The sequence below is a fragment of the Ktedonobacter sp. SOSP1-85 genome, from assembly GCF_016587415.1.
GTDB lineage: Bacteria > Chloroflexota > Ktedonobacteria > Ktedonobacterales > Ktedonobacteraceae > Ktedonobacter.
In genome coordinates this window covers 4,252,444-4,310,114 of sequence record NZ_BNJI01000001.1, presented here as the reverse complement: position 1 = coordinate 4,310,114, position 57,671 = coordinate 4,252,444, and the positions used below count along the sequence as shown (strand labels likewise).

The window sequence follows — 57,671 nt, the reverse complement described above, 5'->3', positions numbered from 1 at the left end:
TCTGACCGCGCTCAATGGTCTTCCTGGCGTGGGCAAGACTACGCTCTCCATCGCCCTGGCCCATGACCGCGAGGTACGCACCCATTTCCGCGATGGCATTCTCTGGGCAGGTCTCGGTCCTAAACCAAACATTCTGGGCCTGCTGAGTCGCTGGGGCACCCTTCTGGGCATCTCCGCGACAGAGATGGCCTCTCTGAGCGATGTGCACGCCTGGGCGCGCGCCATTCATAACGCCATTGGCACACGCTATATGCTCCTGGTCATCGACGACGCCTGGAGCACTGAGGAGGCCCTGGCCTTCAAGGTTGGCGGCTCCAATTGCGCGCACCTGCTGACCACGCGTTATCCCGAGATCGCCTCATTTATCGCCCTGGATGGCGCGAAGAAGATCCAGGCCCTCAACGACGAGGAGAGCATGACCCTGCTGCGCCTCCTGGCGCCGGGCGTGGTTGATCGCGAGGTGCAGAAGGCCCAGGACCTGGTTCATGCCGTGGGCGGCCTCCCCCTGGCCCTGACCCTCATGGGCAACTACCTGCGCAAACAGACCTATAGCGGGCAGACGCGCCGCATCACCGCCGCCCTGGAGCGCCTGAGCAACGCCGAGGAGCGCCTGCAAATTCAGGAGCCACATGGTCCCGTCGAGTCGCACCCTAGCCTGACCAGCGATATCCAGCTCTCGCTACACTCCGTCATCGCCGTCACCGATCAGCAGCTCAGCTCGGCCACGCGCTCGGCCTTCTATGCCCTCTCTGTCTTCCCGGCGCGCCCCAACACCTTCTCCGAGGAGGCAGCTCTGGCCGTCGCCACCTGCGAGGTCGATATCCTCGACACCCTCATCGACATCGGCATCCTGGAGAGCAGCGGGGCCAGCCGCTACACCCTCCACCAGACCATTCGCGACTACACCTATCTCCAGCTCCAGCGCGCCCCCGAGCACGACGCCGCCCAGCGCCGCCTCGTCGCCTACACCTGCGCCTTCCTCGCGGAGCACAGCAGCGACTACGAGCAGCTTGAGCTTGAGAGTCCCACCATCCTCACGGCCCTCGAACAGGCCCACCAGCTCGCCATGCTCCCCGAGCTTATCCAGGCCACTATCGCCTTCACCCCCTACCTCCAGCTCCGTGGTCTCTACGCCCAGGCCGAGCAACACCTCCAGCGCGCCCAGGAAGCCGCCCTCACCCTCAACGACCAGCGTTCCCTCTCCACCCTCCTCCTCTACACCGGCCAGGTCCTCCAGCAGCAAGGCAAACTCCCCCAGGCAGCTGACGTCTTTCAACAAGGGCTTACCCTCGCACGCGAGAACAATGACTTAGAGCAAATTAGCGCGTTCCTAAACGATTTGGGCTGGATTACTTGGAAAAGTGGCAATTACTCTCAAGCTGAGCATTATCTACAAGAGGGGCTAACTATTGCGCGCCAAATTAACGACAAGAAACGTGTTAGCGCTATCCTCAGAGTGCTAGGAGCAGTTAAAAATTTACAAGGAGAATATAGTGAAGCAATAGCATGTTTACACGAAAGTCTAACTCTTGCTAGACAGATGCAAGATCACGAAATGGCAAGTGTTATTCTAATGAACTTGGGTGTTAATGCTGGTCAACAAGGAAATTATTCACAAGCAAAAGAGTACTTTCAAGAAGGCTTGGAATTAGCACGCCAAGTTGGGCATCGTGAACGAATGAGTGCTTTACTTGCAAATTTAGGGGCGGCAGAAATGGGAATAGGTAACTTTGGACAAGCAGAAGCCCATCTCATAGAAGGTCTTAGCATTGCACGCCAAATTGAACATCGAGAATGGACGAGTATTTTGCTCATCAACTTGGGCTTAGTAACTGGCAAAAAAGGGAGTTATAAACAAGCAGAGTCTTACCTGCAAGAAAGCCTAGCATTGTCAAGGCAAATTGGTATTCCTCAGATGACAGCAGGAGCATTATACGAACTGGGTAATGTTCTTCTTATCCAGAATAGGCTTCAAGAAGCAGACGGCGCTTTCTCTGAGATGTTAAATATTCTTCCAGAAGGTGCTATCGATCAAAAAGCCCAGGCTCAATATGGTCGAGCACGCATTGCCGCCTTACAAGGACATGGACAAGAAGCACAACAATTAGGTGAACAAAGCTTAAAGATTTTAGAACAGATAGGTCATGGCAATGCCGAAGAGGTCCGCGAATGGCTAGCTTCCGTCAAATAAAGATAACTAAAATAAAGATAACTATAGTAACAATACTAATGCGCAACAACCACACAAAGGCGCGTACGTAAGTAACGCATCCCCCTGCCAGGGAGCGCCAGCGAGCGAAGGTGGCGCTACTCCCTGCATATAATTCATCATAGTTTTTCTAACCATTCCAGAAGATATTTGGCTGTGTGCTTGGAGTTGGGGTGGTCTGGTCAGTTGTGTGGCGCGTCGGTGCGGTACCGGCGGCGTGGGTATAGGTGACTGCGCCGATGGCGACGACAGTGATGACGATGAGCAAGACGACCAGTGGAATAATCCAACGCAGCATATTTCTGAACATACGATTTCTCTACCTTTCCCTGGGGAAATAATCGCGCGTATTCACTACCTGAAGCCTCAAGTTGCGGTCCAACCCGACATATCCATGATCTCCAATTTAGTAGGCGTGAGTGAGCCTGCCTACTCGCCACCAGTCCCACTGATGTTCAGGATACCCGTTTCTGCCTATGGGCCTCAAGCATCAATACATGTACATCCCCCAAAATTACTATCATGTGCCTTCTTGGGTGCTTAACGCACATGATCTACACATTGTTAGTTTCCGATCCACGGATGTGCAGTGCTGCCTTTCGCAGTGGGATCGTGCTAGCAAATGCCCCACTGGCGTTCAGGGGGATTGTGGTCACTGGGTGCCAGCTCTGGGCTGCCACAATCCGCGCGAACCCTGCCATTGGCGGCGAGCATGTGTGAGCCAGCTCACGCGCCAACAAAGTAATCTTGTATCCTGCGACCAACCCGCCAGAAATATTCCCGATCTCAACCCCTCTGGGTGGTGAGGTTGTGTCTTATTCCAAAAGACTGATAAAAGACTGAAAACGGAACTTCCACGGGTCAAATGTCTTATACCTCAGTATCGATACCTAGAAAAGATAGTATAAGATTTTTTGCTAATCGTCATGTCTAGCATCTTTTCTGGCAAAAAGTACTAGCATGGTCCCGAAGGTTGAAAAAATAACCTGCTCAACGAGCAATCCTGCCCCATTATAGCACAAAAACACCTTCTGCACTCATCAAAGCCGTCAAATTTATGCGTGACGTCCCCAAAAATTGGTATGTCTTGTTCTTCAACCTTCAACTTCTGTAGTACTAACTGACAGGAGAGTCTAAATATATACCTCCGCCCATGCAGGTCGAGCCAGGCATCACATACGTGCAGGCCACCCACGCCCATGCAGGTGCGCGAATGGTTATACATACGTGCAGCCACCCACGCCCATGCAGGTGCGAAAGGTAGTGCTTCTAAAGGGCGCACCTACCTTTCGCACCTGCCGGGCGTGGGCGTACCAGAGAAATGCGGCCTCCCAGCAAGAGGAGTCTGGTAGGTGCTAATAGAAACGTAGCCTCCCAGCAGGAGGGGTCTGGTAGGTGCGCCCTTTAGAAGCACTACTACCAGACCCTCCTGCATGGGCGGTGGGCCGCTTATTCAGCGTGGTTTTCTAGCCAGCATAGAGGGTTATCATGAATGTACTGGCGAGCAACTTCATATTGAGATCGATTCCAAATGATAGTGTCGCAAAAATCGCTTTGCCAACTGAAGTCGAAGGTTCCTGCACGGCGTGTTTGATATGTTGCCAGGCCCTTTAGTTTGCCTACAATATCACCCAAACGAACACGAGTATGCCCAAATTGTGGCTGCGGTTGCTCTCCCACAATGAAAAGAATGTGTATATGGGTTGGCATAACTGCGTAGCAATCTATCTGCACAAAAGGAAAATATAATGGAACCTTCTGAATTGCTTCACAAACGCTTTTTCCTTCAGGAGAAAAGATAACTTGTGCTGTCACGTGATCGATATCACTAAGTGGAGGAGCCAGCTTATGACAATGAATCGTGACATGATATATACCCGGTTTACTGTAATCATACCCAGGCAAATGATGCTGCTTAGGTTCAAAAGAAGAACCCAAGATCCTTTTACGATTATATGAACTCATAACATCTCTTTTATACACTATCCAAAATGGCATCGCAATTCAGGTAGGCAAATTTTCATGTGCAGCCTGGCATTTTCTGAGTACAGCTATTTATTGTTAAACATTTTTGATGTATATTCTAATATAGCTATACATTTGGAGAATGGCAAAATATATCCAACCATCCAAGCCAATTTGGGCGGGTTTATCAGATATCAGATAGTATCCACGCACCTACCGGGCGTGGGGCGCACCCGGACGTGCAGCCGTCCAGCAGGAGGGGTCTTGGTAGGTGCGCCCTTTAGAAGCACTACCAAGGCCCCTCCTGCATGGGCGGCTGGATGATTGCTGGGTACCTCCTGCATGGGCGGCTGGATGATTGCTGGGTACCTCCTGCATGGACGGCGCCGGCTACTAAGACCCCTCCCGCATGGACGGCGGGATGATTGCCTGGCCCCTCCTGCATGGGCAACACGATCATGTCAAGGCCCTTCCTGCATAGGCGGGAAATCCTTAGCTTAAGGCATATAGGGAGCCCTTTAGAAGCACTACCCGATCTGAACAAAATAAAGGAGCTAAAGCAATGAGCAGTTCCGGGGACAAGGATCTTATCTCGCAGGCGCAGGCTGGCGATATCGCGGGTATACAGGGGATCTTCGTACGCTATAGTCCTCGCATCCAACTCTATCTTGTGCGCCTGCTGGGGGAAGAGAAAGCCACCCCTTTGACTGTTCACACATTTCGGAGTGCCTGGGAGGCTCTGCCAGGCCTGGAGCCTGGCGCGGATTTTCTCACCTGGCTCTACCGTATCGCGACCAATATCGCCTATGACGCCCAGGAGCCCTCTGCTCGCGGTCTGCGTCGCCATTCCTGGCCCCTCTATAAACTCCTCGCGCTGCCTACAAGCACCCCCCCACTCATTAAGGCGGTGCTTCGCTTGCCCTTCTATGAACGAGCCTGCCTGGTCCTGCATGTGGTGGCCCGGCTCTCGCTGGCCGAGATTACCGCTTGCCTGGGTCTACCTGAGCGGCGCGTGCGCACCCACCTGGAGTCAGCCTGGTCCTGGCTGCGTTCTGATGAATATGCCTCCGCGACGGAGGAGGAGCTTCGCGAGGCTATCCTGGCTCTGCCACAGCCTGGCGAGCAGGTCAGCTCACCCTTTCTGGCTAGCGAAGAAGAGGAGGGCGAACAGTCCAATCAGCAGGGGCTGACTCTGCTTCGCCTCTCATCCTCGGCCTCCTATACGCGCCCCCTGCGCCAACGCATCTTCCTGCGCCTGGGACTGATGCTTACCTCTCTGCTTCTCGTCGTCTCTCTGCTTACGTCCGGTATGGCCCTGCTGCTTGTGAATAAAAATCAGTTAGTCTCTTCAAGCCAGCTTAAAGCCCCTCCAGTCTTCACCCCTGCGTACTATGATGCCCGCGTCGATCGGCCAGCTTGCTTCTTCGCCGACGAGTCCAACGATAGCCACGCGCAGCCCTCCATCTGCAATTCACATCTCTACAGCGATATTAATCAGCAACAATCTACGCGCCCCGGCTTTATTTTCAGGCTTCAACAAGCTTACGCCGATGCTAATGCTATCGGCCTGGCTTATACTCTCCTCCAGTCCGCTTACAACAACTTGAACGATGTCACGGACATGTTTGGTACGCTCTCCATCCAGGAGCTACACACAAGCATAACCATAGGGCACAAGTACGCGGCCTATAGCACGTTCTTTGGCCAGTACAACACTAACAACGATATCTCTTTCTTCTATCTACCCTCAAGTCCAACCCCAGGCGAGATTCACCAGCTTCATGTAACCCTGGATATCCACTCAATATGGCTTGTCGACCAGACGACAGGCGGCACTACTACCGTCTATAAAGGGTCACAGCCGCTCCGCTTTCAATTCACCCTGCCTTTTCACACTGGGCAGATCATTCCCACACCTCGCTCCAGCCACAATGCGCCATACAGCCTCTCACAGGTAACTATCACGCCCAGCATGACTCATGTCACACTGAACTGTCTCCAATCCTCGGCCTGCAAGGATATCGCCAACCTCCTCCTGACGGCCGGGAACAGCGCCTACCTGCCTTCAGATGTACGCTGGCACCTCCCCACCATCGACCTCTATTACCGCGCCACCAGTTTACAAAAGCATAGCACCTGGCATCTTTCTGCCACCAGCCTCACCGTCAGCATCCCCTCCATCTATTTTTAGTGGCAAAAACAAGGGACAAATACATGCAACAAATGCAAAAGCGACCCGCGTGCTTTAGCAGCGCAGCCCCCTACCAAACTACTATGCATGAGTAGCCTTCTACCCAGAGAGAAACGTACTATAAGGGATGAGGTAAGTAAGATTGTGTTGGTTGGAAGAAGAATACTTTGGTTCTATGAATATAAGAAAGGCACAAAAAGTCATTTATGAGTACAAAGCAAAAGAAACGCTTAAAAATCGCGCAGATCGCACCGCCCTGGCTGCCAATTCCTCCGGAAAACTATGGCGGGACAGAGTCTGTTTTGAATAATCTTGTGGAAGAGCTTGTCGCCGAGGGACATGATGTTACGCTTTATGCACCTGCCGATGCACAGACCTCGGCCCGGCATATCTCATTTTATCATGACTCGCTCCTCAAAGAGGGTACTCCCTGGCAAGCTCACCTTAAGGCCTACTTCCATATGTATAAAGCTGTGCAGCACATCCAGCAGGAGAATGACTACGATGTCGTTCATGGGCATCTCTCTTCATCTACAGATATGTATCTTCTGCCTATGCTGGCCTCGCTGGAGATGGCGCATATCATTACGATGCATAGCCATATGCCCTTTGACCGGGCCGGCACCTGGCTGGGTGACGCGGACAACTACTTCTTCTATGAATGGGGGCGTCAGTGCCCCGTCGTCGCGATCAGTCGCAAGGCCTGTCAGGTGGAGGCGGGGCAGGCGCCCTTAAATTGGGCAGGCGTTGTCTACAATGGTATCTCCATGAAGGAGTATACTGTTCCAGCCGATGCCCAGGTTGAGCCGTACTATGTCTGGCTGGGTCGCTTTTCGCCCGAAAAGGGACCGCACCTGGCTATTGAGGCGGCACGACGTGCTGGAGTTCCTCTGCATCTGGGCGGAACCATCGATACTTCCTCGCCCGAGGCTGAACAGTACTTTCATGAGCAACTTGAGCCACAGTTTGATGATGAGCAAATACGCTATCTCGGTCCTCTGGATATGGAGGGCAAGATCCAGGCCTTTAGTCGCGCCACGGCGTTTCTCAACCCTATCGAGTGGGAAGAGCCCTTTGGCATGGTCATGATCGAGGCCATGGCCCTGGGTTGTCCCGTGATTACCTTTGGACGCGGCGCAGCACCTGAGGTCGTATATAACGGTGTCAGCGGCTTCGTTGTGGATACACTCGATGAAATGGTCGAGGCCATGCCGCGAGTGAAAGACCTCGACCGCGCCCAGGTGCGTGCCCATGTCGACGAACACTTCTCGTCCAGGGCCATGACTCGCGCTTACCTCGATGTCTACCGCCAGGTTATGCCTGATACCGTTCAGCCGGATCGCTGTCTCCTCCCCATTAGCCATCCCGACGCCATCTAAAACCTGGTGAATAAGAAGAGGTTCTGGCCGGGAAGGGCGTGCCCTTCCCGGCCAGAACCTCTTCTTATTTATTTTTCTCGCCGACAAATAGTCCAGTTGGGAGATCAAACCAGTCGACGCCATCTACCTGCTGTAGCTTGAGGCTGGCTCGCTCTTCTGGTGTAGCCGCCGCGAACATAGATAGGATGCGTTGCACATTCTCCGAGGGCGTGCGCATACGCTGCGTCCAGGTTGGTACATCCATGTGAATACCCCAACTGCGCTCGAGGCACGCTAAAATACCTGCCTCCCCCAATAAGTGTAGCCACGTGTTCACAGAACGGTTGCGTATATGTGAGGGATCGCGCAGGGCCTCTATTTGATTAATAAAGTCGTCCAGGGTCTGCTCCTCTGGCACGATTGCATCAATCACTACCAGCCGCCCACCGGGTTTGAGGATACGCGCCCATTCTCTCACTGCCTGGGGCAGGTCCACAAAATGGTGCGCCGAGTGACGGCAGGCCACGACATCCGCGTATGCATCCGGCAGTGGAAGCACGTGCGCATCCCCCTCGATAAATCTCACATTGGAGATATGGCGCTCCTCAGCGAGCTTGCGGCCCGCCTCAAGCATGGGAGTTGTGAAGTCAATAGCCACAACCTCGCGGGCATGGGGAGCCAGCGCCAGCGCGGTATGGCCTGTCCCGGTCGCTACATCCACCACTACCTCGCTTCCATCCAGTCGTGCCACCTCGATTAGCCACTGTAAATCAGGTCCCTGAGCATGTACCGCGCTGGTGACATAATCGCTGGCAGCCACGCCAAAGCGGCTCTGAATCCGCTCATTACGCTCATCGGTCATAAATTTTCTCCTCTTCTACAGCCTGGGCATATCCTAAATGTTGTGCACATCCCAAGTATACCCACTCCTGCTTGATATTGTCTAATACTTATTTTTGCAAAAATTGATGCTTTTAGGGCATCACCAGTAGACGCGTATGCCAGTAACGGGCACCCGCTACTGGCGTACGCGTCTACTGGAAGTTAGGGGGGGGTTGATTTCATGGGTGTTTTTTGCGTCAATTAAAGCAGGGGAGCAGGCTAATTCTTTACGGTATTTTAATGCACTTTTATGTTATTATAGACATTATGAAGTAGACTCTTCTCGTACATTACAGGCAAAGGCTGACTGCCCGGCTCCTTCGCGGCACCTGGAGGAGGTTTCCCTCGTTATGCAACATAACACATCGAAAGCTCAGATGCACTCGCCACAAGCGTCCTCGCGGCTGCACCGTCTGTCCTCCGTGCCCACACGCCCTCTGCCCATTTTTGATCCCGCGATCCCGCGCCAGCCGAGTTCCCCCTTGATTGGACGCGCCAACGATCTGGAACTGCTTAAGCAGCATCTATGGGAGGATGGCAATGCCTCGCTGACCACACTCAACGGATTGCCTGGCATCGGAAAGACAACGCTGGCCATCACCCTGGCCTATGATGAAGAGGTGCTTGAATCTTTCGCGGATGGTATCCTCTGGGCAGGCCTGGGTCCGAGCGCCAATATTCCTAGCATCTTGAGCCGTTGGGGCCGCCTGCTTGGTCTCTCCCTGGCGGAGCAGAGTATAGACTATGCGGCCTGGACCAGGGCGCTGCACGCCGCCATCGGCTCGCGCCGCCTGCTGATCATTATTGACGACGCCTGGTCGCTTGAGGATGTGCTTCCTTTCAAGATTGGAGGGCCACATTGCGCGCACCTGGTGACCACTCGCTTCCCCACCGTCGCCGCGCATTTCGCAGTCAATGGACCATTGACGCTCCCCGAGTTGAATAAAGAGGAGAGTATGCGCCTCCTGCGTCATCTCGCGCCAACCGTTTTTCGTCATGATTCTCATAAAGAGAGTGACCTTGTCCAGGCTGTGGGCGGTCTCCCCCTGGCCCTGACCCTCATGGGCAACTACCTGCGCAAACAGGCCAACCATGGCAATACGCAGCATATTCAGAACGCTATTCAAAGCCTGAGCAATACCAGACAACGCCTGGAATTAAGTGAGGCGTACGACGCTAATTTAGAGCCGGAGCCGGGCGCGCCGAAACTGCGCTCGCTTCAGTCGGTGATCGCTATTACAGATCGGCAGCTCTCCTCAACGGCTCGTGCCGCGCTCTATGCGCTCTCTATTCTGCCACCCAAGCCACATAGCTTCTCTGAAGAGGCTGCGCTCACTGTCGCTGACTGCGATCCCGCTACGCTTGATGTGCTTATTGATGCAGGTCTCCTGGAGTGTAGCACCAGTGAGCGCTATACACTACACCAGACCATCTCCGACTACGCGCGTGCTCACTTAGAGGAGTCTGCGCCCTACGCTCGCTTCATCGCTTATATCCTGGATTATGTCGAGCAGCATGAGAAAGACTACGAGCTACTTGAGGGTGAGAGCGCGGTTATCCTGGGTGCACTCGACGCCGCCTATGAACACCAGTACTGGGCTGAACTAGTCAAGGGCGTCTGTGCCTTCGCCCCTTTCCTGCTCATGCGTGGCTCATATGCTCTTGCCCATACTCATCTCCAGCGCGCTTACCAGGCCGCGAATATCCTTCAGGATCGTGACGGCATCCTCAATACGCTGCTCCAGATCGGCGAGATCGCCTATCGCCTTGGCGAATATACTCTCGCGCACTCAACCTATCAACAGGGCATAGAACTGGCGCGGCGCTGGAATAACCGTCGCTATCTCTGTGCGCACCTCACGGGCCAGGGCTGGCTCGTCTGGAAGCGCAGCGATTATAGCAGCGCCGAGTCCTATCTGCGCGAGGGTCTCACTATCGCCCAGCAGGATAACTATCCCGAGTATCTTATCGAACAACTCCGCGTGCTCGGCTCCATCATAGCCAGTGGTGGCGACTATAACCGCTCCGAGGTATATCTACAGGAGGCGCTTAGTCTCGCCCGTACGCAGGGGGACCGCGAAAAGGTCAGTCGCCTCTATCTCAGCATTGGCGTGACTTATGCCGAGCAGGGCCAGAATGAGAAGGCCGAACACTTCCTCAACGAAGGTCTTAGCCTGGCACGCCAGATCGTCCACTGTGAACTCACTATCATCTTCTTGCTCAATCTCGGAACCCTGGCCTATGAGCAGGAACATTATGAACTGGCCGAGACACACCTCCAGGAAGGCCTGAAGCTGGCACAACACTTTCACCTACGCGAATGGATTGGCATCCTTCTCATTAATATTGGTGAAATGAAGATCAAGCAGGGAACGTACACTCAGGCAGAAGATTTTCTTGTACAGGGCCTTAAAGTCGCGCAAGAAATTGGCTCGCCGCGCATTATCGCCTCAGCGCATAACCTCTATGGCGAACTCTACCTACATCTCGACCTGGTCGAGCAGGCCTCGACAGCCTATCAGCACATGCTCACGACCCTCCCCGAGGGAGACCACGAGATGTATATCCTGGGGCAGTATGGCCTGGCACGCGTAGCCGCCGCGCAGGGCGATATTACCGAAGCGCGCCGCCTCGGCGATATCTGCCTTGCAAGCCTCGTCATGAGTGGGCACCGCAAAGAGGCCGAGGTCCGTACCTGGCTTGCCTCCCTCTCCATGCCCTCCAGCCCACTTTAAACAAATGTAGGGTCCATGCTGGCATGGACTCCGAGCGAAGCGACCTCCCTGTGCAGGGGTATCGGCCTGTGGGTCTCGGAGTCCATGCCAGCATGGACCCTACAAGAGGTTGGGTAAATTCAATTGTAGGACGCCACGCAAGCTAGTGATGACAGCGGAGGCTCAAACAATTAATGACGCCAGGTGTCGAGCCGGGCGTTGGCGTTTCAAAATATTGTAATGGGCGCCCCGTATAGGGGAGCGAGCTGGCCGCGGCAAACATAAGTAGAATACCTACCGCCAGCAACAAAAATGTCATGCTTACAACGAGCATGCCAGAGCGAGGCGAATACTTCATTGTGTTCTCACTAACCTTCTTAACAGGCATACACACACAGCAAATAAAATAGAAATATAACACTCTATTGAGTAAACGCGCAAACATCCGCTTTGTCTACATCCTCTGTTCATTTAGCTGCCCCTTACTCTAGAAAAGCCCTCTACAGCCTGAACGGGGGTATGGTATAATAGCTTCTAGAATAGGCGTTCTTGCTTTTGTCAACCACGCAATGCAAACCGAGAGGTGCTATGGCCACAGGAGAAACAGCGTCATCCACAAACCCAGAAACCCGGCAATCTACAGTAGTCGCCCGATCTCCTATGCAGGATCAGCATACAACTGATGATAGCTATCTCTTTGGTTGGGACCCCATGCCGGGCATTGTCTCTGTCTGGGCGCATCGGGATGGGCGCGCTCTCATCTGGCGGCGCGTACGAGAGCAAGAGAGTGAGCAAGTTGTTTGTCTTCCTGACCGCTTCCGCCCCTGGCTCTTTGCCACAACCCTTGAGGACCTGGCTCACCTGGGTTCAAGCCTGCTTCCACACGAAAGTGTTCCCAGGACGCGGCATGCTATCTGGTTCCGTGAGCTTGATGGCCCACCTGGCTCTTACCGCTATCTCCTCTCGTCCACGGATGGGCGTTTGCTAGAACGTGAGATCCTCTTTGGCGCGTCCCATCGCCTCAAATACCAGGTCAAGAGTCTTGCCGAAACCGACCTGGAGCATACCTATTACCGCGTGGGGGCCGTCGAGCAATACCTTATGAGCACAGGGCGCACCTATTTCCATGGCATGAACTACGAGGACCTGCACCGCCTGCAATTCGACCTGGAGACGACCTCGCTCGATCCACGTCAGGGACGCATCTTTCTCGTCTCCATTCGTGATAGCCGTGGCTTTACTAAGATCCTGGAGGCGCCGCAAGTCGGTGACGAGCCCCAGCTAATTCAGGAGCTTTGCCAGATTATCCGTGAGCGCGACCCCGATGTGATTGAAAATCATAACCTCTTTGGCTTCGATCTCTCATTTCTCAGCCGCCGCGCACTCGTGCATGAGATTCCCCTGGCTATAGGACGCATGGGGCCAGCAGGCTACCATGCAATACTTGAGAGCCGTGAAGAGACGCTGGCCGTGGGTCCCGAGGCTCGCCACCGCACACGCTACACCGTGGCCGGGCGCGAGTTGATTGATACACTTGATGCCGTACGCCGCCATGACTTCGTCGTACGCGACATTCCCAGCTATAGCCTGAAAGAGATCGCGCGCTACTTTGGCATTGCCTCGCCCCAACGCGTGTATATCGAGGGAAGCGCGATCTATGATACCTATCGCCAGCAGCCAGAGAAGGTGCGTCGTTACGCCCTCGATGATGTCGATGAAGTGGATGGACTCTCACGCCGACTCCTGGGTGCCCCCTTTGCCCTGGCAGCCATGGCCCCACGCCGCTATGAACGGCTCGCCTCGGCAGGCCCCGCCATGGGCATCCTCGAACCTATTCTCGTGCGCGCCTACCTGCGCGCCGGAACCGCGCTTCCCTGCCAGGCTGATTATGCCACGAACAACGCCGGTGTCGAGCCACACGCGGGTGGTGCCGTTCACCTCTTCGCCAGCGGAGTCGCCGAACACATCGTCAAGGCCGATGTTGCCTCGCTTTATCCTTCGCTCATGCGTACATTTCAGATTGGTCCCGCCTGCGATCGCCTGGGAGCCTTGCTCAAAATCCTGGCGCGCCTCACAGATCTGCGCCTGGCCCACAAGGAGGCCGCACGCCTCGCCGACCCCACCTCTATTGAGGGGAACCACCATAACGCCACGCAGGCCGCGATGAAGATTCTGATCAACGCCGCCTATGGCTATATGGGAGCTGGACAGATGGCGCTCTTCGCCGATCCGCAGGCCGCCAATGAGGTCACCAGCCGTGGGCGCGCAATCCTCTCGCAGGTGCTGCGCGCATTGGAGACGCGCGGACTCCTACCCATCGAAGCCGATACCGATGGCGTCTATTTCGCGGTCCCTCAGACCTGGACGGACGACAAAGAACGCGCCCTCGTGGCTGAAATCGGAGCCGAGCTACCCGCGGGCATCCGCCTGGAATATGAGGGGCGCTACCGTGCCATGCTCAGCCACGAGGTCAAAAACTATGCCCTCCTGACCTATGATGGCAAGCTCATCGTGCGTGGCGTAGCGCTGCGTTCGAGCCGCTCAGAACCCTTTGGTGAGCGTTTCCTACGTAAAGCCCTGAGCTGTACGCTTATGGGCGATATTCCTGGCGTGCGCCAGGCCTTCCTTGAAACCGTCAATGCCCTGCGCAATCGTCAGTTCTCCGCCGTTGATGTGGCAACCCGCGTGCGCCTGAGCAAGAGTCCCGCGACCTATCAAACATCCCGCAATTCACATCAGGAGCCAGCTTACGAAGCACTCTTAAATGCTGGCCGCAACGAGTGGCTACCAGGAGAGCGTGTGCGCTTCTACAAGGGGCGAGGACAGCGACGCTACATCTGGCTTCCAGAGGAGGCAGCCGAGGAGAATACCACACCGCAACACTGGCGACAACACCAGGCCTCGGAGAAGCAGTCTTCCCCCAAACAACGGGTGCGCCAGGATTACGATGTAGAGCATTATGTGCAAATGCTGGTCACCTCCTACGCCGCGCGCCTGCGTAAAGCCTTCGCACCCGAAGATTTTGAGCAACTTTTCAGCCTCAACCAGCCCGGCCTCTTCGATCTCTATGAGCGCCCAATCGAGGAAATTCGCCCCCGTCTGGAGCGTGAGACAACCAGCATCAATCTCTAACGGCCCGGCTAGCTATCACGCAATAATTCCCACCTGGCTTCGCTGTGCGCGATCATACTAATATTGATGGCAATCACCAGGCATACGGCTGTGATTCCACCAACCGAGACAATCCAGATATCACCCCGGATCAGAGGTGACCAGGGATAGGCAAAGGTGCTCACAATCGTCGCCAGGCAGGTAAGCAGCCCAACGACACTAATTAGTAAGAGCACGGGGCGAGGCAAGATTTTCTGCTGCCCTTGTGCGTGCCGCCTCTTCCCCAGGAAGAGGCTGAAGAGATTTATAAAGTAGAACGCCGTCGCAATGGTCCAGATGATCGTCAGTACCGCCGAAAGTATGGCATAGATACGGGGGACCAGCATGGTTGTTGTCCCCAGCTTTACCACATATGGCAAGACCATAAACACAACAACTACTACAAGCACGGCCGCGGCTGTATGGAAACGTATCGCAATCACTGGCTGTCGATGCCGATTAAGGTAGACCATTTGCCGGGGAAGAAAGCGGTCCGCACCAGCCACAAAGAGTAAGCGCGCCGAAGCTCCGATATAAAAGACAATTGTTGCCAGGCAAGAGAGCAAGGTGATACTTGCGACGACACTTCCAGCCCACGAGCCAAAGACCGCATCCATGACATGAATACCCGCAAATGACGGTACTGCCTCCTGCAAGACAGCGCGCCCGAGCACAATCAAAATGGCAAAGGGAACCAGAAAGTAACAGGCAAACACAATGGGAGTTCCACCAAAGAGGTGGGCCAGTACCATACGTCGCTTTGCCCTCCCTGCTTCACTCCTCAATTCACCCGCCATATTCAAAGGTCCACTCGCGCCGATAAAGCTCAGAGTGACCACACTAAAGAGCGAGAAGTTATCGGGGGTAATACGCCAGGAGGCTCCATCTACCAGGTCTTTCTGCAAAGGGTGCCCACTCCATAGCCATAAAGCGGCCGCAATGACAATACCTAGCACCGCCAGCAAGAGAGCCAGGGCCGAAATATTGATCATGTTGAGGGCGATACGCAAACGCCTGGTACATAAGAAGGAACCTACCAGCAGCAAGCCAATCATCACACATCCCTGCTGCCAGGGCTCTGTAAGCCAGTTTTTATTTAAGCCTGCCAGGATGGTGACAAAGGCATTGGCGGCTGTCACTGGAGCCAGTACACCACTGAGCCAGTAGCATAGTCCGACAAAGAAACTCCAGAAGCGGCCTAAAGCGTGATATGTCCAGTTATAGAGGGAACCTTCATGGGGATAGGCTATGCCTAGCTGCGCGGTCGCAAGCACGCAGGGAAGAAAAAAAGCCACCGCACCCAGTACAGTATAGGTCAGCGCCACTACGCCACCCGAGGCTTGCAAAACCGCGTTTGTAATGAGAAACATGGCCACAATATAACATGCCAACAGGTCCCGCCCACCAACGACAGAGGGCATAATTTTGGGGACATATTGCTCGGAAGGCAACGCTCCCTGGCCTCTCGCCTCTACCTCGCGCGCTGCTCTCCCTTGAACTACTTCAACGTTTTTTGAGGCCTGCATCACTTCTCTCCTCAACCTCAACTTCCAACACTGCCAGCCACCAGCCCACTTATTCCTCCACCCATCGTTTCTACATGCTGGCTTTTTTCTCGTATATTTCAATGTATACAATGTTGTGTCTTATATTACAATCCTTTAGGCATTAAAAATTACTATTATCCTATTATAGGTGCAACAATTTACACAAGCAACAGAAAATCAATCTACACTACACCAATCCAAAATCTGAAAAATAACTTACCCTGTGTGTAAGTTCGGTGAAGCTGCTCTGGAAGCCCTTGGGACTCCATTGGTCGCATCTCTCCGGGCGTGCTATAATACTACGGGTATTGCTTTCTGGCTGCTAACTCCTTCAGAGCGCCGTCGCCACCAAACAGCCCTACTGGCCATTTTCTGGTCCTGCTACAGGACTACTGGCTTCGTTTTTTTCCACTTGCATAGCTACCTGCTCTATTGGTGGCTACATGTGAGTCGAATAATATATTAGGGATTATCGAGATTATCGAGATTATCGAGATTAACCCATGCATGCCTTATTGAGCACGAATGCCACAGGTATCACGCGATGGGCTGTGTGAGCTTCTCACAACCCATCTTTATGGCACTATGCTCTGCTTGCGCGTATTCATCCTGCCTTCTCTGCTCAAAAAAAGACACTATATTGGCATACACATACACGCTCAAATATGACTATAAGCACATCTATTGTATATGCTGTGTAGTATGCATAGCGGCTAGCGTGCTTCCCTGATCACAAGGGCAACTATCAACAGAGAACGATGCCACGTTGGAGACTTAGACTATGGAGACTGTCTTTACAGATAGAGCAACATCACATATTCATAGCACACGCCCCTCCTGGGTGCTTGCTTGCGAGCGAACACAGCTTCTTACCCTCTTGCAACAAGCGGCAACACGCGCCCAACAGCAGCAGCAAAATATCTTTACGGCCCTTACGCTTCCTGTCGAGTCGCGCGATGCCTTACACATCTTTAGTGCCCTTCAAGTCCTTGAGTTGGGCGAGCGTTTTTTCTGGGAGAAACCAGCTAGCAATGAGGCATTAGTCGGCGTCGGAGCCGTCCTGACCATTGCAGCCGACGACGCTGACCGCTTTGATGTGGCGGCGCGGGCCTTGAGCACCTTTCAGGATACCTGCCTGGTCGCCACTACAGTTCCTATGAAGCGCGTCCCGGCTCCAGCTCTCTTTGGTGGCTTTGCCTTCGATCCACAGCGTCCGGGCACACAACTCTGGCAGGGCTTTCCCGCTGGCCTACTTACCCTGCCCCAACTACTGTATCGTCTCGATGACGACCAGGCCTCGCTCTCTATCCATGCCTGTATCCGTCCGCAGATGACCGAAGATGACCTGGAGCAACAGGTCACAGAAACACTGGCCCTGCTGCAACGCTTAAGCGCCATCGTTGAACACTTCCCATTCCAGCGTTTGCAAGAACTCAGCACCCAGACCACGTCCATGCCCAAACATGAAGTGCTGCCCGCTCAGCAGTGGATCTCGATTGTCGCTCAGGCTGTAGAGCAGATGCGTCAGGGAGCCTACCAGAAGATTGTCCTGGCTCGCGCGGTCGAGGTGCTTCATCCAGAGGGGGTTTTCGATGTTGAAACTACGCTGTATCGCCTGCGCCAGAGCTATCCTGACACCTTCGTCTTCGCTTTACAGCGTGGGAAGCACTACTTTGTAGGGGCAACTCCAGAACGCCTGGTAAGTGCACAAGAGGGCAGGATGCGAACCATGGCCCTGGCAGGTTCGGCTCCCCGCGGACATACGCTTGCAGAGGATGAGTATATCAGTCAGCAACAGCTCTACGGAAACAAGACTCGCCAGGAGCACCAGTTTGTGATTGATCTCATTCGTGAGTCCTTGAGTGAGCTGTGCAACCAGATCGAGATTGGGGAACAACCCCATGTGCGTAAACTCAAGAATATCCAACACCTGGAGACCTCGATTGAGGGGCGACTCAAGCCCGGTCATAACCTGCTGGAAGCGGTCGCGCGCCTGCATCCTACGCCAGCTGTTGGTGGCTTACCACGCGAAATCGCGCTCAAAGAGATACGAGACCATGAAGAGCTTGATCGAGGATGGTACGCGTCTCCCCTGGGCTGGATCGATACCAGGGGCAACGGAGAGTTCGCGGTCGCCTTACGCTCAGCCCTGCTTACAGGCGCCAAAGCGACTCTTTTCGCAGGGAATGGGATAGTCGCTAGCTCTGATCCCGAAGCGGAGTATACTGAAACCAATTGGAAGTTGCCAGTGATGTTACGCAGCCTGGGAGATGAAGAGTAAGCAAGTCTCTATTAAAATAGTCAAGCTGACGCAGTAGGGAGGAAAACGTAGTCAATCTTATGCAGTCACAAGAACATCTCCGTCCACAGAACGCAACCTATGCCTATGTCGGCGCCTTCGTTGAGGAGCTGGCACGAGCAGGCGTTCACCACGTGGTCTATTGTCCTGGTTCGCGCTCTACACCCCTGGCATATAGCTTTGCTCAATCACCTCACATACGCGCCTGGCTTCACGTCGATGAGCGTTCCGCGGCCTTCTTTGCTCTCGGCCTGGCCAAAGCGCTGGGGGAGACGGTGGCGCTCTTCTGCACCTCCGGTACAGCCGCGGCAAACTTCTTTCCTGCCGTGGTTGAGGCCCACCTGACCCATGTTCCGCTCCTGGTCCTGACCGCCGACCGCCCACATGAGCTACGAGAGAGCGGCGCCCCCCAGGCCATTGATCAGAATCGCCTCTTTGGCACACATACAAAGTGGTTTATGGATGTCGCGCTGCCAGAGGCGAGCCAGCCAGCTCTCCGTTACATTCGCGCGCTCGCACATCGAGTGAGCGCTCTGACACACGCCACGCCTGCCGGTCCTGTTCACCTGAATATGCCCTTCCGCGAGCCACTCACACAGGACCCACAGCCTGGAGCACCGCTCCCACCACCAGAAGAACGCCTGACCACCGCCTGGCAGGGGCGCGATAACGCACTGCCATATACAGCGGTCCATGAAGCTCCATTAGGACGCTTGCCAGAGGTCACGCTCTCTATGCTGGCCGCGCGCCTTCAGCAGCAGCCTCGCGGCCTGATTGTGGTTGGCCCAGGCACCGATCCTACCCTGGCGAGCTCGCTCATCCCACTGGCACAAAAACTGGGCTATCCTATTCTGGCTGATCCTCTCTCGCAGCTACGCTGTGCGCCTATCGATCAGCAGTTAGTGCTCTCCAGCTATGATGCCTTCCTGCGGCTCAACACCTTTGCTGAACGCTACGAGCCTGAGGTGGTGTTGCGCTTTGGCCCTATGCCGGTGGCAAAACCATTCTTGCTCTACCTACAACACTATCCCAGCTGCCAGCAGATCGTGATTGATGGACAGGGAGACTGGCAGGACCCAACCCACCTGAGCAGCATGATGCTTCACACCGAGCCCGCTGCGTTCTGTCGGGATCTCCTGGCTACGCTAATCGATACAGAGGCACCAGAAAGCTCTTCCTGGCTCGCAGCGTGGCAACAGGCCGACCAGCTAACACGTCAGGCATTACATACCGCGATTCAGGATTTCGCCGAACCCTTCGAGGGGCGAGTCTTCACTGAGCTAGCGGAACTGCTACCCACAGAGGCAACACTTTTTGTAGGCAATAGCATGCCTGTGCGCGATCTGGATACCTTCTTCTGGTGCCAGCCACGCCCTATACGCGTCCTTGCCAACCGAGGAGCCAACGGTATCGATGGCGTGATCTCAAGCGCGTTAGGAACCAGTGCCGCCAACGCGGTGCAGGAGCAGCCAGTGCCGACAGTGCTGGTGATTGGCGACCTGTCGTTCTTCCATGATCTCAATGGGCTTCTAGCGGCACGCCTGCATAAGCTTAATTTGACGATTGTGCTGGTAAATAATGACGGGGGCGGCATCTTCTCATTCCTGCCCCAGGCCGCGCAACCGGCACATTTTGAGGAACTCTTTGGCACTCCGACCGGGCTGGATTTCGCGCCCGTGATTGGGATGTATGGAGGGCGTTACTCCCTCGCAGAGGATTGGAACGTCTTCCGCCAGGCAGTCACGGCAGGTATAGACCAGGGCGGATTACATGTTGTAGAGATACGCACCGAGCGTGCAAGTAACGTCGCAATGCATCGCCAACTATGGCAGGTAGTCGATAAGGCCCTCAAGAACCTGGCATAAGCAGAGCAGAGAGGGAGGTAGACACGGTATGGGCAGTACACTACGCATTATGAGTCTGAGACAGCTTGCTGTGAATGGTGTGCACATGGGGGCGGTGATCTATGGGAAGCCACAGCATCCCCCCCTGGTCTTGCTGCATGGCTTTACCGGGAGCGCCCTCTCCTGGAGCCCACTATTCGCATCGCTTTCTTCATATAACGTCAAACTGATCGCGCTTGATATGCTGGGACATGGCCAGTCTGACGCCCCCAGCGATCCAGCGCGCTATGCTATGGAGCATTGTCAGGAAGATATTCTGGAGGCGCTCCGCCAACTGGATGTCCAGCCAGGGACAGCTATTCTGCTTGGCTACTCCATGGGCGGTCGGATCGCGCTCTACAACGCCTTTTCCGGCTTCTTCCGCGCGCTCATCTTAGAAAGTGCCTCGCCAGGGATGGCTGACAGCGAGGCGCGTCTTCAGCGCCGAACAAATGACGAGGCGCTCGCAAAACGGATTGAGCGCGAGGGCATTCCGGCCTTCGTTGACTACTGGGAGAAACAACCACTCTTCGAGAGCCAGCAAAGATTGCCAGAAGAGGAGCGGGAAGCCATCCATCAGCAACGCCTGGACAACCAAGCGACGGGTCTGGCAAATAGTCTACGTGGAGTTGGCACTGGCTCACAACCAGCGCTCCATGCACGCCTGGGCGAGCTCGACCTTCCCACACTCTTGCTCACAGGCGAATTGGATAGCAAGTTCTGTGCCATCGCGCAACAGATGCAACAAAAATTGCCTCGTGCAAGCTGGCATATCATTCCTGGAGCGGGCCATGCGCCCCATCTGGAGCAGCCTGAGCGCTTTGTTGCCCAGGTAGGGAATTTCTGTACCCAAGTGTTATCATAAGGGATAAAAGAGCGAGCAGGCGCGATCCAGTATGTATTGCGCTTGCTTGCAGAGCATATCTCTTTGATCTATAACTTATTCGAAGGAGAATATACCATGTCTTTGGATTGGCAGAAAGTCTGCGACTATACCGATATTATCTTTGAGAAGGCCGAGGGCATTGGCAAAATCACCATCAATCGCCCCGAAGTACACAACGCCTTTCGCCCGCGTACCCTGTTTGAGTTGATTGATGCTTTTAGCCGTTGCGGCGAAGACCCAGAGATTGGCGTCGTTATCTTCACAGGTGCCGGTGGGCGTGCCTTCTGCTCAGGTGGCGACCAGCGCGTGCGTGGCGAGGGCGGCTACGTTGGCGAGGATGGCGTTCCTCGTTTGAACGCCCTGGAGTTGCAGAAGGTAATTAAATACCTGACCAAGCCCGTCATCGCTATGGTCGCGGGCTACGCTATTGGCGGCGGGCATGTCCTACACCTGCTCTGCGACCTGACCATCGCCGCCGACAACGCCCGCTTCGGTCAGACCGGTCCACGCGTGGGCAGCTTCGATGCCGGTTGGGGCGCGACCTACCTGGCGCGCGTCGTTGGGCACAAGAAGGCCCGCGAAATCTGGTATCTGTGCCGCCAGTACAATGCCCAGGAAGCCCTGGACATGGGCCTGGTCAACACAGTCGTGCCCCTGGAGAAGCTTGAAGAGGAGACCGTCCAGTGGTGTCGCGAAATTCTGGAGAAGAGTCCCATCGCGCTGCGCTTCCTCAAGTCCGCATTTAATGCCGATACAGATGGGCTCGCCGGCATTCAAGAGCTTGCAGGCAATGCCACCATGCTCTACTATATGACCGAAGAGGGCAAAGAGGGGAAAAACGCCTTCCTGGAGAAGCGCAAGCCCGATTTCTCGAAGTATCCACGCCTGCCCTAAGCCAGCTACACGACCAAGAAGCATCATGCGTGCAGCTACCAGCAATCAATCTGGTAGCTGCATGCTATTGTACCTGGGACGTATTGAGAGAACATCTTTGAGCATAGAGGAAACGAGCATATGCAGGTACAGGCAATCGACCTTCTCCCCTATCGCATCCCTATGCCTGGGGGCTTCACGACGGCACATGGCACGTTTGCGCAGCGTGAGGGCTGTCTAATCAAGATTACGACATCAGGGGGCATCATAGGCCTGGGCGAAGCGGCACCACTGCCAGATTTCGGTGGCGCTACCTTCGCCGAGACCTATGCTGCTCTCAACACCCTGCGGGATCAGCTGCTCCAGCGCGACTGTGTGGAGGCAGTAAGCAGCCTCTATCCCCTCCTGGAAGAGCAGGGATATCCCGCCTCAGCCCTCTATGGCCTGGAATGCGCGCTGCTTGATGCATGGGGCCAGCACGAAGGCATGAGCCTGCATACACTGTTAGCCCCCGCTGGCACGCGACCACGTGCTAATGTCGCTGTGAACGCCGTCATTGGCGCCGCCACAACCGAGGCCGTGACACAGGCCGCGCAAAAAGCCATCCAGGCGGGTTTTGGCTGTCTAAAGCTCAAGATGGGTCTGTCTGATCATCCCGAAGAGGAAATTAAGCGAGTCGCAGCCGTACGAGCCGCGATAGGACCACAGGTACACCTGCGCCTGGATGTCAACGAGAAATGGAGCCTGGAGCAAGCAGCAACCATCCTGGAAGCCTGCACCCAATATGACATTCAATATGTAGAGCAGCCACTGCGTGCCTTTGACCTTGAGGGCATGTATCAACTCAGGCAAAGGGTAGCAATCCCCCTGGCAGCTGATGAGGCGGTCTACGACCTGGCAAGCACGCGTCGCATCTTAGACTGGCAGGCCGCCGATGTGCTGATTATCAAGCCGCAGCTGGTGGGTGGGCTCTACCCGGCACGCTCCATCATTCAAACGGCCAACGCCGCGGGCGTGCGTTGCGTGCTTACAAGCTCGCTTGAGGCAGGTATATCACTGGCAGCCACGCTCCACCTCGCAGCCGCCTCGCCCGAAGTGACGATGGAATGTGGCTTAGCCACGCTTGCGCTTCTCGAAGATGATTTACTCACCAATCAAATCACTATCAGGGACGGTTTAATGCCCGTTCCGACAACGCCAGGGTTAGGTGTACAGCTTGATCAGGCGGCCCTGGCTCGCTATACATTCATGCCATCACAAGAGGAAGTTCGATGAACACCGCTTTATCTCACGATACCATCTTGCCCAACTGGCTCCTACGCTGTGCCGAGAATCAGCCTAACCACCCGGCTATACAATGTGGTTCTATGCGTTGGAGCTTCACCGAATTGCTGCGCCAGGCCGATCACCTGGCCTACCAGCTCGCGGCTCGTGGCGTGAGCAAGGAGAGTCGTGTTGCCCTGCTGGCGACGAACGGTCTGCCCTTTGTCGTCACGGTCCACGCCTTGATGCGCCTGGGCGCCATCCTGGTCCCGCTCAATACCCGCCTGACCCAGCAGGAGCTTGCCTGGCAATTGAGCGACGTCCGGGCAACATTTCTCTGTAGTGACCAGCGCTACGCCGATATAGCCCAACAACTAGCTGACGAAATTACGCCTCTCGCGCATGTGCTCATTACAAGCGATGTCCAGCAGAACGTTCTTGTCGCGAATCAGACCGAGGGGCCTGTGATCGCGCTGCAAGAGACCATTGGCCTGGATGCGGTTCACTCCATTATGTACACCTCCGGCACCACGGGGCATCCAAAAGGGGTATTGATTACCTATGGCATGCTCTGCTGGGGCGCGCTCGGCTCGGCGCTCACTCTTGGCCATTATGCCGATGACTGCTGGCTTGCCTGTCTACCGCTCTTCCATGTAAGCGGACTAACAGTCCTGATGCGCAGCGTTATCAACGGTATTAGCGTCAACTTACACGAGAAATTTGAGCCTGAAGCCGTCAATCGAGCCATCTTTGAGGAGCGAGTTACCATTATTTCGGTTGTGGCCGTCGTCCTCCAGCGGATGCTTGATGCCCTCGACGCCCCAGGGGCACAGGGAAGGTACCCCGCGACGTTGCGCTGCGTGCTCCTGGGAGGAGGACCAGCCCCCAGACCCCTATTAGAGCGCTGCGCCGCTAAAAATATTCCTGTAGTACAGACCTATGGCCTGACCGAGTCATGCGCACAGGCGGTAACGCTCCTGCCTGCCGATGCGCTACGCAAACTTGGTTCGGCTGGCAAGCCCCTCTTCCCCGTGCAGTTGCGTATCCTCACTGAAGACCATCAGCCCGTTCCTCCTGGCGAGCCAGGTATTATTCATCTCCAGGGACCAACCATTACACCCGGCTATGATCATCGTCCCGAGGCCACCACGCGCGCATTTCACAATGGCTGGTTCACCACGGGAGACCTGGGATATGTGGATGAAGAGGGATACCTGTATGTGCTTGACCGGCGCACCGACCTGATCATCTCTGGCGGCGAGAATGTCTATCCAGCAGAGATTGAGGCTGTGCTCATGATCCATCCAGAGGTAGAGGAGGCAGGCGTATGCGGCGTTGATGATCCACAGTGGGGACAGCTCCCCATCGCCTTTGTACGCCTGAGAGAGGGGAGTAGCCTCACAACCACGGAGCTACTTCCATATGTTACACAGCATCTAGCACACTACAAACGGCCAAAGGCTATTTACGCGGTCGCACAACTTCCACGCAACTCAGCCGGGAAGCTCTTGCGGCGTGAGCTACCTGGATTACTCCCCTCCTAACGACAGAAGCGCTACAAATGAACAACAGAAATGCAAACAAAAGTTTCGCAAATGCGAAACTTTTGTTTGCATTTCTATATCATTTTTTGACATTTGAAAATACTTATAAGATTTTAATATCAAAATTCACGTATTTCATGGTATTATTGCTTATAAGCAGTTGCGTGTCCAGTATGCTTAATTTCCATTACAAGGAAGTAACGTTATGTATATCGCGGTAATTGAGGAAGAACCACTGATCCGAGATATGCTACACCATGCTTTGGAGCTAGGGGGTCATAGAGTCGATATCTATGGCACAATGCCAGAACAATTCCGCTTATATGACCTGCTCATTGTTGAGCCAGGAGAGTTCGGGCAAGGCTTTCCCGCCATTTCTCAGCTTATGCGTGGCTATTGCATACCCATCTTGATTCTTACTTTTTATGAGTGGAACGTGTGTATGGCGAGGGAATATAATCTACCTGCGATTCACAAGATGCCATTTCGCTTGACGCATTTACTCAGGACGATTGGACGCTTTAGCCAGTTCAAAGCACGTTTGCCTCAACCACAACCTCATCAAAGCCCCCTTGAAGCGTGTTAGGATAGTTTTATGGCCCTGCCTGAAACAGGGCCAGCTCGCTGCGCGATAGTCCAAATCTCCTCTCCACTGGTCACCAACACACTCGCTCGCTTACAATGAGAGAGATGATTTAAATTCCTGATAGGTGGTCTGGTGCGTGCTGCTAACCTGCGGCTGGCAGCCACGCACCAGACCACCTATCAGGCGAGCGCCGCGGCGCGAGAGGTCAAGCACAACTGAAAGAGATACATTGCTATGTTCCAACCAATTTTGGCAACCCTGGGGTATATTCTCTCCCCCGACGGGAAGCAGATCCTGATGATTCATCGCAACAAACGACCAGACGACCTGCACTATGGCAAATACAATGGCCTGGGTGGCCGTGTAGAGGCCAATGAAGATATTGTTACGGGCATGCGCCGCGAGATACGCGAGGAGTCGGGGCTAGAAGCAGACCATATGCAGCTTCGCGGCACCGTTTCCTGGCAAGGCTTCGGCAAGAACGGGGCCGACTGGTTCGGCTTTATCTTCCTGATCGATGCCTGGCATGGCACGGCACACAGCGGAAACGCTGAAGGCACGCTGGAGTGGGTGCCGCGCGATACCATCACCACTCTACCCATGTGGCCCAGCGACAAGTATTTCCTGCCCATGGTCTTTGATGGCGAGCCTCAGCCCTTTCATGGACACATGCTCTTCCGCAACGGCGAATGCCTCAGTTGGAACTATCAACGCCTCTAAAAACCTGATAAAAAGTGTTGACAAAATGGCGCCTGTGCTATATACTTATTTCCAGTTCGAAGGAGTGAATAGCTTCGGCGGACACTGTCCGGAGAGGTCGCATAGTGGCCTAGTGCGGCGGTTTGCTAAACCGCTGAAGGAGCAATCCTTCCGAGAGTTCGAATCTCTCCCTCTCCGCTAGCTTTACAAATATGTAGAGTTAACAGTTTTAGACCCTGTAGGGGTGGTGCCCAACGGTTGAGGCGGTCGTCTCCAAAACGACTTTCAGAAGGTTCGACTCCTTTCACCCCTGTCTAGCTTAAGCGTCTCCTTACTCTAGGAGACGCTTTTTCTTATACAAATTGTTTTTCCCAGCATGAGTTTCAGTTTGACTATGACAGTTGGGGCAAAGTATACGCAGATTTTCTAATCTATTATCGTTATTTATACCATTAATATGATCTAGATCAAAGGCCAGTGGCTTCCCCTGCCATTCGGTTATACCACAAATGGCACACTCTCTTTTTAAGACTCCAGCTCGTAACAAACGATTCTTCAAATGGTATCTTGCTGTTTTATGACGATCACTCACTAACAGAACTTCAAGAGGAATGATGTGGTCGTTCGGTTCAATATCACCTCTTTTAATCGCCTTAGACCATGTGCTATTAGCAAACCCAAAGTTTTTCTGGCATTCTCTCATACCGTGACCTGCATCATGATATTTCTGAATCTCTTGCCAGTCGTACTGAGGCGTTTGGTTTCTAGACATCTTCATCTTTTGGGCATGAAAGGATATAGTTGATTTATTGCATCCCACTTTCTTCGCTATTTCGTTATAAGACATTCCTTGTTGCAGCAAAGAAATAATCTCTTCTTTTTTATCCATACACTGCCTTTCTAAATCTCCTCAAATGTGCGCGAAGCCCATTCGAATAGATCCAATTGCTGCACTTACCCCTCACAGGAAGCCTCTTTGACTTCTCCGCTGCTTTGGGTCGCCTGCAGCACACCGCACTCCACAGAGGGAGTGTGTGGCCCTCGCCGGGCAAGGAACCTCGTCAAAATGTTCACCGCGCTATTCTCATCGCGATCCATGACGAGTCCACATTCTACGCAACAGTAGGTTCTCTTCCACAGCGGCCTGGCTTGCAGATTCCCACAGCCACTACACTGCTTGGAGGTGTTGCGCTCATCTAAGAAGTGCAATTCTTTCCCGTACAATTGGCATTTGTACTTCAGCATTTCGAGGAAGGTGGAGAGTCCCCACTCATTATAGACCGCTCTATTGAGCTGCTTATTGCGCTCTACATGCTGTTTTGTGACCATTTGTCTCTGGGAGAGATCGCCAACCACAACGGTTCTTTCAACCAGTTTGTGGGCCATCAGGTGGGATGCTTTATGCAAACTATCCCGTTGTTTCTTGCGTTTTTTCTGGGATACGCGCTTGTACACTTTGCTGAGATGGAGATAGCGACGTGACTTTTTCTTGCATTTATCACGCTTGGATCGAATGTTGTCCAGTTGCTTGTTATACCATTTTGCCCCTTTGAATCCGCCAATGGTGTAGACTCTGCCTTGCTCATTCACGCCTGTTGCTAGGGTTTTGATGCCAAGATCAAAGGCGGCAACATCATCAGTTGAACAGGGCTTTGATGGCCGCTCTGCCGGGAAGGAAGCATAGTAGTTGCCTCTGGCATCCCGACTGATCGCCACCTTTTTGAACTGTTCTGGCGGTCTCTCAGTGAGACGGGCAGTGACGTTGGGATGTACCTTTGCCCCATGCTTCCCGCCACCACCTGTAGGCAAGATGAGCTTGTCACCCTCACGTTTGAGGTACATGGCAGGATAGCAGAGCGTAAAAAAGCCGTGTCTTGGACGTACACGTGGAAATCCAGGCTTTTCACCTGCTTTCACTCTACGATAGAATGCTTTCATGGCCCCATCAAGGCGATAGTAGACCTCTTGAAGCAACTTGCCATACACCTGAATAAGCTCAGGATCATGGTGCTTACTTTCTTGTAAACTCCGTTTGGCTTCGTAGAGATTCCACTTCTCTCCTTCCCTGAGCCTCATAACCCACCAGTTGTACAGCCCTCGACATTTGCTTTGCATGAACTCAAGCGTAGCAGCGTCCTGCTCGCTCACGTCAATCTTGATCTTTTTGCAAAGCAGCATCTTTCATCACTTTCTTGTAGGATCTGAGTCCGTGAAGCCTGGCACTAAATACGGTTATGATGGCGATAAGATCGCGCACAAGCTCTTGCTCAGGAGAAAGGTGGTCACCATGAAGAAGAACCAGTTGGGTGTGATGCCGTTCGCAGAACGCCTCAAAGTAGTCATACCCAAACCGCACTAAGCGATCCTTATGGGCAATGATAATCGTGCGAACCTGCCCTAACTCAACCATCTCCATCACATGATTGAAGCCTTTGCGTTTGTAATTGAGTCCACTGCCAATATCCTGTACCCATTCATCGACAGTGATCTCATGAGCAGTACAATACGCTTGTAAGGCAGTCATTTGGTTGGTAAGGTCAGGTTTTTGTGAGACCCCTGAAACGCGCGCATAGACAATGGTACGTCCCTGTTCTGGTGCTTTGAGCCCGCGATACTCAAGATACTGATCGTGGGTGTAGTAGCGCCTGTTTGATTGTGGAGAACGATGAGCAACTAACTTGCCATCGCGGTCCCATTTTTGCAGCGTCTTGGTTGACTTGCCAATAAGCTTCCCAAATGCCTGAATGCTATATGTGTTTTGCATAAGCATATTTTAACATATTTGAGTGCTTATGCCAAAACAGTTTTATTTCTCCTCCTGCTCCCACAAACCTTACCAGCGCTGCATTTAATGCTCATGTATCTAAAGACATGCATAAATTTTCGACTCGCATTAGTGGTAATGCCTTTAAGCACATAGACTTATATATTACCGGTAAAGTACCTCACGGCATTTCTGCTCGTGTCAGTGCAAAGACCTGTTTACAGGCATTGAACATAATTTCTAGAAAACAGTATACAAAAGTCCCGCTTTTGTGTCAAGCCCTCGTTTTCCTTTTTTTGTTGCTCCACCATCCAAGTCATTCCCACAAGAAACGGCACTTGTATCCCCATCGCTCAAGCTAGGTTTTTACGGGCCCATTTGATAAATACAAGCAAACAAACATACGCCTATTTATAAGTATGTAAGTGACAAAGAAGATAAGGTACTTGCATATAGAAGGTTCAATTGTTGATTTAGAATGGTTAATATCATTTAGTTGAAAAAAACTTTACTTCAGAGGTAATTCGACGAAGAACTCGCTGCCCTGGCCGGGCTGGGATTCGCACCATATGCGGCCTTCGTGGCGCTCGACGATCTCTTTGGAGATGCTCAGGCCCAGGCCCAGGCCCTTTTTCGTGGAGGCTTCGGCGTCAGGGGTACGATAAAAGGTGTCGAAAACTTTTTCGAGCTGATCGGGGGCGATGCCTTTGCCATGATCGCGCACATGGATCAGCGCCTTGCGCCATTTGCGCTCAACACAGACCTGGACCACGCTCCCCTCTGGAGAATACTTGACCGCGTTCCCCACAAGATTGATCAAGACTTGCTCGATCCGATCTCGATCTACGCTCACCATGACCTCCTTTGGCGGCAACTTTAGCTCTATATGCCGTCCGGTGAGCAATTTCTGGTCATCAACCACCTGCTGGCAAAGCTCATTAATGTTTAGCTTACTCTTATTAAGCGCCATCTTACCTGTACGCAGACTGCTGACATCGAGTAGCTCTTCAATTAATGTCGTCAGGCGTACTGTCTGTTCATTAATACGCTCCAGGGCGGTACCCATATCGCTCACATTCATCTCGCCATCCTGCTTGGCCAGGCGGCGCAGAGCCAGCTGGGCCTGGCCGCGAATAGTGGTGATAGGTGTCTTCAATTCATGAGAGGCAATGGAGAGGAAGCGATCCTTCGTTTGATTGGCATCCTCAAGCTTCTGGTTGCTAACCTCTAATTCAGCGGCATATGCTTTCAGCTCTTGCTCGGCTATCAAGGTCTGCCAACGCGCACGCTCGCGCTGGGCCGTGATGATGGCAATCGTAATGCCAGAAATGAAGAATGGGAGGATTCGTAGACCATCCTCCCAATGTTGCCAGCTAATGCTCTGGTTATAACCGATAAAGAAGTAATCAATATAGAGTGCGCCCAGCAGCACCGTAAAGAGCGAGGGCATGGTACCCCAGAAGGTGGCAATAAACAGCACCGGGAGCAGAAGCAGCGAACCCGCAAAATAGATTCCGCCCCCACCTATCCAGCCATCAAGGGCTTGCTGTCCCCAGCCAAGCAGGCCCACGAGCAAGATGCTCAGGAGATAGCCAATCAGTGGGTGACGCCATAGTGGAAGGGAGGCGGTAAAGTTTCTTCGTAATTCCGCCCGCTGCTCGAACGTCATACGTCGAATACGCCTTCCCTGGTGATCGATATATGTATCTTTTTGTGTTGACTTCGTGGTCGTCATCCGCTCTATCCCTATTGGAACGCCTCTGCTCTTCTCAATTATCAACTCCTGAAAGTCATTTTCCAGGAGTTGGACTGCGCTGCTTTATTATATCCTTGCCAGGCGCTCATTTTCTACCTGCATACTCGCCTCTTGCATGCGCGCATCGTGCATCGCAATCAAAGGTACCTCTGGATGAGAACGTGCGAAGTGATGAAGCTCTAACAATGTCTGTAAGGCCGTAGCTTTATCGCTCGTCACACCATTCCAGAAGAGCGGGTGGGGCGTCGTTGGATAGAGGTAATTTTCGGCCACATGCGCGGCATCGCCCAGGAAAAAGAGGCGAGCACCATTGGCGCGATTGATGAACATACCGGTATTGCCAGGAGTGTGGCCCGGCAATGGAACGAGCACAATAGAGCCATCACCAAACACATCCAGACTGGAACGGAAACCTTCATACGAAGGCCCCTCCAGGTCAAAGCAGGTAAGAGGACTACCCTCCATCAGACGCCATACCAGACCCTTATGGAGGGGAATCACACCTTGCTTGGCTGCATCAAACTCGACGCGATTGACGCGCAGCGGCACACCTACGATATCGGGAACACCGCTGACATGGTCCCAGTGCAGGTGCGAGAGCAACACAAAGTCCAGGTCTTCCGGTTTTAGGCCCTGCTCATGTAAGGCCCCACGCAGTGTCTGTTCTACTTTGAAGCGGGCCAGCGTCTGGCGAAAAGGCAATGGCTGATCCTTCAGGTGCTGATAGATGTCGCCACTCAAGCCTGTATCATAGAGGAAGGTACCCTGAGGATGCCGAATCAGAACCGAACTGTGGGCAATCTTTCTCGGCTTGAGCGAGAGCGAGCCACGAACCATGACCAGCTCGGGCCAGAAGACGCTTCCACAGCGCAAAATATGAACATCCACGTCGGGTAGCTGCTGGTCCCGCTGTTGCTTCTCAGTACCATTCTCTCCGGCGGGCAACAATTGCATGTTAAAACGAGGAGGCATCAAACTTTTGATCGCCGCCCCAACACCGAGCGCTGTCAGCGATACTGCTCCCCAGGCTAACCACTTATTCACTCGCTTTGACTGCATTCTTTTCTCCTGGCATAGCTAGATTAACTCCTGGTGTGCCAGTGGAAGCTCAAACCAGAACGTTGATCCTTGACCGGGAATACTCTCTACACCTACATGCCCATGATGGTGCTCTATAACTGTCTGGCTGATGTAGAGTCCCAGTCCCAGCCCAACGCCAGAACCACTTAACACCCGGATCTTTGGACATTGATAGAAACACTCCCAGACACGCTGCTGCTCTTCCACAGTAAGACCCTGCCCTTGATCGCGCACCTCCAGGCGCACGCACGCTCCTGCTCGCTGAAGAGATAGAGTAATCTCCTTGTCGGCGGCCGAATACTTTAAGGCATTGCGTAGATAGCTATTTACTACCTGGGAGATTCTTCCCGCGTCAGCAATAACTGTCAGGGTATCGTCTGAAGAGAATTCTTTATGTATTGTACGTTCAGGGTTGACCTTTTGTTGCTCACTGACAACCTGCTCCACTATTGCGCGCACATCGCATTCATCTTGCCGCAGGTAGGACGCAAAGCGCCCAGACTGAATCCGCGAGATATCTACCATGTCACTTACCAGGTTGGAAAGCACACCGATCTGGCGCTCGGCACGCTCCATCAGGTCGCTGGCCATCTTAATCTTATCAAATGTCTCTGCCTCATGTATATCCAACTGTTTCATAGCCGTCTTGAGGCGTCGCATCGCCAGTTGAACGTTGACTTTAATCGCAGTCAATGGAGTACGTAACTCATGGCTGGCAACACCAATAAACTCTTCCAGGCGTTGGGCCGTGGCATGCAAAGTCACGACCTGATGCCGTGTCTCCTCACGCGCACGCAGGAGATGCTGCCGCTCGCTAATCAGTACAGACGTCTCTCGTGCCAGATCACACTCTTGTATGTCAGGGTGGGCGGACTCTACGTGCTGGGACATTTCTAACTCTTCACGCTTGCGCTCATCAATGTCGGTGCCGATAAAGATCCACTCCCGCACCTTGCCATACTCACCCAGAACGGGAATGGCACGTACACCAAAGTGGTGGTAGATACCATCAAAGCGCTGGATACGATATGCAAGCTCATACGGTCTCCCGCTGAGGGAGGCGCTTTGCCAGGCATGCTCCACCCACTGTTGATCCTCGGGATGAACCATCGCTTGCATATCTTGATAGCTCAACCGCTTGCCGTACTGCCCGGTATAAGCATGCCAGGCCTCCATCTGGCGCTCCATAGCCCCTTCAGCATCCACTACCCACACCATTTGCGCTAATGCCGCGGCCAGAGAACGATAGCGCGCTTCGCTCTCGTGGAGTTGTCGCTGCAAATTGTTTACTTCCACGCTTTTATATTGTCCCCATTCAGGACTTTTGTCTGCCATCATACGATGCTGCCTTTATTCTTCAACTTCAAAAGTTTTGATATAGACATTTTTACCACCGCCCTGACCCGCTTATGACCACCCTCACCTACTCCTCCAGGCACCTCCCAGGCCCAACAAAACCTCCCAATTTTATAGAGACGTACAGATTATCATGCCTAGATTTTCTGCCAAAAAAAGGGAAGTTTCTTTCACTTGCTCTTTACACGGCTGAGTTCTCAGAATAGATGCAAGCAACCTCTTTTCCCCAGGGATAGAACTCTGTGCCAAAAAGCCAGGCGACCGGGAATCCTCCCGGTCGCCTGGCTTTTTCTTATCTGCGGCTTCGCCTGTGCTAGGCGTTATTTTTCACCGCCTCGTAGGGGCGAACAACGATTTTCTTATCTTCCACATCGACGTATACCGCCTGGCCACTGACAATTTCACCTGCCAGCAAGGCATCTGCCAGCGCGTCATCGACATAGGACTGGATGGCCCGGCGCAATGGGCGGGCGCCATACTCCTCATCGAAGCCTTCCTCAAGCAGGAAGTCACGGGCGCCATCACTGACCACCAGTTCGATCCGCTGCTCGCTCAAGCGTGAGCGAACCTGGTCCAACAAGAGTTCAACGATGCTGTAGAGCTCTTTCTTGGCCAGCGAGTTAAAGACAACGATCTGGTCGATACGGTTGATGAACTCAGGGCGGAAGACCCGCTTGAGACCCTCAAACGCCTTCGAGCGCATGGCCTCTTTCTGCTCCTCGCGCAGAGACTCACCCTTCTTGATGGTGAAGCCAATGTTCGCGGCCTTCTTCAGGTCTGAACCGCCTACGTTACTGGTCATGATCACGACAGTGTTCTTAAAGTCGACCGTGCGACCCTGACCATCGGTCAGGCGACCATCATCCATGATCTGCAACAGGGCATTGAAGACCTCAGGATGCGCCTTCTCAACCTCGTCAAAGAGGATGACACTGTAGGGACGACGGCGTACCTGCTCCGTCAGCTGACCACCCTCGTCATGCCCCACATATCCGGGAGGGCTACCAAACAGACGCGAGACGGTATGCGGCTCCATATACTCCGACATATCGAAGCGAATGATGTGGTCGGCACCACCAAAGAGTTCAGCGGCCAGAGCCTTCGCCAGCTCGGTCTTACCAACACCAGTTGGACCCAGGAAGAGGAAGGACCCAATCGGGCGCTTCGGATCTTTGAGGCCCGCACGCGAGCGGCGAATCGCACGCGCCACGGCTGAAATGGCCTCATCCTGGCCGATAACATGCTTGCGCAGGTCCTGCTCCAGGTGGCGCAGGTTCTGACGCTCGCTCTCCAGCATCTGGCTCACTGGTACGCCGGTCCAGGTCTCTACGACCCTGGCGATATGCTCGGGGGTCACGATGAGTGAGACTTCATCCTGAGACTTACCACGCGCCTCGCTCAACTTCTCTAGCACCAGGAGTTCTTGCTGGCGCATCAAAGCCGCATGCTCGTAGTCTTCCGCGTTCGCCGCGGCCTCTTTCTGAGCCTGAATCTCTGCCAACTCTTTCTCGAGGTCAGCGATCAAAGTTGGACTCAAGATGCCCTTCTCGGTCGCCTCCAGGCGCAGGGCGGAACCAGCCTCGTCCATGACGTCGATAGCCTTATCAGGCAGGAAGCGATCATTGATATAGCGATCAGACAGCTTTACCGCGGCCTCAATAGCCTCATCTGATATACCAATGCCATGGTGGGCCTCATAATTGGCGCGCACGATATGCAGCATGTCGATGGCTTCCTCGACACTGGGCTCGCTCACCATAATTGGCTGGAAGCGGCGCTCCAGAGCGGCATCCTTCTCAATATGCTTGCGGTACTCGTCCAGGGTAGTGGCACCAATACAACGCAACTCACCGCGTGCCAGGGCAGGCTTGATCATATCACCCGCGCCAACCGCGCCCTCAGCCGCGCCAGCACCAACAACAGTATGCAATTCATCAATAAAGACGATTGTATCGGGATTATCGCGCAGTTCTTCCAGAATAGATTTGATACGCTGCTCAAACTGACCACGGAACATCGCACCTGCGACCATACCGCCAATGTTGAGCGAGACAATGCGCTTGCCACTCAGATTGGGTGGAATATCACCCGATTGAATGCGGCGTGCCAGGCCCTCAACGATTGCAGTTTTACCAACACCTGGCTCGCCAATCAGGACAGGATTATTCTTCTGCCTGCGACCCAGGACAGTAATCATGCGGCGTAGCTCTTTCGCACGCCCGGCGGCAGGATCAAGTTTCCCCTCAGCCGCTTCAGCCGTCAGATCGCGACCATATTGATCAAGCGTGGGAGTCTTGCTCTGCTTCGGCTGCCGTTCAGCCGTCGCAGTATTGACACTCCCCTGACCACCCGAAGCTTTCTGTGAACCGCCCGAGAAACCAAATGGGAAGGGAGCACCTGCAATATCCATATTGTCAATGCCACCCATCTGGCCCATCGCGTTCATCAGTTCGTCAACGCACGACTGGCACAAGTAGTGCGATTCGCGTCGCCCGTCAACCATCTGATCTACACGAACACGCGCGGGATTCTTTCGACAACGCTCACATTTCATTATTTATATGCTCCTCATCTTTTCTCAAGATAGGGGATGATTCCCTTCGGTTAGTAGTTAGCAATTGGTTCGTCTGACTGCTAAAAGTATAGCATATTCTTTTTGCTCTGTCTAGCACTCTTGCGACTTGATTGCTAACTCACCATTTATAACAGCGGCTCCGTTGGTATTATTCCCGGTATAGCGTTCACTTACGGCAATGTTCCTGACACGCTCTTTGGGATGCTATTTCAAGGTGTCACAAAACATTTCACATGTGTATCCACAATAACGCCAGGCTTACTATGCTTATTCCCTTCCGTGAGTGCTCCCCACACATGCTCACCGCCAGATTCGGCTGCTTCAGTAAAACGAGACCGATAAAAGTTACTTTCTTCTTTTACGAACATAGAGATGGAAAAGATACGCAACTATTCTCTCTAGTAAGAAAGACGCTGCTCGCACCAAATATATGCGACTGCTCCTGAGAGCTATTACATCAGAATATTATCGGCATATCTCTTTCCTTCAACATCCTACGCCCTTATCACAAGAGACGCATAGGATGTGATATATTCAAAAAGTATGGTAATGTCGCCAAGCAAGACAAAGGAGATCAGGATTATGGATTTCGCCTATTCGGAGAAAGTCGACGCTCTACGACAGCGCCTGACTAACTTTATGGAACACGCTATTTACCCCAACCAGCAACGCTATAAAGAACAGATCGCGGCCTCAGGCAATCCTCACCATCACGCGGAGATCGTTGATGAACTGAAAGAACGTGCGAAGGCAGAGGGTCTCTGGAACCTCTTTCTGCCCGACACTGAATACGGAGCTGGCCTGACTAACCTGGAGTATGCGCCCCTGGCTGAGATTATGGGTCGTGTCACCTGGGCATCGGAGGTCTTCAATTGTGCGGCCCCTGATACTGGAAATATGGAAATTCTTGCTCAGTTTGGCACGGAGGAGCAACAACAACGCTGGCTGCGTCCCCTCCTTGATGGCGAGATTCGCTCGGCCTTTGCCATGACGGAGCCAGATGTGGCCAGCTCTGACGCGACCAATATTCAACTAACCATCATGCGCGATGGAGACGACTATGTACTCAATGGGCGCAAATGGTGGATCTCGGGGGCGGCTCGCGAACGCTGCAAAATCTTTATCGTCATGGGAAAGACCGATCCCCAGAATCCGGCCCGCCATAAGCAGCAAAGTATGATCCTGGTGCCACGCGACACCCCTGGACTGACCGTGGTTCGTAACCTGCCTGTCATGGGCTATATCGATAATGAAGGCCACTGCGAACTGCGTTTTGAGAACGTGCGCGTTCCTGCCAGCAATCTCCTCGGTGAGGAGGGGAGCGGCTTTGCTATCGCTCAGGCACGCCTTGGGCCCGGTCGCATTCATCATTGTATGCGCTCCATTGGTACAGCCCAGTACGCGCTTGAACTCCTCTGCCAGCGCGCGACACAGCGCGTCGCCTTTGGCAAACCGCTGGTCGAGCAGGGAGTTATTCAGGAATGGATCGCGCAGTCGCAGTTGGAGATCGAGCAGGCGCGGCTGCTCACGCTGAAAGCGGCCTGGCTCATCGATACCCAGGGCAAGAAGGCCGCGAAAGATGCCATTGCCATGATCAAAATCGTGGCGCCCGAGGTACATACCAATGTCGTCAGCAGAGCCATGCAGGTCTTTGGGGCTGCAGGCCTCAGCGATGATTTTCCGCTGGCCTCCCTCTGGGCGCATGGACGCACGTTACACATTGTGGATGGGCCAGATGAGGTTCATAAGCGCACCCTGGCACGCTCCATCATCCAGCAGCTAACACAAGACTAATCTATCCATCTACACCACTATAAAGGACCCTTATGGAGAGCAACGTACAGCAAGACCCGTTTCTTGTTCATCGCCAGCACGCGGCAGAGCTCTTTCTGATCCGCCATGGAGATGCGATCCCCGAAGCAGACGAAATTATTCCCAGTGGCGTGTATGATAATCTGCCCTTGAGCAAGATTGGGCGCCAGCAGGCCCAGGCACTGGCCGCACGCCTGAAGAGCAGCCATTTTGACGCGGCCTATAGCAGTCCCCTGCGCCGCTGCCAGGAGACTGGCGCGCCACTTCTGGCTGAGCTAGGGTTACAGGCCATCATCGTGGAACAGCTCAAAGAGATTCGCCTCGACGACCTGGTTCCCATTCCAGAGATCCCCGAAGGGGCCGATCTCGCCATGCTGACCCAGGCACTACATGAGCGCCAGGACAAGATAGTGCGTATTGCAGGTTCCTCGGGCAACTGGGATGCCTTCGCGCACAGCGAGTCATCGAAGGCCTTTCGCCAGCGCGTCGTCCAGGCACTTGACGAGATCGCGAGTCGCCATCTTGGGCAGCGCGTGCTCGTCTTCGCCCATGGGGGCGTCATCAACGCCTACGTCGCCGAGGTCCTGGGACTGGAGAAAGAGTTCTTTTTCCCCTGCGCCAATACCTCGCTCACCCTCGTACGCGCCTCAGGAGACACACGTGTTCTCTATATAATGAACGACATTGCCCACCTGAGTATCCCCTCGGCCCAAAACTCATAGTTAAAATACCAACGCAAGTGGAGCAATGCCTGCGTCACAATGCTTCTCGGATTTTGAGAAAGTTAAAAATTGATCTGGTGGTGAGGATGGAAATGTTAGGTCATACAAGTCTAGAGATGATGGATACTACCTGTGGGCATACGACGCAAGATCAACACAAAGAAGCTGCGCAGGAAATAGGGCATCTCTTTGAAGGAGAAGAGAAAGAATAGCAGAGTTATATTAACATCTGGTAATGGCTCAAGTGAGCCATTACCATCTACTTCGTTATTTAGAGACAATTGGTTCTACATAATAGTGATATGGATTTCTGGTAAAAGTCTTATGATTTCGCCAGTTCCACCTGGACATAATGAGCAAGATGACGAATACTCCTCCATCAGCCATTCCTTAACCATCGGCCATATGGTGTTGAGAGCCAGTTCTGCACCGGCACCTTGTTCATTTACGAGCTCTTTTCCCAGTCTCTCTGCCTCTGCACCGTGTTGGAGACATGAAGGCTAACCTCTTCACGTCTGCTCTTTGCTCTTGGGTCGGCAAAGAGCGCAAAAAGGAGAGGACCAGCGAAAAACATGACGGTATGCAAAACGAGGGTGAACGCTAGGGAGGTGGTCTGGTCTGGAGTGTAGGTGCCAGAGGTGAGGTGGCCAATGAGTACCCAGATGAGGAAGGAGCCGATCATGGCAAAGAGCCAGCCCCACTGTCTTTGCCGAAGCGATTGGAGTATAGCGGCACCGCTAGCGGAGAGCAGGATCATCCAACCTAGCAGGAGCAGGAGGGAGAGTTCCCTGCTAGGCATCCATCCACCAAGGAGACGCAAATGCCAGGAATCCGGTCGCACTGGCTGGACCTACATCGGTTGCTGGGCTTTGTTGCGGCAAGATGCCAATGTGCCCCATTGTATCTTCGTCAGATATAACTGCTCTGCCTACCAAAGCCCAAGCGCTGTCACTTGAAGCTTGTCGTGCTGTTCCCAGAAACTGGTAGTGAATCGGGTCATGAGACAGGCGAGCCATTTCTGCGGTAAAGAGGAAGGCATGAAAGGACGTGATGGCGAGGCCAAAGACGATGATGGAAGTGATGGTGGGAGAAGAGATGAGCGTTTTTTGGGAAAGCGAGCGAGATGGCGCCTGCTCTGATGCAGAGCGCTCATGCGATTGAAATCGTTTCATTGGAAAGATCCTTCTTCCTTAGAAATTTCTCCTTGCTTTTGTCCAAGCAGACAGAGAAAAGACGAATGTACTCGGAAAAAGGTTCCCTCTCTTGCAGATGCCTGAGACATCATGCCGGTTGGTAGCAATGCGCAAGTGAGTTGTTTCGCGCAAATATTTTTCATAGGGAGGCGAGAGCAGGAATGGCGCGTTACCCCGAACGGTGCAGAGCACAGACCCTAGAGGCTGATATGAGTTATTGTTGTACATTCTAATGTAAGAGTGAAGACACTTGAAATGGCTTGCTATGAGGGTTTATATGCTTTTATAAGAGGATGAATTTGACACCTAAACTTGACACCTTATGTGGTATATTTTCCTGGTCTTTGCTGGACATATGTAGATGAGATTTGCCTGGTGTTGTAGAGGGAATAAGCCTGTGGGCTCTTTTGTTGGAGTGAGTTTGATTGTTCATTTGGTTACTGCTATAATAGAGCTATGAAACCTGCCATGCTTCACCATATATGCCTGTCGTTACCGACAACTCTTGCGCGTCATATTTGCCTGATTACCATTGAGCGTTACCTGCTTACAGCCGGGTAGCGACGCCTCATTCTGCCTTCCACCATGCCATGAGTAGAGAGCAATCGGGACCCCTGATTGCATGGCACAACCCTCATTGCAGACCTTAATAGAACCTATAATTATTAGCTGTCTTTTTCACGAAAAAACAAAGCATTTTACCTTCCCTGTCCGCGCATGACTTATGCCCCTGGCTGCAACGAGTATGCCAGGCGTACAGAGAAGAGATAGAGAAGCGAGAGGAACCCGGTCGCTATGGATCTAATGGACAAACTGGCCACACTGGCTACACGCTACGAAGAACTAAACAATTTGATGGCACAGCCCGATGTGCTTACCGATATAGCGCTCTTGCAGCGCTATGGTCGCGAGCAGTCTGAGCTATCGACTGTGGTTGAAAAATACCACGAGCTGATTGATACGGATAAGCAGATCAAGGAAGCTCAGGAGATGTACGACAGCGAGGAAGGCGAGCTGCGCGACATGGCGTTTGAAGAGCTGGAACAACTCAAAGCCAGGAAAGAGCAGCTCCTGGAGGATGTCCAGGTCGCCCTCCTCCCCAAAGATATCATGGACGAGAAGAATGCCGTCGTGACCATCCAGGGTGGAGCGGGTGGCGACGAAGCCGCGCTCTTTGCCGCTGACCTCTTCCGTATGTACAGTCGCTACGCCGATGGCCGTCGCTGGAAGATCGAGATTCTTGACGGGAACGATACTGAACAAGGCGGCTTCAAAGACATTACCTTTGTGATTAGAGGGAAGGGAGCCTATAGCCGGATGAAGTACGAGGGCGGCACCCATCGCGTGCAACGCGTCCCCTCGACCGAGGCCAACGGCCGCATCCATACCTCAACGGCCAAGGTCATCGTCCTGCCAGAGGCCGACGATGATATCCAGATCGAGGTAAAGGACTCGGATATCCGCGTCGACGTCTATCGCTCCACAGGCCATGGTGGTCAGAGCGTCAACACCACCGACTCGGCGGTACGTATCACGCACCTGCCAACTGGCCTGGTTGTCACCTGTCAGGATGAAAAGTCGCAGTTGAAGAATAAGCAGAAAGCCCTCAACGTGCTGAAGTCACGCCTGTGGGACCTGGAAGAGGCCAAACGCCAGGAAGAGCTAGGAAAAGCACGCCGCTCACAGGTACAGACGGGCGATCGCAGCGAGAAGATTCGCACCTATAACTTCCCCCAGGACCGCGTCACGGATCACCGTATTGGCCTGACGCGCCACAACTTACCGGGCATTCTGGATGGCAGCCTCGATGAATTCATCGATAATCTGATTACCGTCGACCAGGCCGAGAAACTCCAGGGCATGTTCGTCTAAGTGGTAGTGTTCAGTAAAAAAAAGAGGGGAGGTGCAGGAGGGAACCCTCCTGCACCTCCCCTCTTTTTTTTACTGAACACTACTCTGTTGCGTAACAGGAAAGGCTTATTCCGCTCTGGACGTGGTCGTGGTTCCCGTTGTGCCAGTATACGGTATCGGCTGAGCACCATCACCATAAAGGAAACAATTGGTCCAGTGACCATTCCCCAGGTCAGTGCGGCCAGGGAAGCGCTCCTTACAGACAGGCATGGCATGGGGACAACGTGGATGGAAGCGGCAGCCAGTCGGCGGGTTGATCAGGCTTGGAATCTCGCCACGTGCGGGGAGCTGACCCTTATCCTTGTTCTTCACGCGGGTAGGATCGGGCGCGGCCGAGAGCAGCAAGCGGGTATAGGGATGCTTGGGCTGCTGAGTGACCTCTTCGCTTGGCCCTCCCTCAACCATCTGGCCTGCGTACATCACCAGCGTTTCTTCGGCGAAGTAGCGGGCACTGGCGATATCATGCGTGATATAGAGTAGAGCCAGTTGCTCCTCATCCTTCAAGCGACGCAGGAGGTTAAGAATATCCAGGCGAATCGAGACATCAAGCATGGAGACAGGCTCGTCGGCCAGCAAGACCTCGGGCTGCACAGCCAGGGCGCGCGCGATGGCGATACGCTGACGCTGACCGCCGCTCAGTTGGTGCGGAAACTTCTCGATGAACTGCTCGGCAGGCGTCAGGTTGACGCGCCGCAGCAGAGACAAAATCTGCTCTGTCTCCTGGATGCGGTTGCGGGCATGACCGTAAATACGTAACGGGCGACTCAGGTGATAGCGCACGCTATGCACGGGGTTGAGCGAGGCAAAGGGGTCCTGGAAGACCAGCTGCACATGGCTGCGATAGGCATTTAAATTGGCACCTCGTCCTAGTTTCACCGCCTCATCACGGAAGCGAAGGGTGCCCGAAGTGGGTTCATAGAGGCGCGCCAGCATACGCGCAATGGTCGTCTTCCCGCTACCGCTCTCACCCACCAGGGCCGTGGCCCGGCCAGGATAGAGCGAGAAAGAGGCATCTTCAACCGCGCGAACCGCCTGAGCGGCTCCAAAAACCTTTATCTGGCGCAAAGGGAATTCCTTGCGCAGGTGCTCTGCCTCCATAATCGGCTGAACGCCAGCATCCCGAACTGGCTTCGATGTAGTGACGTTTGACACGCTCATTACGCACGGCTCCCTTCTACCAGGCTCTCATAGGCACCCGCCACCTCGGCTGCAGATGGTGCCCCCTGAGGCCGGAACTTTCTATCATAGAGATGGCAGGCTACCAGTTGCTGCTGATTCTCAAGCGATGCGGGCTGAAGCTGAGGTACAACCGCGGAGCAGGCCTCAAAGGCCAGCGGGCAGCGCTCGCGGAAGGGGCAACCCGATGGGACGAAGCGCAGATCTGGCGGTGAACCGGGGATACCGACCATCTTGCGAATGGGACCATGCAAGTTGGGGAAAGCATTGAGCAAGCCATGGCTATAGGGATGGCGGGGATGCTCGTAGATCGCCACGCTGCTCGCCTTCTCCACCATTTTACCGGCATACATGATCGCGATCTGGTCAGAGAGCTCCAGCAACAGCGACAGGTCATGCGTAATGAAGAGCAGGGCGGTATTAAACTCGCGGCAGAGATCACTGATCAGCTGCAAAATCTCGCGCTGCACCACAACGTCAAGCGCCGTCGTAGGCTCGTCCATAATGATCAGCTCGGGATTGAGGGCCAGCGCAATGGCGATGACGGCGCGCTGACGCATGCCGCCACTTAACTCATGGGGATAGCTATTCAGACGATCAGAGGCGATACCAACCAGGTTGAGCAACTCAATAGCGCGCTTTTTGCGCTGATTGGGACCCATATCGGGGCGATGAGCCTTCAACACATCCACGATCTGGTCGCCAACCGACATCACGGGGTTAAGGGCGTTCATAGCACTCTGGAAGACAATAGAGACCTCGCTCCAGCGGAAGGCACGCAGTTCGGAGGGAGAGAGTTGCAATACATCGATGGCCTCGTCACCATTACTGCCTATCTGTCTGCCTTTTTTCGGCAATTTGCTCTGTACGGCAGCAGTTGCCCCACCTTCATGTCCTCGAGGGTAGTAGAGGACCTGGCCGCCAGTGATATAGGCGGGTGGGCGCAACAGGCGCGAGATAGCATAGGCCAGCGTCGATTTACCACAGCCACTCTCGCCCGCCAGGCCCAGAATTTCGCCACGACGCAATACAAAGCTCACGTCTCGGACAGCGTGTACAGCGCCATTGGACGCGAAATAATCCACGCAGAGATTGTTCACCTCTAGCAAAAGGTCTTTTGACTGCTTCTTTACAGCCGTGTCCTGCATTATTTCACCACTTTCTTGTGCTTGATCTCTTTGGGTGCCGGCTCATTACGCAGGCGTGGATTGGCGACCTCATCAATACCGAAATTAATCAGAGCCAGACCAGCCCCCAGCGCCGCGATACAGATACCAGGCGGGATAAACCACCACCAGAGACCAAGAATCAGGGCGTTTGTCTTCTGCGCCCAGTAGAACATCCAACCCCAGCTTACGGAGTTGAGATCGCCCAGGCCCAGAAATTCTAGCGATGCTGAGTATAGAATAACATAAATTGTCGTACTTACAAAGTTCGCGGCAACAATAGAGATTTCATTGGGCAAAATCTCAAGGAAGATGATGCGCCAGGTTCTCTCACCACTTGCCTTCGCCGCAGTCACAAACTCACGGCTACGCATAGAAAGAGTTTGCGCACGCAGGACACGCGCGCCCCAGGCCCAGCTGGTGAAGGTTACAATCAGGGCTACCATCTGTGGGCCACGCGGAAAGTACGACGCCAGGACAATCGCCAGGGGTAATGCAGGAAGGACCAGAAAGATATTCGTCACTAATGAAAGGATATCATCAATGATGCCACCGAAGTAACCACCCACCAGGCCAACGACCACGGAGATGAAGGTCACAGCGAACCCCGTGAAAAAGGCCCACATAATCGAGGTACGCGTACCGTAGATGAGCTGGCTAAAGATATCCTGACCCGTCACAGTTGTGCCCAGCCAGTGCTGGGCCGAGGGAGGAGACTTCGAGAGATCAGTGAGCAGCGTGGGATCGGTATGCACGAATAATGGGCCAAAGATCGCCACCAGGATAAAGAGGCCCACGATACTACTGCCTACCGTCACCTTCTTATTCACTGTGATGGCGTGCCAGAAGCCGCGCAAGCCATTCAACACGCGCACATGGAAGGGATTCCCCAGGGGCAACGCCACCGATGTGGCAGTCGTCACGTTGGTACTGGCATGCGCGCCGACACCAACTGCGGCCGCTCCAGCTAGAGGCTCGTTCAAATCCTTTGGTGCAGGAGGCCATTGCGAAGAGGAGGTATTGGACATCGTTTACGCGCTCCTTTCCTGGCGGACACGTGGATCAAGCAGGGTATAGACCAGGTCGGCGAGGAAATTGGCAGCCAGGATAGCCAGAGCAATAATCAAAAAGATGCCCTGGATAAGTGCATAATCCTGGCCTTGCACCGCCTGCAAGAGTGTATAGCCAATACCCGGATACGAGAAAACAATCTCGGTAAGAAGCTGCCCGCCAACAATCGTACCCAGCGAGAGGGCGAAGCCAGCGACATTGGGCAGAATAGCATTGCGCGCGGCATAAGAGAACATCACACGCCTGGGCGCCAGGCCCTTGGCATTTGCCATTAAGACATAATCTTCAGAGAGCGTCGTAATCATCGAGTTGCGCATCACCAGCAGCCAGCCGGAGACGGAGGAGAGCACAATTGTCAGGGCGGGCAGAATACCGTGGTAGAGCGCGCTAAAAATGAAGTCAGGCGACCAGCCTATATCCAGCGCTGTATCAAAGCCATCCGAGAAGGGGAACCAGCCAAGCGTGTACCCAAAGATATACACAATAATCAGGGCCAGCCAGAAATAGGGGATCGAAGACAGAAATGTCGTCGCCGGAGCCAGGAATGTATCCAGGAACGAGCCACGCTTCCAGGCCATAATAATACCGAGCAAACAGCCAAGAATAAAGCTGATGATGACCGCAATGCCGCCCAGGACCAGAGTCCACTGGATGCCTTGTGCGATCACATCTTTCACGGGGGTTGGATAGTTGGTAAGCGAGGTGCCCAGGCGTCCCTGGAGCAGATCGCCCAGATACCTAAAGTATTGTACATACAGAGGATCGGTCGTATTGAGACCAAAGGCAGCCTGGAGCGCCTTCTCCGTCTCTGGCGCCAGATGCCCCTGCCGTTCGAAGCGTAGCATCATGGCCTCAGCGGGGTTACCGGGTGCCAGACGAGGGATAAAGAAATTGAGCGTGACCGAAGCCCAGAGAGCGACAAGATAAAACAGAATGCGACGTAACAGGTGACGCATAATGGTACTCCTTATAGCGTGCAAGCCAGTTCTACCAAGCCAGGGTAGAAGCTACAAATCCTGGGCTTATCTTTACCGGATCGTAATAGTAGCATAGCACGATAGAGATACAGAAAGAATGCAAACCAGTATCTGTCTATTCGGAAACCTGAGCGCGAAGCACTAGCCGCGGGAGCGGCGTTGGTTTCCACATAAGATCTATAAGGCACTGGTGGAGGCAGGGAAAATGGAGATGGCCCTTATGGGACCATCTCCACCGGATTTCGGATAGAAACTTACGATGCAGGAGTCAGATTGAGTACAACCTGGAGGTTGTCAGGCGCCGCGTAAGCGGCACCGACAGCGTAAGCATTGTCTTTGTCAGGCCAGCCAGTGAAGTTCTTGCTGCTGTACTCATACCAGGCAGCGGCGTTCACCAGAGGCACGACTGGCAGCTGCGTAGCGAAGATCTTCTCCAGAGCCTGGATGTCACTCTTCTGCTTCGCCTGATCCGTTGTGGATGCATAGTCATTCAGCAAGGAATCACTCTGCTTATCATTCCACTTTTCCCAGTTGAAGCCATTGGGGGAGAGATTCGCACTATTCAAATGGGTGTTGTAGAGGTAGAAGGGATTCGGACCACCGAAGAGGCCACCAATCAGCATCTGGTACTTGCCGTTGTTACGGGCATCGAAGTACGCGGTATCCTGAATGGCATTGATGTTGACATCGATACCGATATCTTTCAGGTTCTGCTTGATGACCTGGCACATCTGCTCCCAGTCGGTCCAACCGGAGACCACCGTCAGGTTGAAGGACATCTTCTTGCCACTCTTGTCTTTGAAGAAGCCATCGGAACCCTTGGCGTAACCGGCATCCTGAAGCAGCTTGGTGGCCTTATCGGCCTGGGCTGTCTTCTGCACGTCGGCGTAGGTGGGATCCAGGTAGTCTTTGTTGTTGGGCAGGATCAAGCCAGTGGTGCTGGCGGGCTCCACATAGCCGCTCTCAGCCTGCTTCGACAACTGCTGGCGATCCAGCGCGGCGCTGATAGCCTGGCGGACGGCGACATCATTGAAAGGCGCCTGGGTCAGGTTGAGGTAAAGCGCGAAGACGTCGGTTGGCGTCATCCAGTAGTGATTGTGAGCAGAATCCTTGGCAACAAAGGTGCTGTCCAGGTCGGGAGCGAAGAAGCTACCCCAGTCGATCTGACCCTTGGCCAGCTCGAGCTGCAAGGTGGTATTGTCCTTCACGGATGGGTAGTGCAGCTCATCAACCTTGACCTTGTCGGCCTGCCAGTAGCTGGAGCTCTTGGCGTAGACCAGCAACTGAGCTGAGAACTTCTTCAGGGTGTAGGGACCGGTACCAACCGGGTTCTCGTTCGCAAAGGTGGTAGGATCGCCAGCGCCCTCAAAGATATGCTTGGGAACGATGAAGGTCTGGCCAGCGATATACCAGAACAGGGGAGGATAGGGCTTCGTGAAGTTGATAACAACAGTCTTGCTATCAGGCGCGGTCACGCTCTGTAAATAACCACCTGTCCACAGGCCCTGCGCATCGGCAGCTTTGTACTGCTTGAGCATATTGAACGTGAAGGCTACGTCATCGGCGCTAAAGTCTTTACCATCGTTCCACTTAACGCCATCGCGAATGGTAAAGGTAAGCTGTTTGCTGTCGCTGCTCCACTTGTAATCTGTGGCCAGCCAGGGCTTGTTGGTGTTATCAATTTTGTTGATGTAGTACAGCGTTTCATAGACCATGCCCTTGACACCCTCGTTGGCATTGGGGTTATAAGGGCTAAGCGCCTTGGTGAAATCGCCACCAACATGCGCGCCAATGTTGAGTACCGCCTTTTTGCTGCTATTACCAGAGGATGTAGAGTTGCCGCCACAGGCGACCAGCAGCATAGTGAGGATGACCAGCAAGGAACAGAGCCACATGCCGGCGCCCATCTTTTTACGGAACATCACTGTCCGCAAGCTAGAAGAGACAGAAGACACGAAAGACCTCCTGACGCTGAAATGGCAAAGCATATGAAAATATCGAAAATATCGAAAGCATCTATATACTTGCCTCTTCAATACACATAAAACGTTATTGGTTGAACAGGACCTCTCCAACGAGATGCACAGACACCCATTGTCTGTCAGCGTGGGGGGATAGCGTCTAAATAATCAAGTCGTTTGCCTGGCGCGAAAGACAAGAACAGCAAGCATATACTATAGAACCTTCCACAGGGCAAACGGCGCCGAGCCTTCTTTATGAGAGAAGGTCAACCCGACAAACTCATCTCTATGCAAGCTACCACTTAGCATAAGCGTAAAACGCTGCTTCTTCTCCTTTGCTCCTTTCTCCTCAGAGGACGCTACTAGACTTGAATTCTCCCAGACCCTCAATACAAGCAATTCAACTAATGGATCTCTTTTGGGAGTGAAGACTTGAATATCTTAATAGTACTTTAACTCTTCTTTCTCCAAATGTCAAGTCATCTAGACCACTAGACCAAAAATTCCGTTAGTTCCTGTAAAATTCACCTTTACACTTCTGGGCCTGGCTCTTTGTTAGCTGTTTCTTCGCTGTAATCAATACTACGTTCGATTACCGGACAAAATCTCATCCTTTTTCCCTTGCAAAGAAGCAAAGGGATCGTTCTCCAGCAGGGGTAATGCCTAGTCATCTAGACCACTAGACCATATTGTGTGTTATAGTAAAAAGGACTGGAAAGTCGGTATGTTTATCACCACAAGGCTACTCAACGAAGGAGTTCTCAATGTCCTCGCTACTCGAACAAGAAATATACAGCCAGCCCGAGGTCATCACCCACTTACTCGAGCAAGAGACAGAGCATATTACGAACGTGGTTGCCCAGTTGCCACCATTTGATTATGTTCTGATCGCGGCCCGCGGCTCGTCTGATCATGCTGCGACATACGCCAAGTACGCCTGGCCGATCATGGCGGGCTATCCTATCGCGCTCGCGGCCCCTTCGCTCCATACGCTCTACCATAAAGCCCCTCATATGCGCAACGCCCTGGTAGTTGGTATTTCGCAATCGGGACAGTCACCCGACATTGTCGCCGTACTTGAAGAGGGGAAACGCCAGGGACGTCCCACGCTTGCCATCACAAACGACGGTAGCTCTCCCCTGGCCGCTACTGCCGATCATGTCATCGAATTGCACGCGGGCCGTGAGCGCAGTGTGGCCGCGACAAAAACCTATACCGCGCAGCTCGCGGTGATGATGCTCTTCGCCGCGGCCTGGAGCGGGAACCCTCAGCGCATGACGGAGCTACAACGCCTGCCAGAGATCATGCGCCAAACACTTGAGATGTCTGCCCCCCTGGCCCAGCGCGCTGAGCGCTATCGCTACATGGACCAGTGCGTGGTTATTGGTCGCGGCTATAACTATGCTACTGCGTTTGAGTTCGGCCTCAAGCTGAAGGAGCTGACCTATGTCATGGCCACCTCATACTCCTCGGCTGACTTCCGCCATGGCCCAATCGCCACCGTGGATACTGGCCTGCCCGTCTTCCTGGTGGCCCCCAGAGACGCCACATATGACGATATGCTTGATCTCGCCAGAGATTTAAAGCAACGCGGAGCCGAACTCCTGGTGATCTCAGAGGAGCAGGAAATTCTCTCCCAGGCGACAACACCACTGGCGCTTCCACCAGCGGTGCCTGAGTGGCTCAGCCCCATCACCGCCATCCTGCCTGGACAGGTCCTGGCGCTTCATCTTACGCTGGCAAAGGGGCTGGATCCCGATGTTCCGCGCGGCTTACAGAAAGTGACGCGCACGCTGTAGTGGCCTCTAAGATTGTAGGGTCCATGCTGGCATGGACTCTCCTACAGGGGAAACATCGCTTCGCTCGGAGTCCATGCCAGCATGGACCCTACAGGCTCGCAACGAAACGGAGAGGGAGGCGCTTCGTTTAAAGCGCCTCTTCTTGCTGCTTCAAGAGGGATAAACGCTCATCCCAGGCTGGCTGAGCATAGATGACGCGCCCCTGGCACACCGTGGCTTGCAGTTCCAGCGCCTGGTTGAGGATGACAAAGTCGGCATCGTAGCCTGGTCGCAGAAGCCCCTTATGGTCCGCGACCTTGATCGAGCGTGCGGCGTTATAGGACAGCATGCCAGACGCCTCTTGCAGGTTTACCGGCGTCATCTCCAGAATATTTCTCAACCCCTGGTCAAGTGTCAGGATACTCCCCGCCAGTGTGCCATCCTCAAGGCGTGCCGCGCCACAAATCGCACGCGCGACCTGGCCCGCGAACTCAAAGGTGCTATCTGGAGCGCCCGCCCCCGGCTGGGCATCCGTAATCACGATGGTGCGCTGGGGACCCAGCAACTTCACCAGCACATACATCATTGAGGGATGCACATGTACACCATCGGCGATCAGCTCGCCCATGACATGCTCAAGAGGGGCGATAGCGGCCAGTGGACCGGGGTTGCGGTGGTGCAGGGGTTGCATGGCATTAAAACAGTGCGTCACATGCGAGACGCCATATTTAACCGCCTCAAGCGTCTGCTCATAGCTGGCCTCGGTATGGCCCATGCTAATGGTCACTCCCTCAGCCAGCAGGCGCGCCATCATCTCGTTGGCCCCCGCCAGTTCCGGGGCAAGCGTAACCAGCTTTAAATAGCCTTCAGTCAGCTCAAGAATCCGCTCAGTCTCTGCCAGGCTAGGCATGCGCAACCAGATTGGAGGATGGGCGCCTCGCTTCTTCTCATTGATATATGGTCCCTCAAGAAATATCCCCAGGGGTTGAGCACCCTCGGACCTGTGTTGCCAGTCCTTAATCGCCGACACCGCGGTTTGCAGCTGCGCCTCTGGCATACAGTTTGGCGTGCCGACCACGGCAACCAGGTACGATGTTACCCCGGTGGAGGCGACCCAGCGATTATAGGCCAGGATCTCCTCTAGCTTAGTGGTATGGAGATTATGACCACCGCCGCCATGGGTATGAACATCAATAAAGCCGGGCAAAATAATCGCGTCCGTGGCATCAATCACCACTTCAGGCTGGCTATCAGCCTGGTTCGCCGTTTGAATTGTCCCCTGGGCAATAGTCATATTGCCCTCAGCTACATCCATTGTAGCATCGACTAAGCGAGCACCACGAAGTGTAAAACGCATTGACCTCTCCTTCAAGGCGAAACCTAAAAAATACGATAACGACGTAACATCTTTTGTGCGGCTTCCCCTGCTATTGATACGTAACATACAGCACGGTTAAATTGTACAATCTTCTTTCTGGACATGTACGTACCCTGTATATCCAGATCTGCTTTATTGCTAGCTTCACCATCCTTCCCAATCTCTCCCTTGACGCCATCCTGCATTTATGAGATTATGACAGTGCAAGCTGGTATATACAACATACCAATTATACCATCTCTCTTTTCATAGCAGAAGAATAGCAAGCAAACTGGCACAAATACGTCATAGAGAAGGTCTCACTTCGGGGCAGAAAAGGCTAGCCACTGCCCTATAGAACGCTGTACCATTTAGCAATGTCGCTAGCATCGTGCTTGTACGCTGGAGAGCATCCACGGAAAGAGGTATGGAACCTATTTTATGCAAAGCCGAAAAAGCCCCCTACCACGTTACTATCAACTCAAGGAGATCATGCGCGAGAAGGTAACTTCTGGCGATTGGAAGCCAGGTGATCTCATTCCTTCTGAGCGCGAGCTTGGCGAACAATATGGCATTAGTCGTATGACCGCGCGCCAGGCGCTCACCGAACTGGTGAACGAGGGTATCTTTTATCGCGAGCAGGGCAAAGGCACCTTTGTCAGTCGCAACAAGATTACACAGCAGTTAATTCGCCTGACTGGCTTTACCGAGGATATCAGTGCGCGGGGTCAGGCCCCGGCAACACGCGTCCTCAGCATGCATATGATTCCCGCCACAGAAGACCTTGCCGAACGCCTGCGCCTGCACGTTGGTCAACCTATCTTCCGCCTGCAACGCCTGCGGCTCGCCGACAACGAACCGCTCGCAATTGAGCGCTCCCACCTCTCATTTATTGGCTGTGAAAGGCTGCTGGATGAGGACCTGGAGACACAATCGCTCTACCGTATTCTGGAAAGCAGGTATGGCATTCAACTCATCCAGGCAGAACAGGAACTTGAGGCGGGCCTCACCAATGAAGAAGATGCAAAGCTGCTGAATCTTCCCATAGGAAGCCCCGCCCTCTATACGCGTCGCACCACCTATACCAATCGTGATCTACCCATTGAGTATGCACGCTCGGTCTACTGTGGGCATAAATACACATTCTACACTCATATGCTACGGAATCAGTTAGTTCCATAAGTGTGCACGGGGTATATGTCTCGCAAGGAGCAAGTATGACAGAAGAACAGACCCTTTCAGCTCCCCTCGGCTTTCTGGGCATCGATGGTGGTGGAAGCAAAACGCTAGCCATCCTGATTGATGAACAGGGTCGCGAACTTGGGCGTGGGCAGGCTGGCAGCGCGAACTATGCCAATGTCGGGCTTGAGCAAGCCAAAGCAAGCATCTACCAGGCTGCGGCAGCGGCTCGTGCCCAGGCGCCAGGTCCAGTTGAGGTACGTAACGCCTGGATTGGGCTCGCGGGCATCGATACCCCCCAGGCACGCCACGACTTCACACCTCACCTGCGCGCACTGGCTCCCCACGTGCTCCTGACCAACGATGCTGAGTTGGGGCTAAGTGCCCTGCCTCAGGCCATTGGCATCGTCCTCATCGCTGGTACAGGCTCCATCGCGCTTGGACGTGACCTGCATGGCAATATACAACGTAGTGGGGGCTGGGGACACATCCTTGGAGATGAAGGGAGCGGTTACGCGCTGGGGCAGCAAGCCCTACAGGCCGTTGTACGCGCCGCAGACGGGCGTGGACCCGCCACCACCTTAATGCACCGCGTCCTGGAGCACTGGCAGCTCACTAATCCCTACGATCTGATTTCCCACATTTACCCTCTGGGTGATAAAGCCATAATTGCGCAACTCTCTACCTGTGTCCTGCAAGCTGCACGCGAAGGAGATGCTGTGGCCAACGAGATCGTTCACCACGCCGCTGAAGAACTCGCGCTGGCAGTTGGTGCTGTCTATAGGAAAATGAATTTCGCGGGACAGCCGCTGGCCCTGGCACTGTGTGGTGGCTTACTTATACACGAAGGGGCATTTCGGCAGCAGGTCATAGAGCAGCTCGACCGATGCCTCACGCTTGGTGAGATCGCGCTTGTGGATGAGCCTGCACGCAGCGCGGCTCAGGGGGCAAGTAATCTTACGAGCATCACTCATTGGCAACAGTCCTAAATGTTGTGTAGCATGGCCGACGCTGCTCAAGCACGCGTCTACATATCGTACCATGATATGTAGACGCGTGCTTGAGCAGCGTCGGCGAGCTCTATACTGGGCGGATACGGTCGGCGTAGTACTGGACCAGGCGGTTATTGCGTTCCATTCCTCCTGGTACATTTGCGGAGAGATAGACTGGGGCCTCCAGTCCTTGTTCAAGCAAGAGGGCAATAATACCCGCGGTCAACATCTGGGCGATAAGCGCACCCGTGACGGAAGAAATAGCGCAGGCGGTACTGCCATCGGGTAAGGCCAGCAAGGCATCGCCGAATGGCGCCTGGTTATCGATGACGAGGTCGGCAAGCTCATAGAGCTTCTTGCCAGAGGGATGACGAGCTGGGGACTGGTGCGTATGGGCCAGCGAGGTGACTGCCAGCAAGGTGTGGCCTCGCTGCTTCACCTGTTGCGCCACTTCAACAATAGCGGCATTCCCACCAGAATTTGAACAAATAAGAAATAGATCCTCAGGCTCAATGTGGTAACATCCAAGCAGCTCTTTGCCAGCCTGGAGATCGCGCTCAATATCAGGATGCATCACCACCGCAGGGGACCACCCCGCGCGCAAGGCCAGGTCCTCCAGGTCCAGCCGATTCACAGGGACCAGCCCCCCAGCCCGGCCAGCCAGTTCCATAGCAAAGGCGCGTGAATGACCCGTGCCATAGGTATGTATCACGCCACCACGCGCCAGGCAGGCGGCACACAGGCGCGCCGCCTCCCGCAAACCCTCCATCTGCGTTTGCTGTAAGCGTGTAACAGTCCTCATCGCCTCCTGCCAGTAACGCTCCATGCTCACGCCAGTCAAAGCATCATTGACTTCTCTCTGTTGACTCATACATTGTCCTTCCTTCCGTGTAGTAAGGGAACCTACAGCATACTGCTCTCAGTATACGTCATCCTTCCCAGCTTAGCGCATCCTTTCGCGCTGCTAGCACGTGCTAAGAGTAGCTTAATAGATTGCACTTGCCTTAGAAGGAATACTTTCAACATTTAGACATCAATGTATCTTTTCAGAAATTCTCGTTTATAAACATTTCCCTTAGGCATAGAGAGAACTTATGAAATGATATTAATAAAGGAGTGACTCTCATGACACAAATGAAAGGGCATATCAACCAGGCAAGCCAGGATATGGGTGACGCCGCCAAAGACGTGGCCTACAGCAAAGGCATGACTATCTTCGCCCGTATTGGCTACGCCGTGCGCGGTATTGTGTATGTCTTGATTGGCCTACTTGCCATTGAGCTGTCGGTTGGACATGGTGGCAAAACAACTGATCAGACAGGAGCCCTTCAAACCATCAACCAGCAGCCATTTGGCGGATTCTTGCTGGCGGTGGTCGCCATCGGCCTCTTTGGTTATGCCATCTGGTCTCTCTTTCAGGCCATTCTAGACACAGAGCACAAAGGGAAAAAGACCATGGGCATCATTGGCCGCATTGGCTACGCCATTACCGGCATCTCGTATGGCCTGCTTGCCTACGGCGGTATTCAGACGGTAATGAACGGATCCAGCCACCAGTCCAGCTCTACCAAGAACACTCAGGACTGGACAGCGCGCCTACTGCATACAAGCTTTGGCGTACCTCTGCTCGTGCTTGTTGGTATCATTGTGATAGGTCTGGGAGGATACCTCTGTTTCAGGGCCTATAAAGCGGATTTCGTCAAACATCTCTCGCTCTACGAAATTCAGCCAAATATCCGCAAAATGGCGGTGTTCGCGGGACGCTTTGGCTATACCGCGCTGGGTATTGTCTTTGTGATTATCGGCATCTTCTTATTCATCGCTGCGGTCCAGCATAACGCCTACGAGGCCAAAGGTCTGGACGGGGCCTTACAGGTACTCTCTCAACAGCCATTTGGCGCCTTTATGCTGGGTGTCGTCGCGCTGGGCATGCTCTCCTATGGCGTCTATTCCTTTGTTGAAGCACGCTATCGCCGCATTGGCGTAAGGTAAGCCACCAAATCAACGCTGCAAAAGCACACGTCTACATATAACTATCATATGTAGACGTGTGCTTTTGCAGCAACGTACCTAGTATGCCCTCCAGGTTAGAGATCTGGATGCACCAGTGCGCCCACAGCCCCTTCATAGCTCGCCAAAAGCTGGGACAAATCCTGCAATAAGCGTCCCACCCGGTTCATTTGTGCAATGATTTCACTCCGCTTCTGCAAATCATTGCGCAAATTTTCTTCGAGAAATTTTAAAAAGACCATCGCATCCTTAACATGCAAATAGAGCACACCTTTTTTAGCATTCATTTGCAGGTGCTTCTCATACACCTGGGCCAGTTGTGCCAATTGCGGGCTGGCGGGTAATCTGGGCATGGCTTCAATATTCTCCATGGTATCCTGTCGTGGAAGCGAGGAGAGTTCTTCGGTGTGGGACTGAGGCTCGTGCATCTCCAGGGTTTCAGATAAGGCGCGCACAAACTCCAGAAACATATAATATAGGTCGGCAATAAAGCCACGGACGCGATGAAGCGCATCCTCGACGGAGTGCTGCTGGTTCTGAGGCAGTTGCTCCTCTGCTTCTGGGTCAGTGGCAGCCTGGATTTCATCCAGCGTTGCCATAACCTCATTGAAGCGCACCACGAATGCATCGAGAGTATTGCCATTGCCCATATGCAAATATGTGCTATATACGCGATAGAGCGCCTCCAGGTGAGGTTGCGCTCTGGCAGCCGTAAACGCTCCCTGGTGCTGCTGGGCAGGGATCTCCAAAGAAGGTGCTGTCATTTGAGGCGAGACAGGCATTGTGCTTGTATCCTGCTCCTTTGGTGCGTGGGTTGCGGCCAGTGGACCCCGTAAAAACTGGAGCGTCTTCTCAATATCCGAAGCCAGTTCCACACGCTGCTCTTCTCGCAAGACAGCGTTGTATTTCACCATACTGAGGCACGCCAGGACTGTCGCGATTGCGTGCTCCAATTGTGACATTGGGGGCTGCGGTAAATTATCCCGCATCATGCAATGCTGCCCTCCCTTTTTTAACCCAGAACATTTAAGACAATAGTAATAACTTGTGGACTGCCTTTGATACTGGCGCCATTGCTATCATAGGCTGTCAACATCACATGTCCCCGGTAGGTGCCTAAGATTTTTCCCGCAGAATTCACTTCTATACTTAGCTTGTTTCCGCCACTCGTATTACTTCCCGTCGTAGAAGAGAGCGAAATCCAGGATGCATCAGTACTCGCGTTCCAGGTCCCACCACAAGCACCTGTACTGGCGAGAGCAATCTCCTGTGCCTGCGGAGTCGTATCCAACAAGGTGGCCTGGAATGTCAGTGTGCTCGGCGAGACACTAAACGTGCAGGGTTGCGCTGTTTGCTGGGCAACGATGAGATTGATCGCGACCGTTTGTGGGCCACTCATCACGGCCTGGCCAGTGCTATCCGTCGCCGTGACCTGGACCTGGGTAGTATAGCTACCAGCGGCAAGACCCGCAGCGGTAACACGGACAGGAATATCGACAGAGCCACCTGCATCTAATGCGCCCTGAAGTGTCTGTATTAGCAGCCAGGATGCGCCACCAGTGATTTGCCAGGAGAGACCCGCTTGCCCAGTATTAGCCATGCTAATACTCTGTTGCGTACTACTGGCCTGACCTGGTGAAAGCGTAAACGAGAGATGGGTTGGCGTGACTGCCAAGCTGGATGTTGTCTGTGACCCCATGGGCAGAACTGTCGCTTGCACACTGATCATCTGACTTGATTGCGCGGTCTTCAGCACAAAGGAGCCTGTATACAGGCCGGGTGCCAGCTTCGTGGCATCCACGGTCAATGCTATATCTGTCGAGCTCTGCACATCTAGAGTTCCCTGCGCCGGGCCGATCGTCAGCCAGTCGCTCTGCGAGCTGGCCTGCCAGGACAATTTCTCATGACAGCCAGTGGGGACATGTAGGCTCAACTGGTGCGGAAGAGTCATCTGTTGTCCAGCGCTCACACGCGCCATGATACTTGTCACGCTGGGCCACACTTCACAGGGTGGGCGCACCACCAGGGAGAGCGCGATAGATTGCGGGCTGTTCAACGCCTTCTGGTCCGCCTGGAAGGAGATAATGCCGCTATAGACATCGGTAAAGAGCGACTGACTATGCATAGACAGGTGAACAATTTCGGTTTTACCGGGTGCGATATTCCCCATCCTTGGGTCTACATGCAACCACTCTATACGCTGCTGAAAACCAGACTCCTCAGAGAGCGAGGTCAGTTGCACCTGGCTAGCAAGCGACCAGTGAAGTGGTTTATTGCCTGTATTGGTAATCTTCAAGGTGTCTTCCACTGCATCAGGCGCGCCATCAAAGGTGCTGGCTGCAATCGCTGGCGGAGATACTGTCAATACAGGACCCGGGTCGCCAGGCAGGGACTTTACCGTCATCTTCACCGTTACCTTTTGCGTGCCACCTGTACTGGCCATAATCAGCAGCGATCCCTTATATTCGCCAGGCTGTAGACCTGCACGAGAGACGGCCAGGAAGATAGTCTGGCCATCACTAAAGGTTCCAAAGGTCGGTGTAGTAAACAGCCAGGCTGGCTTGACATTGCCAATCGTCCACGAGATGGTTCCTCCACCTGTATTACGTAGACGCAGGGATTGAATAGAGTTTGAGCCTCGTAAGCTCGCTCCCATATCAAGCGTGGTCTGGCTCAATTGCAAACTGGGCGGCTGAACCGCGCCAACCACATGCAATGTAGCATAGGCAACATTGCGCGTGGTGACATCCTCAGCCTGTAAAGTATGCTCTCCCGCTTCCCAGTTT

Annotated in this window: 45 protein-coding genes and 2 tRNA genes (2 of these 47 only partly in view); 23 read left to right on the top strand and 24 right to left on the bottom strand. The window is 53.7% G+C overall.

What is annotated here, in order from left to right; genetic code table 11:
• Window positions 1–2,191: the 3' portion of a tetratricopeptide repeat protein gene (locus KTE_RS18035; protein WP_201383216.1), read on the top strand. The gene continues 413 nt to the left of window position 1, outside the view; 2,191 of the gene's 2,604 nt are visible here — the last part of the coding sequence; the start codon falls outside the window, past its left edge; its stop codon occupies window positions 2,189–2,191.
• 148 nt (window positions 2,192–2,339) lie between these two features.
• Here the strand turns inward: KTE_RS18035 and KTE_RS18030 are convergent, their stop codons facing one another.
• Window positions 2,340–2,519 carry a hypothetical protein gene (locus tag KTE_RS18030; protein ID WP_201383214.1) on the bottom strand — a complete coding sequence of 60 codons (180 nt, stop codon included), beginning with the start codon at window positions 2,517–2,519 and terminating at the stop codon, window positions 2,340–2,342.
• A gap of 239 nt (window positions 2,520–2,758) precedes the next feature.
• On the opposite strand from KTE_RS18030, the gene KTE_RS18025 reads away from it, so the two are divergent.
• A complete protein-coding gene (locus KTE_RS18025; protein ID WP_201383212.1) occupies window positions 2,759–2,929 on the top strand; it encodes a hypothetical protein in 171 nt (56 codons plus the stop codon).
• Between the two features lie 729 nt (window positions 2,930–3,658).
• On the opposite strand, the gene KTE_RS18020 is transcribed toward KTE_RS18025, so the two are convergent.
• The gene (locus KTE_RS18020; protein WP_201383210.1) at window positions 3,659–4,174 is read right to left on the bottom strand and encodes a transposase; all 516 of its coding nucleotides are present in this window, start codon (window positions 4,172–4,174) and stop codon (window positions 3,659–3,661) included.
• 562 nt (window positions 4,175–4,736) lie between these two features.
• On the opposite strand from KTE_RS18020, the gene KTE_RS18015 reads away from it, so the two are divergent.
• Window positions 4,737–6,365: an RNA polymerase sigma factor gene (locus tag KTE_RS18015; RefSeq protein WP_201383208.1), complete on the top strand. Its 1,629-nt coding sequence runs from the start codon at window positions 4,737–4,739 to the stop codon at window positions 6,363–6,365.
• A gap of 206 nt (window positions 6,366–6,571) precedes the next feature.
• The gene (locus KTE_RS18010; protein WP_201383206.1) at window positions 6,572–7,744 is read left to right on the top strand and encodes a glycosyltransferase family 4 protein; all 1,173 of its coding nucleotides are present in this window, start codon (window positions 6,572–6,574) and stop codon (window positions 7,742–7,744) included.
• A gap of 64 nt (window positions 7,745–7,808) precedes the next feature.
• Here KTE_RS18010 and KTE_RS18005 read toward each other — a convergent pair whose 3' ends face one another.
• Window positions 7,809–8,585, bottom strand: a complete 777-nt coding sequence (locus KTE_RS18005) for a class I SAM-dependent methyltransferase (RefSeq protein WP_201383203.1) — start codon at window positions 8,583–8,585, stop codon at window positions 7,809–7,811.
• 370 nt (window positions 8,586–8,955) lie between these two features.
• Here KTE_RS18005 and KTE_RS18000 point away from each other — a divergent pair, with 370 nt between their 5' ends.
• Window positions 8,956–11,340 (top strand): tetratricopeptide repeat protein, encoded by a 2,385-nt coding sequence (locus KTE_RS18000; RefSeq protein WP_201383201.1) that lies wholly within the window; start codon window positions 8,956–8,958, stop codon window positions 11,338–11,340.
• Window positions 11,341–11,482: 142 nt separating this feature from the next.
• On the opposite strand, the gene KTE_RS17995 is transcribed toward KTE_RS18000, so the two are convergent.
• A complete protein-coding gene (locus KTE_RS17995; protein WP_201383199.1) occupies window positions 11,483–11,677 on the bottom strand; it encodes a hypothetical protein in 195 nt (64 codons plus the stop codon).
• A 302-nt stretch (window positions 11,678–11,979) separates the two neighbouring features.
• Here KTE_RS17995 and KTE_RS17990 point away from each other — a divergent pair, with 302 nt between their 5' ends.
• Entirely contained in the window at window positions 11,980–14,451 is a 2,472-nt protein-coding gene (locus KTE_RS17990; RefSeq protein ID WP_236600479.1) for a DNA polymerase domain-containing protein, read from the top strand.
• A gap of 8 nt (window positions 14,452–14,459) precedes the next feature.
• Here the strand turns inward: KTE_RS17990 and KTE_RS17985 are convergent, their stop codons facing one another.
• The gene (locus KTE_RS17985) at window positions 14,460–15,995 is read right to left on the bottom strand and encodes an APC family permease (protein WP_201383195.1); all 1,536 of its coding nucleotides are present in this window, start codon (window positions 15,993–15,995) and stop codon (window positions 14,460–14,462) included.
• An 802-nt stretch (window positions 15,996–16,797) separates the two neighbouring features.
• On the opposite strand from KTE_RS17985, the gene KTE_RS17980 reads away from it, so the two are divergent.
• The 10 genes from KTE_RS17980 (at window position 16,798) to KTE_RS17935 (ending at window position 26,362) form a co-directional block, all read left to right on the top strand.
• Window positions 16,798–18,297, top strand: a complete 1,500-nt coding sequence (locus KTE_RS17980) for an isochorismate synthase MenF (RefSeq protein ID WP_201383193.1) — start codon at window positions 16,798–16,800, stop codon at window positions 18,295–18,297.
• Between the two features lie 59 nt (window positions 18,298–18,356).
• Entirely contained in the window at window positions 18,357–20,180 is a 1,824-nt protein-coding gene (gene menD / locus KTE_RS17975; RefSeq protein ID WP_201383191.1) for a 2-succinyl-5-enolpyruvyl-6-hydroxy-3-cyclohexene-1-carboxylic-acid synthase, read from the top strand.
• Window positions 20,181–20,208: 28 nt separating this feature from the next.
• Entirely contained in the window at window positions 20,209–21,063 is an 855-nt protein-coding gene (gene menH / locus KTE_RS17970) for a 2-succinyl-6-hydroxy-2,4-cyclohexadiene-1-carboxylate synthase (protein ID WP_201383189.1), read from the top strand.
• Between the two features lie 96 nt (window positions 21,064–21,159).
• Window positions 21,160–21,978, top strand: coding sequence for a 1,4-dihydroxy-2-naphthoyl-CoA synthase (gene menB, locus KTE_RS17965; protein WP_201369394.1), 819 nt, complete (start codon window positions 21,160–21,162; stop codon window positions 21,976–21,978).
• A gap of 120 nt (window positions 21,979–22,098) precedes the next feature.
• Complete coding sequence (menC, locus tag KTE_RS17960) at window positions 22,099–23,232, top strand: o-succinylbenzoate synthase (RefSeq protein ID WP_201383187.1); 1,134 nt, start codon at window positions 22,099–22,101, stop codon at window positions 23,230–23,232.
• Window positions 23,229–24,764, top strand: a complete 1,536-nt coding sequence (locus KTE_RS17955; RefSeq protein ID WP_201383185.1) for an o-succinylbenzoate--CoA ligase — start codon at window positions 23,229–23,231, stop codon at window positions 24,762–24,764. Before menC ends, KTE_RS17955 begins: the two co-directional genes overlap by 4 nt.
• A gap of 205 nt (window positions 24,765–24,969) precedes the next feature.
• Complete coding sequence (locus KTE_RS17950) at window positions 24,970–25,350, top strand: response regulator transcription factor (protein ID WP_201383183.1); 381 nt, start codon at window positions 24,970–24,972, stop codon at window positions 25,348–25,350.
• A 234-nt stretch (window positions 25,351–25,584) separates the two neighbouring features.
• Window positions 25,585–26,070 (top strand): 8-oxo-dGTP diphosphatase, encoded by a 486-nt coding sequence (locus KTE_RS17945; protein WP_201383181.1) that lies wholly within the window; start codon window positions 25,585–25,587, stop codon window positions 26,068–26,070.
• A gap of 90 nt (window positions 26,071–26,160) precedes the next feature.
• Window positions 26,161–26,247: transfer RNA gene (locus tag KTE_RS17940), tRNA-Ser, on the top strand.
• Between the two features lie 42 nt (window positions 26,248–26,289).
• Window positions 26,290–26,362, top strand: a tRNA-Trp gene (locus KTE_RS17935).
• Window positions 26,363–26,380: 18 nt separating this feature from the next.
• Here the strand turns inward: KTE_RS17935 and KTE_RS17930 are convergent.
• From KTE_RS17930 to KTE_RS17900, 7 genes are all read right to left on the bottom strand, one after another.
• The gene (locus KTE_RS17930; RefSeq protein WP_201383179.1) at window positions 26,381–26,938 is read right to left on the bottom strand and encodes an HNH endonuclease; all 558 of its coding nucleotides are present in this window, start codon (window positions 26,936–26,938) and stop codon (window positions 26,381–26,383) included.
• A gap of 65 nt (window positions 26,939–27,003) precedes the next feature.
• The gene (locus tag KTE_RS17925; protein ID WP_201383177.1) at window positions 27,004–28,227 is read right to left on the bottom strand and encodes an RNA-guided endonuclease TnpB family protein; all 1,224 of its coding nucleotides are present in this window, start codon (window positions 28,225–28,227) and stop codon (window positions 27,004–27,006) included.
• Window positions 28,199–28,813: an IS607 family transposase gene (locus tag KTE_RS17920; RefSeq protein WP_201383175.1), complete on the bottom strand. Its 615-nt coding sequence runs from the start codon at window positions 28,811–28,813 to the stop codon at window positions 28,199–28,201. The genes KTE_RS17925 and KTE_RS17920 overlap by 29 nt, the downstream gene beginning before the upstream one ends.
• A gap of 508 nt (window positions 28,814–29,321) precedes the next feature.
• On the bottom strand, window positions 29,322–30,548 hold the full coding sequence (locus tag KTE_RS17915; RefSeq protein WP_201383173.1) for a cell wall metabolism sensor histidine kinase WalK: 1,227 nt from the start codon (window positions 30,546–30,548) through the stop codon (window positions 29,322–29,324).
• An 87-nt stretch (window positions 30,549–30,635) separates the two neighbouring features.
• Window positions 30,636–31,628 (bottom strand): MBL fold metallo-hydrolase, encoded by a 993-nt coding sequence (locus tag KTE_RS17910; protein ID WP_201383170.1) that lies wholly within the window; start codon window positions 31,626–31,628, stop codon window positions 30,636–30,638.
• An 18-nt stretch (window positions 31,629–31,646) separates the two neighbouring features.
• Entirely contained in the window at window positions 31,647–32,987 is a 1,341-nt protein-coding gene (locus KTE_RS17905) for a cell wall metabolism sensor histidine kinase WalK (RefSeq protein ID WP_201383168.1), read from the bottom strand.
• 331 nt (window positions 32,988–33,318) lie between these two features.
• Entirely contained in the window at window positions 33,319–35,559 is a 2,241-nt protein-coding gene (locus KTE_RS17900; RefSeq protein WP_201383166.1) for an ATP-dependent Clp protease ATP-binding subunit, read from the bottom strand.
• Between the two features lie 603 nt (window positions 35,560–36,162).
• On the opposite strand from KTE_RS17900, the gene KTE_RS17895 reads away from it, so the two are divergent.
• Together KTE_RS17895 and KTE_RS17890 are read left to right on the top strand one after the other, a co-directional pair.
• Window positions 36,163–37,374, top strand: a complete 1,212-nt coding sequence (locus tag KTE_RS17895) for an acyl-CoA dehydrogenase family protein (RefSeq protein WP_201383164.1) — start codon at window positions 36,163–36,165, stop codon at window positions 37,372–37,374.
• 32 nt (window positions 37,375–37,406) lie between these two features.
• The gene (locus KTE_RS17890; RefSeq protein ID WP_201383162.1) at window positions 37,407–38,114 is read left to right on the top strand and encodes a histidine phosphatase family protein; all 708 of its coding nucleotides are present in this window, start codon (window positions 37,407–37,409) and stop codon (window positions 38,112–38,114) included.
• 445 nt (window positions 38,115–38,559) lie between these two features.
• Here KTE_RS17890 and KTE_RS17885 read toward each other — a convergent pair whose 3' ends face one another.
• From KTE_RS17885 to KTE_RS48885, 3 genes are all read right to left on the bottom strand, one after another.
• On the bottom strand, window positions 38,560–38,913 hold the full coding sequence (locus tag KTE_RS17885) for a hypothetical protein (protein WP_201383160.1): 354 nt from the start codon (window positions 38,911–38,913) through the stop codon (window positions 38,560–38,562).
• Entirely contained in the window at window positions 38,906–39,286 is a 381-nt protein-coding gene (locus KTE_RS17880) for a hypothetical protein (RefSeq protein ID WP_201383158.1), read from the bottom strand. The genes KTE_RS17885 and KTE_RS17880 overlap by 8 nt, the downstream gene beginning before the upstream one ends.
• 513 nt (window positions 39,287–39,799) lie before the next feature.
• Window positions 39,800–39,931, bottom strand: coding sequence for a hypothetical protein (locus tag KTE_RS48885; protein WP_255552902.1), 132 nt, complete (start codon window positions 39,929–39,931; stop codon window positions 39,800–39,802).
• A gap of 171 nt (window positions 39,932–40,102) precedes the next feature.
• Between KTE_RS48885 and prfA the strand changes: the two genes are divergently transcribed.
• A complete protein-coding gene (prfA, locus tag KTE_RS17875) occupies window positions 40,103–41,179 on the top strand; it encodes a peptide chain release factor 1 (protein WP_201383156.1) in 1,077 nt (358 codons plus the stop codon).
• 105 nt (window positions 41,180–41,284) lie between these two features.
• Here the strand turns inward: prfA and KTE_RS17870 are convergent, their stop codons facing one another.
• The 5 genes from KTE_RS17870 to KTE_RS17850 form a co-directional block, all read right to left on the bottom strand.
• Window positions 41,285–42,376: an ABC transporter ATP-binding protein gene (locus tag KTE_RS17870; RefSeq protein ID WP_201383154.1), complete on the bottom strand. Its 1,092-nt coding sequence runs from the start codon at window positions 42,374–42,376 to the stop codon at window positions 41,285–41,287.
• Window positions 42,376–43,542, bottom strand: a complete 1,167-nt coding sequence (locus KTE_RS48880) for an ABC transporter ATP-binding protein (protein WP_201383152.1) — start codon at window positions 43,540–43,542, stop codon at window positions 42,376–42,378. The genes KTE_RS17870 and KTE_RS48880 overlap by 1 nt, the downstream gene beginning before the upstream one ends.
• On the bottom strand, window positions 43,542–44,588 hold the full coding sequence (locus tag KTE_RS17860; protein ID WP_201383150.1) for an ABC transporter permease: 1,047 nt from the start codon (window positions 44,586–44,588) through the stop codon (window positions 43,542–43,544). The genes KTE_RS48880 and KTE_RS17860 overlap by 1 nt, the downstream gene beginning before the upstream one ends.
• 3 nt (window positions 44,589–44,591) lie before the next feature.
• Window positions 44,592–45,587, bottom strand: coding sequence for an ABC transporter permease (locus KTE_RS17855; RefSeq protein ID WP_201369421.1), 996 nt, complete (start codon window positions 45,585–45,587; stop codon window positions 44,592–44,594).
• A 275-nt stretch (window positions 45,588–45,862) separates the two neighbouring features.
• On the bottom strand, window positions 45,863–47,563 hold the full coding sequence (locus KTE_RS17850; protein WP_236600478.1) for an ABC transporter substrate-binding protein: 1,701 nt from the start codon (window positions 47,561–47,563) through the stop codon (window positions 45,863–45,865).
• A gap of 770 nt (window positions 47,564–48,333) precedes the next feature.
• Here KTE_RS17850 and KTE_RS17845 point away from each other — a divergent pair.
• Window positions 48,334–49,368, top strand: a complete 1,035-nt coding sequence (locus KTE_RS17845; protein WP_201383148.1) for an SIS domain-containing protein — start codon at window positions 48,334–48,336, stop codon at window positions 49,366–49,368.
• 127 nt (window positions 49,369–49,495) lie between these two features.
• Here KTE_RS17845 and nagA read toward each other — a convergent pair whose 3' ends face one another.
• Window positions 49,496–50,704, bottom strand: coding sequence for an N-acetylglucosamine-6-phosphate deacetylase (gene nagA, locus KTE_RS17840; protein ID WP_201383146.1), 1,209 nt, complete (start codon window positions 50,702–50,704; stop codon window positions 49,496–49,498).
• Window positions 50,705–51,145: 441 nt separating this feature from the next.
• Here nagA and KTE_RS17835 point away from each other — a divergent pair, with 441 nt between their 5' ends.
• Window positions 51,146–51,886 carry a GntR family transcriptional regulator gene (locus KTE_RS17835; protein WP_201369424.1) on the top strand — a complete coding sequence of 247 codons (741 nt, stop codon included), beginning with the start codon at window positions 51,146–51,148 and terminating at the stop codon, window positions 51,884–51,886.
• Between the two features lie 35 nt (window positions 51,887–51,921).
• Window positions 51,922–52,872: a BadF/BadG/BcrA/BcrD ATPase family protein gene (locus tag KTE_RS17830; protein ID WP_201383144.1), complete on the top strand. Its 951-nt coding sequence runs from the start codon at window positions 51,922–51,924 to the stop codon at window positions 52,870–52,872.
• A gap of 91 nt (window positions 52,873–52,963) precedes the next feature.
• Here the strand turns inward: KTE_RS17830 and KTE_RS17825 are convergent, their stop codons facing one another.
• Window positions 52,964–53,746: a sugar isomerase domain-containing protein gene (locus KTE_RS17825; RefSeq protein ID WP_201383142.1), complete on the bottom strand. Its 783-nt coding sequence runs from the start codon at window positions 53,744–53,746 to the stop codon at window positions 52,964–52,966.
• 254 nt (window positions 53,747–54,000) lie between these two features.
• Between KTE_RS17825 and KTE_RS17820 the strand changes: the two genes are divergently transcribed.
• Window positions 54,001–54,867, top strand: coding sequence for a DUF1206 domain-containing protein (locus tag KTE_RS17820; protein ID WP_201383140.1), 867 nt, complete (start codon window positions 54,001–54,003; stop codon window positions 54,865–54,867).
• A gap of 95 nt (window positions 54,868–54,962) precedes the next feature.
• Here the strand turns inward: KTE_RS17820 and KTE_RS17815 are convergent, their stop codons facing one another.
• Window positions 54,963–55,877 (bottom strand): hypothetical protein, encoded by a 915-nt coding sequence (locus KTE_RS17815; protein ID WP_201383138.1) that lies wholly within the window; start codon window positions 55,875–55,877, stop codon window positions 54,963–54,965.
• Between the two features lie 20 nt (window positions 55,878–55,897).
• Window positions 55,898–57,671, bottom strand: the 3' portion of a protein-coding gene (locus KTE_RS17810; RefSeq protein ID WP_201383135.1) for a BACON domain-containing protein. 611 nt of this gene lie beyond the right edge of the window; 1,774 of the gene's 2,385 nt are visible here — the last part of the coding sequence; its start codon lies off the right edge, out of view; its stop codon occupies window positions 55,898–55,900.

Coding starts and splice junctions, on each gene's coding strand:
- menB (WP_201369394.1), top strand. CDS start 21,160: ATGTCTTTGGATTGGCAGAAAGTCTGCGACTATACCGATATTATCTTT.
- KTE_RS17925 (WP_201383177.1), bottom strand. CDS start 28,227: ATGCTGCTTTGCAAAAAGATCAAGATTGACGTGAGCGAGCAGGACGCT.
- KTE_RS17985 (WP_201383195.1), bottom strand. CDS start 15,995: ATGCAGGCCTCAAAAAACGTTGAAGTAGTTCAAGGGAGAGCAGCGCGC.
- KTE_RS17895 (WP_201383164.1), top strand. CDS start 36,163: ATGGATTTCGCCTATTCGGAGAAAGTCGACGCTCTACGACAGCGCCTG.
- KTE_RS17880 (WP_201383158.1), bottom strand. CDS start 39,286: ATGAAACGATTTCAATCGCATGAGCGCTCTGCATCAGAGCAGGCGCCA.
- KTE_RS48880 (WP_201383152.1), bottom strand. CDS start 43,542: ATGCAGGACACGGCTGTAAAGAAGCAGTCAAAAGACCTTTTGCTAGAG.
- KTE_RS17910 (WP_201383170.1), bottom strand. CDS start 31,628: ATGCAGTCAAAGCGAGTGAATAAGTGGTTAGCCTGGGGAGCAGTATCG.
- KTE_RS17955 (WP_201383185.1), top strand. CDS start 23,229: ATGAACACCGCTTTATCTCACGATACCATCTTGCCCAACTGGCTCCTA.
- menH (WP_201383189.1), top strand. CDS start 20,209: ATGGGCAGTACACTACGCATTATGAGTCTGAGACAGCTTGCTGTGAAT.
- KTE_RS17845 (WP_201383148.1), top strand. CDS start 48,334: ATGTCCTCGCTACTCGAACAAGAAATATACAGCCAGCCCGAGGTCATC.
- KTE_RS17980 (WP_201383193.1), top strand. CDS start 16,798: ATGGAGACTGTCTTTACAGATAGAGCAACATCACATATTCATAGCACA.
- KTE_RS17930 (WP_201383179.1), bottom strand. CDS start 26,938: ATGGATAAAAAAGAAGAGATTATTTCTTTGCTGCAACAAGGAATGTCT.
- KTE_RS18030 (WP_201383214.1), bottom strand. CDS start 2,519: ATGTTCAGAAATATGCTGCGTTGGATTATTCCACTGGTCGTCTTGCTC.
- KTE_RS17900 (WP_201383166.1), bottom strand. CDS start 35,559: ATGAAATGTGAGCGTTGTCGAAAGAATCCCGCGCGTGTTCGTGTAGAT.
- nagA (WP_201383146.1), bottom strand. CDS start 50,704: ATGCGTTTTACACTTCGTGGTGCTCGCTTAGTCGATGCTACAATGGAT.
- KTE_RS18005 (WP_201383203.1), bottom strand. CDS start 8,585: ATGACCGATGAGCGTAATGAGCGGATTCAGAGCCGCTTTGGCGTGGCT.
- KTE_RS17830 (WP_201383144.1), top strand. CDS start 51,922: ATGACAGAAGAACAGACCCTTTCAGCTCCCCTCGGCTTTCTGGGCATC.
- menC (WP_201383187.1), top strand. CDS start 22,099: ATGCAGGTACAGGCAATCGACCTTCTCCCCTATCGCATCCCTATGCCT.
- KTE_RS18015 (WP_201383208.1), top strand. CDS start 4,737: ATGAGCAGTTCCGGGGACAAGGATCTTATCTCGCAGGCGCAGGCTGGC.
- KTE_RS18025 (WP_201383212.1), top strand. CDS start 2,759: ATGATCTACACATTGTTAGTTTCCGATCCACGGATGTGCAGTGCTGCC.
- KTE_RS17945 (WP_201383181.1), top strand. CDS start 25,585: ATGTTCCAACCAATTTTGGCAACCCTGGGGTATATTCTCTCCCCCGAC.
- KTE_RS17815 (WP_201383138.1), bottom strand. CDS start 55,877: ATGATGCGGGATAATTTACCGCAGCCCCCAATGTCACAATTGGAGCAC.
- KTE_RS17950 (WP_201383183.1), top strand. CDS start 24,970: ATGTATATCGCGGTAATTGAGGAAGAACCACTGATCCGAGATATGCTA.
- KTE_RS17825 (WP_201383142.1), bottom strand. CDS start 53,746: ATGAGTCAACAGAGAGAAGTCAATGATGCTTTGACTGGCGTGAGCATG.
- KTE_RS17890 (WP_201383162.1), top strand. CDS start 37,407: ATGGAGAGCAACGTACAGCAAGACCCGTTTCTTGTTCATCGCCAGCAC.
- KTE_RS17835 (WP_201369424.1), top strand. CDS start 51,146: ATGCAAAGCCGAAAAAGCCCCCTACCACGTTACTATCAACTCAAGGAG.
- KTE_RS17995 (WP_201383199.1), bottom strand. CDS start 11,677: ATGAAGTATTCGCCTCGCTCTGGCATGCTCGTTGTAAGCATGACATTT.
- KTE_RS18010 (WP_201383206.1), top strand. CDS start 6,572: ATGAGTACAAAGCAAAAGAAACGCTTAAAAATCGCGCAGATCGCACCG.
- KTE_RS18020 (WP_201383210.1), bottom strand. CDS start 4,174: ATGAGTTCATATAATCGTAAAAGGATCTTGGGTTCTTCTTTTGAACCT.
- KTE_RS17820 (WP_201383140.1), top strand. CDS start 54,001: ATGACACAAATGAAAGGGCATATCAACCAGGCAAGCCAGGATATGGGT.
- KTE_RS17915 (WP_201383173.1), bottom strand. CDS start 30,548: ATGACGACCACGAAGTCAACACAAAAAGATACATATATCGATCACCAG.
- menD (WP_201383191.1), top strand. CDS start 18,357: ATGCAGTCACAAGAACATCTCCGTCCACAGAACGCAACCTATGCCTAT.
- prfA (WP_201383156.1), top strand. CDS start 40,103: ATGGATCTAATGGACAAACTGGCCACACTGGCTACACGCTACGAAGAA.
- KTE_RS17855 (WP_201369421.1), bottom strand. CDS start 45,587: ATGCGTCACCTGTTACGTCGCATTCTGTTTTATCTTGTCGCTCTCTGG.
- KTE_RS17885 (WP_201383160.1), bottom strand. CDS start 38,913: ATGCCTAGCAGGGAACTCTCCCTCCTGCTCCTGCTAGGTTGGATGATC.
- KTE_RS48885 (WP_255552902.1), bottom strand. CDS start 39,931: ATGCAATCAGGGGTCCCGATTGCTCTCTACTCATGGCATGGTGGAAGG.
- KTE_RS17920 (WP_201383175.1), bottom strand. CDS start 28,813: ATGCAAAACACATATAGCATTCAGGCATTTGGGAAGCTTATTGGCAAG.
- KTE_RS17860 (WP_201383150.1), bottom strand. CDS start 44,588: ATGTCCAATACCTCCTCTTCGCAATGGCCTCCTGCACCAAAGGATTTG.
- KTE_RS17870 (WP_201383154.1), bottom strand. CDS start 42,376: ATGAGCGTGTCAAACGTCACTACATCGAAGCCAGTTCGGGATGCTGGC.
- KTE_RS17905 (WP_201383168.1), bottom strand. CDS start 32,987: ATGATGGCAGACAAAAGTCCTGAATGGGGACAATATAAAAGCGTGGAA.
- KTE_RS18000 (WP_201383201.1), top strand. CDS start 8,956: ATGCAACATAACACATCGAAAGCTCAGATGCACTCGCCACAAGCGTCC.
- KTE_RS17990 (WP_236600479.1), top strand. CDS start 11,980: ATGCAGGATCAGCATACAACTGATGATAGCTATCTCTTTGGTTGGGAC.